The sequence below is a fragment of the Rhizobium sp. NZLR1 genome, assembly GCF_017357385.1.
Classification (GTDB): Bacteria; Pseudomonadota; Alphaproteobacteria; order Rhizobiales; family Rhizobiaceae; genus Rhizobium.
In genome coordinates this window covers 685,889-742,150 of sequence record NZ_CP071632.1, presented here as the reverse complement: position 1 = coordinate 742,150, position 56,262 = coordinate 685,889, and the positions used below count along the sequence as shown (strand labels likewise).

Here is a 56,262-nt window from a genome sequence, read left to right as displayed (position 1 = left end):
GAGCTTGGAGGATTCTTCTTCCATGTCGGCGTCGACGAGGCGGCCGACACCGGAGTCGATCGAGTCGCTGAGTGCGGACACGAAGTTTTCCTGCAGTTCGATGCGCTTGGAGACCGAGCCGAGAGCAGCGCCGGCGCTGGTCATGGACTTCAGAGCCGATTCAACGTTCGTCAGAGCCGACTGGATCTCGCCGAGGGTGAAGTTGGTGATGTCCATCGCGTAGACAGAACCGGTCGCGCCATTCGACGTGCCGAGAATACCCGTGGAGGTTTCGACTGCCCCGCCGCTCATGCCGAACAGAACGTTGCCCACGCTGCTATCGTCGAGCACATAGTCGGTCATCACGACCGACACGGCGTTGGAGCCGTCACGGACGAAGGAGGCAACGACATTCTTGGTGCCGGAAGCGCCGGCCACCCAGTTTTCACCCGAGAAGGAAGCCGACTGAGCGACGCTCATCAGCTGCTGCTGCAGCTGGCTGATTTCTTCCTGGACCTTGGCCTTGTCGACGCCGTTTTCAGTGGCGGCAACCAGTTTGGCCTTGATGTCGCCGACGACGTCGATGGCGCTGTCCATGGCGGAATAAGCGGTGTCGACCTTAGCGGCGCCGAGGCCGAGAGCGTCGGAAACAGCCGAGAGAGCTTTGTTGTCCGAACGCATGGTCGTTGCGATGGACCAGTAAGCAGCGTTGTCGGAAGCCTTGCCGACGCGATAGCCGGACGAAACGTGAGCCTGGGTTGTCTGGAGACCCTGGTTGATGCCACGGAGAGTCTGGAGGGCTGCCATTGCAGCGTTATTGGTGTTGATGCTCGTCATAGTTTAATTGCCCCTTGTTGGCAGATTTTAAGAAGGGACATTCCGGATTTTCGGCCGGCCCACAGCGATCAGCATCATGCCTGCTAACCATTTTTTGTTAAGGTTAACTCGCCGTTTCGATGGGCCTAGAAAACACCAAGATGGTTAAGGAAAGCTAAATCCAAACTGGAAATTACTTAAAAATATCTGAGACTTAGAAGAGTTTTCATTAACCTTATGTTAAAACATTTCGCGGCCGGGGATGACCCGGCCGCGAAACTTGGAAACCTTGTGCCGACCGGTCTTAGCGGAACAGCGACAGGATGTTCTGCGAAGAGGAATTCGCGATCGACAGCGACTGGATCGCCAGCTGCTGCTGGGTCTGCAAGGCGCTGAGCTTGGAGGATTCTTCTTCCATGTTGGCATCGACCAGACGGCCGATACCGGAGTCGATCGAATCGCTGAGCGCGGACACGAAGGTGTCCTGATTGTCGATGCGCTTGGAGAGCGAGCCGAGAGCAGCGCCGGCGCTGGTCATCGACTTCAGAGCCGATTCGACGTTCGTCAGAGCCGACTGGATCTGGCCGGCGGTGAAGCTGGTGATGTCCATCGCGTAGATCGAGCCGGTCGCACCATTCGAAGTACCGAGGATACCGGTGGAGGTTTCGACCGAACCGCCGCTCATGCCGAACATTACGTTGCCCGCGCTGCTGTCGTCGAGAACGTAGTCGGTCGTGGTTACCGAAACGGCGTTGGAGCCGTCGCGGACGAAGGAGGATACGACGCTCTTCGTGCCGTCAGCGCCGGCAACCCAGTTTTCGCCATTGAAGGAAGCCGACTGGGCGATGCTGAGGAGCTGCTGCTGCAGCTGACCGATTTCTTCCTGAACCTTGGCCTTGTCGACGCCGTTTTCAGTGGCGGCAACCAGCTTGGCCTTGATGTCGCCGACGACGTCGATGGCGCTGTCCATGGCGGTGTAAGCGGTGTCGACCTTCGCAGCGCCAACGCCGAGGGCGTCGGAAACAGCGGAGAGTGCCTTGTTGTCCGACCGCATGGTCGTTGCGATCGACCAGTAAGCAGCGTTGTCAGAAGCCTTTTCAACGCGATAGCCCGACGAAACGTGGTTCTGCGTCTGGTTGAGGCCCTGGTTGACGCTACGCAGCGTCTGGAGAGCGGCCTGTGCGGAAGTGTTCGTGTTAATGCTTGTCATAAATCTGTCCCCTGGAAACTAGATACAAAAAGGAGGACATACCGGACTATAGTACCGGCGATGACGGACCAGCTTCATGCTACTCGGCGCCTTTTTTGTTTGGCCCAAACCCGTCATGTCCAGGGCAATCTCGCAGCCAATGCTTGCCAACTTCTTAAAAATACTGGCCTCAAGCCGGCTCCTCGCAGGGCATAGTTAATGCTTGCTGAATATATTCCTCTACATTCTAATTCTCTTGGAAAGTAAGCGTTTTCCCTGCGGAAAAGCGGCCATTTCGCCGGGAAAACAGAGGTTCGTCAACTCACCGGTTTCAAGCAAGCTTCGAATGCCAATGTGGCAGGCGCCGGGATAGCACCATCGGACCGATCCACCCGTTTTCGGGGAGGACAAACCGTGCATGCGCCGGGCGATCGACCGCCATTGCCAGAACATTTCCTTCACGGAGTTGGGTTTTGAACAGCAAAGTTTCGTTCTCTGCGGCATCCAAGGATTACCAGATGGGCCGCTACACACAGTCCCTGGCGACGCTCAACCAGTTGATGGATATCCAGCAGGACGCCAAGACCTATGCGCTGCTGGCCAAGAACCTCGTGCAGCTCGGATTCAAGGCCGACGCCGCGAAAGCCTATGGCCTGGCCGGCAACTGCGAAGGACCGAACGCCTACGAATACCAGAAACAGGCCGCCAAGCTGCATTACGAGACTGGCAACGAGGACGAAGCGCTGCTGATCGCCATGCGCAACCTTGCCAAAGCGCAGGAAGATGCCGAACTCGCTTTCATCATCACCGCGATCTATCTGAAGCGCCAGCAGCGCGATATCATCCGTCCGTTCAAGACGGTGCTGTCGGAAAGCATGAATCCCGACCACATGCGTCTGGCGGCCCTGCTGCTCAGCGACGATCTCAACGATGCAACCAACCAGAAGCTGGCGCGCAACCTCTTCAAGCGTTTTCCAGGCAATCACGCCTTCCGCTTTCTCCACCTTGTTTTCGCCCGCGAATTCAACGAATTCGAAGAGGCAGCCAAGCATCAGGCGGTGATCGACGCGGCCCTTGCGAAAGGCGATATCGAGATCCTGCGCAAAGACAACCCGTTCTATCACCTGCACTGGTGCGGCAACGAGGACTTCAACCGCTATGCGACGATCGGCACCACACCTCTCAACCACGAACGGGTGACCTTCCGCCGCAACCAGCCGCACATCTGGTCGGACAAGATCCGCATCGGCTACATGTCGTCGGACTTCTGGGACCGGCACGCGACGATGAAGCTGCTGCAACGCATCCTCGAACTGCACGACAAGGATCGGTTCGAGGTGACGCTCTTCTGCCATACAGGCCCGGAATACCTAAAGCACAACGACACCGATCGCAGCCGTTGGGGCAGGATCGTCACCGTTCACGGCTTCTCCGACCGGGCGATGCTGGAAACGGTGCGCGCGCATAATATCGACATCATGGTCGACCTGAAGGGTCATACATCAGGCAGCCGCGCGACTGCTTTCAACCTGCCGCTGGCGCCGGTACATGTCGGCTGGCTCGGTTTTCCCGGCAGCACCGTCAATATCGACCTGGACTATGTCATCGGCGACCATTCGGTGTTGCCCGAGGTGGCCAAGCCTTTCTATCACGAAAAATTCTGCCGACTGCCGGAAAGCTACCAGCCGAACGATCCGATGCATCGTCCGAAGCCGCGCGCCGTCACCCGTGAGCAGCTCGGCCTGCCGGAAGATGCCTTCATCTTCGCCTCCTTCAACGGCAACCGCAAGATTACGCCTGAGGTAATCGACAGCTGGTGCCGCATTCTCAAGCGCGCGCCGAACAGCGTGCTCTGGCTGATGGCGAATTCGCCGCGCAACCAGGCAAATCTCTTGAAGCAGTTCCAGGCGGCAGCCATTTCGCCCAAGCGGATCATCTTCTGCCCTCGCGCTCCCTACGAACAGCACATCGACCGTCAGCAGGCGGCCGACCTCGGCATCGACACCTTCCCCGTCAACGGCCACACGACCACCTCGGAGCAGCTCTGGGGCGGCCTGCCGGTTCTGACCGTCAAAGGCACCAACTTCGCCTCACGCGTCAGCGAGAGCCTGCTGCGGGCCATCGACCTACCCGACCTCGTCGCAAGCGACCTGCAGGACTACGAGGATATGGCCGTGGAACTGGCCGAGAATCCCGGGCGGATCGCCGAATACAAGGCACATCTCAAGGAGAAGCGCTATATTGCGCCGCTCTTCGATGCCGAACGGTTCTGCGACCATCTGGAGCAGGCCTATGAAATCATAGCCGCGCGCGCCAAGCAGGGTCTCGCACCCGACCACATGGACATCGCGGCGCTGCCGCCGCGCACCGCGCCGTTCGCCGCGGAGTGAGGCTTTTAACGCCACGAAAGAACCCGCCGGGGCAATCCGGCGGGTTTTCACGTTTGGAAAAGGAAGAGGCCGCAGCCTGTCAGTTGAATGAGCGCACCAGGCTGCCGACAAGCAGGTTCCAGCCGTCGATCAGCACGAAGAAGAGAATTTTGAACGGCAGCGAGATCGAGGTCGGCGGCAGCATCATCATGCCCATCGCCATGGTGATGGTAGCGACGATCAGGTCGATGACGAGGAACGGCAGGACGACGAGGAAGCCGATCTCGAAGCCGCGGCGAATCTCGGAAATCATGAAGGCCGGGATCAGCACACGGTAGTCGATCGGATCGGTCGTCTGGATATTTTGTCCGCGTTCACGCGCCAGATCGACGAAGAGCGCCAGATCCTTGTCGCGGGTATTGGCCGACATGAAGGTGCGGAACGGTTCGGCGATCCGCTGGACCGCCTCGGTTTCGTTGATCTGATTGGCAAGCAGCGGCTGCACGCCGTTCTGCCAGGCCTGATCGAAGGTCGGCGACATGACGTAGAAGGTCATGAACAGCGACAGCGACAGAAGGATCATGTTGGAGGGCGTGGAGGAGAGGCCCATGCCTGAGCGCAGGATCGAGAAGGCGATGATGAAGCGCGGGAAGCTCGTCACCATGATCAGGATGCCCGGCGCGACCGAAAGAATGGTCAGCAGGCCGAAGGTGCGGATGATCCAGGCGGCGACGGAGCCATCGACCGGCACGTTCAACAGGTTAGTCGGCAGCTGCTGTGCCACCGCCAGTTCCGGTACCGCTATCATGGCGGCAAGGAAAACTATGAGACGAATCATTCGATGACAAATGTCCTGAACATGACCTTCGATACGCGCCCTTGCGAGCGAAGGTCAACACGTTCCTGTATGTCATCCTTGAGATATTGAAAGCCCCGCGGCCCCTCGATCTGCTGCAGGGAAACGGTCCTGATATATGCGAGGATATCCTGATGAATATCCTCGGAAACCTTGACATCCGGCGGCCCGTTGAAGAGCAGCGCGACCTCAAGTCGGACCCAGTTTTCGGAGGGGTAAGCGAGATTCGACGTGATCGGCTCGAGCTGGACGACGTTGTTGGCCTCGGTGGAGATGTGGGCCAGGCCTTCCTCACCCTTTTTCTTCGCTTCGGCGTCCTTGGCCTGCTCGGCCTCCTTGGCGCCCTTGATGTTGGGCGCGACGATCGTGCCGACCGCCCAGCCGCCACCGGCGCCGAGCAGCGTCAGGACGGCGACGCCGATGATCGTCATCAGCGTGCCGGATTTCTTCTTTGATTGATCTGCGCTTGCGTCTGGCTCTGCCATCGTCGTTCAGCCTCAAAGCGGCGAGAAAAGATCGACGGCCTGCTGGCCGCGCGGAGGCTGCTGCACTTCCATCAGGCGGCCGCGGCCACCGTAGGAGATGCGGGCTTCGGCGATCTTGTCGTAGGAGATCTGGTTTTCGGCATTGACGTCCTGCGGACGAACGATACCGGCGACGTTCAGGATACGCAGTTCCTGGTTCAATCGGACTTCCTGCGAGCCCGATATGACGAGGTTGCCGTTTTCGAGAATGCCGGTGACGACGGCGGCGACCAGCAACGTCAGCTTGTCGGTGCGCTCGATCTTGCCCTTGCCGTCGGTGCTGGTGTCGGAGCCATAGGTCAGGTCGGTCTTGGACTCAGGCGTCCAGCCGAAGATCTGGGCGTTGACGTCCCAGTTCATGCCGCTCGAATTCTTGCGGCTGCGGTTGGTCTCGTTGTCGAAAGAACCCTTGTCGTTGATCTGAATGTCGACGGTCAGGATGTCGCCGACGTTGAGCGCGCGTGCATCCTTGAAGAGCGCCGCCTGTGAATCGCTCCACAGCGAATAACCCTGCGCCACAGCGCGCGGCTGCTTCGGATAAAGCGCCATCTGCGGCGTCTGGCCGTAGGCAAGGCCGCTGCCGATCGGGCTCATGGCGGGCGCACGGCCGATCTCGCTGACTGCCGTCGGAGACTGGCAACCCGCAAGGAGTGCGAGGGCGGCAATCGCGGCCGGGAGACGCATATTCATGAAGGATCCTTCGACGTATTGGGATCGGACGCACTGGCGATGACGCTGGCGATGGCCGCGGCCTTCTTCGCGTCCATCTCGTTGAGGATGAGGCTCGACTGACGCGGTCCGAGCCGCATGATCACGGCGGAGGCCACCTCGATCTTCATATCCTGCAGCTGGAGTGCGGCCACATCCGGCTTCATCTTCTTATAGATCTCAGTGAGGCCGGCTTCAGCCTGCTTCAGGAAATCGTCGCGCCGCTTCAGCCAGTCCTGGTATTCGGCCTTGCGTTTATCCATTTCCGCCATGCGGGCGTCGATGTCGGCGCGAAGCTTTTCCAGCTCCTGCTTCTGCAGGAGGTAACGCTGGTCGCGGGCGGGGTCGGCGATGTTGGTGCAGAACTGCTTGACCTCGTCCTGGGAGATGATGTCTCCCGCCGGCGCATGCTCCTGCGCGAAGGCGCCCGGGATCGACAGAAGGACGAGGCCTGCTGCGGGCAGCGCCAGCCGGCGCAGCAATTGCAGGACCGTCATGTCAGGGTTGATGAACTTTATCATTGCAGCACAAGCTCCGCCTGCAGGGCGCCTGCCGACTTGATGCCCTGGAGAATGGCGATGATGCCATCCGGCTTCACGCCGATATTGTTGAGACCGGCGACGAGGGTCCTGAGGTCGGGACCGTCGATGATGGCGACGCGCCCGCCGGTCTGCTCAGCCGCGATATCGGTCTGCGGCTGGACGGCGGTCCGGCCCTGCGAGAAAGGTTCGGGCTGGATGATCTGCGGCGTCTCGGTAACCTGAACCGTCAGTGTGCCGTAGCTGACTGCAACCGGCGAAACGCGGACGTCCGAGCCGATGACGATCGTTCCGGTGCGCTCGTTGATGACCACCTTGGCCGGCGTATCGGTTTCGACGATGAGATTTTCGAGGTCGGCCATCAGCCGGGTGAGATCGGCCGTGCGCGGCTTCTGGATCACCACTTCCTGCGAATCCTTGGCTTCGGCGACCGGGCCGCCGAAGCGTGCCGAGGCATAACCGTTGACGATGTCGGCGATGCGGATTGCCGTCGAGAAGTCGGGGTTGCGCAGCTGCAGGACGAGATTGACCGAGTCCTTGAAGCGCGACGGAAGTTCGCGTTCGATGATCGCGCCGCCGGGCACGCGGCCGGCGGTCGTCACGCCTTCGGTCACCGTTGCGGCCTGGCCCTGCGCCTGAAATCCGGAAACGATGGCGGCGCCCTGCGCGACGGCATAGATCTGGCCGTCGGCGCCGGAAAGCGAGGTCATGACGAGCGTGCCGCCGCGCAGCGACGTCGCATCGCCGAGCGAACTCACCGTCACGTCGATGCGGCTGCCGGGGCTAGCGAAGGGCGGCAGGTTGGCGGTGACCATGACGGCCGCCGTGTTCTTGGCGTTGGACTGGCCGCCCTGAGTCGAGATGCCGAGATTCTGCAGCATCGCCCGCATCGACTGCTCGGTGAAAGGCGAGGCACGGAAGCCGTCGCCGGTTCCCTGCAGACCGACGATCAGGCCATAACCGATCAGCTGGTTGTCACGGCCGGCCTGAAGCGAAGCGATATCCTTGATGCGGGAGGTCAGCGCCCAGGCGGGCGCGACGTCGGCCAGGCTCATGGCGAAGACCGCGACAAGGGTCAAGAAACGGAAGAACAATTTCATTTTGCCCTCACATGGACCGTGCCGTCCGCAAGCACCGTGCCGCTGACGATAACCCCGGAATCCATATTGCGTGCGCGCACGACCTGCCCGGTCGAGCCGTCTTCGAGCGGCGAGCCGGCAGCCGAGATCGTCATCGCGCCAAGCGAAAAGACCAGGCGGATCGACGAGCCGCGGGTCACCGTATAGGCTTCGCGCAGACCCGAAACCGAAATCGTGCGGCCCGGCAGCAACGTGCGCTTGGAGACCATGCCTTCGACCTGGGAAATGGATTTGGCAAAATCGCCGGCGAGGTTGGGGTTGGTGACCTCGACCTCCTGAAGCTGGCTGGCCGACAGTGTGTCGCCGGGGTAGATGATCGTCGTCGGGACGACGGCATAACCCATGCCGGCACCCGCGTCCGCGGGCAAGAAAATGCCCGCGACTGCGATCGTGGCTGCCGCCACCCATCCTGAGATGTGTCCTGCCCGGCAAAACATCATGTTTCGGCCCTTCCCTCTACTTCAGGTTCTTGCTGACGACGGTGGCCATTTCGTCAGCGGTGGTGATCACCTTGGAATTCATTTCGTAAGCGCGCTGGGCCGAGATCAGCTCGGTAATTTCCTTCACCGGGTCGACGTTCGAGGATTCCAGATAGCCTTGCTTCATGTAGGCGAAACCTTCCTCGTCGGGATTGCCGACGACGGCTTCGCCGGAGGCAGCCGTTTCCTGGAAGAGATTGTCGCCGATCGGCTGGAGGCCGGCCTCATTGACGAAATCGGCAAGCGTCAGCTGGCCAAGCGTGGTCGCGGTCGTCGCGCCGGGCAGCTTGGCCGAAACCTGGCCCGAGCGGCTGATCGTCAGCTCGGTCGAGCCCGTCGGAATGGTGATGCCGGGAAGGACCTCGTAGCCGTCGATGGTGACGAGCTGGCCCTGCTCGTTCTTGTTGAAGGCGCCGGCACGGCTGTAGAGCGTCGTACCGTCGGTCGATTGGATCTGAAAGAAGCCCTTGCCGATCAGCGCCACGTCGAGGTCGTTGCCGGTCTGGGTCAGTTCGCCCTGGAGATGCAGGTTGCGCACCGCCGAGGTCTGGACGCCGAGGCCGATATTGGCGCCTTCCGGGACGACGGCCTGGTTGGCGCGGTTGGCGACACCCTTGGCGCGTTCGGTCTGGTAGAGAAGATCGGAGAATTCGGCGCGAGCGCGCTTGAAACCCGTCGTATTGATGTTGGCGATATTGTTCGCGATGACTTCCAGATTGGTCTGCTGGGCATCCATGCCCGTTGCTGCGATGGCGAGCGCTCTCATGTGTTCGTCCTCAATTCAGTTACATCTGCATCTTGGTGACTTCGAGAAAGGCCGAGACGACCTTGTCACGGATGGCGATCGCGGTCTGCAGCGTCTGCTCGGCCTGGAGCATGGAATCGACGACTTCACGCGTCGTCGCCGTGCCCTTGATGCCGGCAAAGGACATGCTTTCCGCACCCTTCAGGCTGGTGACCGCGTCGGTTGCCATGTTGCCCATGACGGAGGCAAAGCTCATGCCGTTGGCCGCACCTGCGGTGCCCGGCATGGTGGCGGCAGACGACGAGGCGGAATTTTCGGTGTCGACGGCGCCAAGCGCTCGGGTCATCGAAAGGTTGCTGACATTCTGGACGCTGCTGATCATTATTATTGGCTCTTCAGGAGGTCGATCGTGGAGGAGATGAGATCGCGGGTCTGCTTGATGGTCTGCAGATTGGCGTCATACGAGCGGTTGGCTTCGCGCATGTCGGCCATCTCGACGAGGATGTTGACGTTCGGCAGTTTGACGACGCCCTTCTGATCCGCGGCCGGATTGCTGGGGTCGAATTCGGTGCTGAAGTCGCCTTCGTCGACGCCGACCTTCTTGACATCGACCGTCTCGACGCCGCTGGCGCGATCCATCTGCTGGCCGAAGGTGATCGTCTTACGGCGATAGGGGTCGGCTCCAGGCGTGTCGCCGGTCGAGCGAGCGTTAGCGATGTTTTCCGAAACGATGCGCAGGCGCGTCGACTGCGCCTCGAGCCCGGAACCGGCGATTTTCATTGCTGCTGAAAGCGGATCCATGAATTTTTACTTCCTGACGGTCATCAACATCATGCGGTTGAAAGAACTGACCAGCGAGGTGTTCAGATCGTACTGGCGCTTGATATCGCCCGACTTGGAGAGCTCTTCGGCCACACCGACGGTATTGCCTGATTCCTGGACGCCGATTTCCTGGTCGAGTGCGGCGTCCTTGACGTCGATATCGCCGCTGGCGCTGAAATCATTGCCGCTGAGATGGGCCGGATTGGTGCGCGTCATGGTGATGTCGGACTTGTCCAGCACGGCGTCGAAGGGCGTGACGTCCTTGGCGTGGAACTTCGGGGTGTTGGCATTCGCGATGTTGCCGGCAACAACCTGCTGACGGATCGTCAGCCATTCCGCCTGTCGCGAAGCCAAGTCGAAAAGTTGGATCGGTTGCATGAGACTCTCCGTTTTTACTGTCCCGAACCTAGTGCGGTAATCTTGCGTGGGACTTACGGGAATTCAGGTTTCAAGGCGCTTTTCGGGCAGCGCTGCGCTCAAAAAAACAGGGGCTCCGGCCGGTTCGCGGCGGAGCCCCTGTTGCCTTCGGCGTTGGCCGACAGGTTCAATTATTCTGGTAGGTATCGCCCTTGGAGGTAACGATCACCCATTTGCCGTCGCGCTGCTCGAGTGTCGCTAGGCGGCTCTCGTCGGGCAGGATCGAACCGATGCGCACCACATACATACCCGAGGGATCCTCGATCAGCGCCCGGCCGTTGGAAACGTGCAGCAGGCGGAAGAAAGACTTGCCAGGGAAAGGCTGATCCTCGGGTATGGGGCGGCCATTGCGTTCCTTGCCGAGGTCGGAAACCGTTGCCGTCGTCAGCGGATCGATCGGCGGGGCCTTTTTGTCCGGCTCGTTCTTGTTGATCATGGCAAGCGGCGAGACGCTGAAGACGTTGCGGGCCGGCCAATCCGGCAATTCGCGCGAATTGTCGCTGGCGGCGACGTTGATGCCGAACTTATCTTCGTTGAAAAATACATACCACGGAAAGAAGGCGGAAGCGCCGGCAAGCGCCAGGCCGGTGAAAGTCAGAAGCCGATCCAGGATGACGGTCTTCCGGCGCTGCTTCAGAGAAGCGATGCGTTCGTCGTCGAATTCAGCCACGTCTATCTCCTCTGAATGGGTGCGCCCTGATTGCCCATACCGGCTGCAGCTTTGAGCGCGCCGGCGAGATCGGCGAAGGCATCGGCCGAGTCGCGGTCGCCCGGCGACTGTTTCAGGACGTCGTAAATGATCGGTACCTGCTTGACCGCCATATCGAGATCGGGATCGGCACCCTGGCGGTAACCGCCGATTAGGCGCAGGTCGCGTGTTTCCTCGAAGCGATGGATCAGCACCTTCAGCCGCGAGACCAGCTTTTCCTGGTCCGGCGTCCAGGCCTTGCGGGCAAGACGCGAAATCGAGGCTAGCGGATCGATCGGTGGGTAACGCCCTTCTTCGGCGAGGCTGCGTTGCAGGACGATATGACCGTCGAGGATGCCGCGCGTCGAATCAGCGATCGGGTCGTTGTGGTTGTCGCCGTCGACGAGAATCGAGATGATCGCCGTGATGGTGCCGGCGCCCTCGGGGCCGGGACCAGCGCGCTCCAGCAGGCGCGGCAGCTCGGTGAACACGGAAGCCGGGTAACCGCGTGCGATCGGCGGCTCGCCGGAGGCAGTCGCCACCTCGCGGATCGCATGGGCGAAACGCGTGACGCTGTCGACGATGAAGAGAACATTCTCGCCCTTGTCGCGGAAATGTTCGGCGATGGTGACGGCCGTCAGCGGCGCCATCTTGCGCAGCATCGGGCTCTCATCGCTGGTTGCAACGACGGCGATAGCCTTCTTCATATTGCTGCCGAGCGTATCCTCGATGAATTCACGCACCTCGCGGCCGCGTTCGCCGACAAGCGCAATGACGACCTTGTCGAAGGCGTCGGCGCGGGCGAGCATGGACAAAAGCGTCGACTTGCCGACACCGGAACCGGCGAAGATGCCGAGGCGCTGCCCGAGGCAGAGCGGCGAGAAGATGTCGATCGCGCGTACGCCGGTCTTGAAGCCGGTCTGGACACGCTTGCGGGTCATCGAGGGCGGCGCGGTATTGGCGATCGAGCGGCGATCGAGGCCCTCGGTGATCGGACCCAGCCCGTCGATCGGTTCGCAGAGCGAGTTGACGGTGCGCCCGCACCAGCTGTCAGACGGTGAGATACGAAACGCGCCCTTGCGGATGACCGTATCGTTGATGCCGATCGGCTCGCCTGGTTCGATCGGGCAGACATAAATCAGGTCCGGCTCGACGCGAACGACCTCACCCAGATGGACGCCGGTCGCCGATTTATGGGCGACAAACTCACCGAGGCGAACATGGCGGGAGAGACCGCGAACCGTGTAGTGGCCTGCGGCGATGGTCTGCACGCGACCGCCATGGGCAACCGCGAACTCCGGCGATGCGTATCGGTCGACGAGATCTGCCAGATGCGCCAATTTTGGGGAAAGACCGTCCTCGGACAGTAGTGTGGTGCTCATGCTTAGCGGCTACCCCCGAGCGTCTGCACGGCTTCCTTGAAGGAATCCTCGCTGTCGCGCATCAGCGACGAGACGCTTTCGAAGGCGCGGTTGACTTCGATCAACTGGGTGATCTCGCGCATGGCGTTGACGTTGGAGTTTTCGAGATAACCCTGCTCGACGCCGACATTGAAGCGGTCGACGACGGCGCGCGGCTGGTCAGTGGTCATGATGCCGCTGTTTTCGTAGCGTAGGTATCCCTTGCTGACATCGGCCTCGAACAGCCCGAGCGAGGCGACCTGGCGGTCGCCCTGGTAGATGATGCCGTCGGTGCCGACGGCCGGCTCGCCGCCCTTCGAGTTGAGCTGGATGGGCGCGCCGCCGGCGTCGAGAACGGGATATCCGCGGATCGACACGAGTTCGCCGGTATCCTTGAGCGTGAAGCGGCCGTCCCTCGTCAGGACGCGGCCTGCCGGCGTATCGAGCGAGAACCAGGCATCACCTTTGACGGCGAAATCGAGCATGTTGCCGGTGTGCTGCAATTCGCCATTTCCCTCGTTCAGATAGTCGTTGCCCTGGGAAACGAAGGCGACCTTGGTGTTGAGCTTGTTCTTGGAGTTCGCCACCATCTCGTCGAACTTCACCTCGGTGGCGCGAAAGCCGGTCGTGTTCACGTTCGCCATGTTGTCTGCGATGGTGGTCAGGCGCTTTTCGAGCGCCATCTGCGACGACAGTGAAACATAAAGACCGGATTGCATGTCGGTAAGCTCCAAGCATTGGCGATGAACGGAACGAAAAGCCGGGCGTCGTCTTTGTGATTCGGCCGGGATTTCGCTGAGGCGGCATCTCAGAAACGGGTGCGGACACCCATTCGTCTCCTTTAGCCTGACGGCAGATGCTTGCGCGAAGCTGGCACGCGGAAATGCCCCGCGACCAGCCCTTTCATCAGCCTCACGCAAGGCAGAAATCCTATCCGTCTCAGAGAAAAGCAACGTTCAGATTGGGCTGACGATGAATATTATTATCGGATTTATTGTTGTCTGCGGCTGCATCGTCGGCAGCTTCATGGCGATGGGCGGCGAAGTGAACGCGCTGTTCCAGCCCTTCGAATTCCTCATCATCGGCGGCGCCGGCCTCGGCAGCTTCATCATGGCGAACCCAATGAAAGTGGTGAAGGATTCCGGCAAAGCGCTCGGCGAAGCCTTCAAGCACGCTGTGCCGAAAGAACGCAATTATCTCGACACGCTCGGCGTGCTCTATTCGCTGATGCGCGACCTGCGCACCAAGTCGCGAAACGAAATCGAAGCCCATATCGACAATCCGGTCGAATCGACGATCTTCCAACAGGCTCCGACAGTTCTGAAGAACAAGGAACTGACGGCGTTCATCTGCGACTACGTGCGTCTGATCATCATCGGCAATGCCCGCAGCCACGAGATCGAGGCGCTGATGGACGAAGAACTCAACACCATCATGCATGACAAGATGAAGCCTTACCACGCGATCCAGATCATGGGCGATTCCTTCCCGGCGATCGGTATCGTCGCCGCGGTTCTCGGCGTCATCAAGGCGATGGCTCACATCAACGATTCACCTGAGGTGCTCGGGCACCTGATCGGCTCGGCGCTCGTCGGCACCTTCCTCGGCATTATCTTGTCCTATTGCGTCTGCTCGCCGCTGGTCTCCCAGATCAAGATCGTGCGCAACAAGCAGCACCGACTCTACGTCATCGTCAAGCAGACGCTGCTTGCTTACATGAACGGCTCGGTGCCGCAGGTCGCTCTCGAATACGGCCGCAAGACGATCTCGGCTTACGAGCGTCCGTCCATCGACGCGGTCGAACAGGAAATGATGAACCCAGGCGGCGAAAACAAGGCGGCTTAAATGACTATGAGCAATGCTTCGCATGACAAACCGGCAATGGATCCTGCCCTTCTCGCCAAGCTGACAGGCGGGCTTGGCGATAGAGGCAGGGTCGCCAAGATCTGCAGTTCCTTCGGGGAAGTCTACAGCGAATTCTTTCCCGACGTCATCAAGAGCGAGACCGGCCTCGACGTGACGGTCAACTATCTCGGCTGCGAGATCGGCTATAAGAACCACCTGATCGACGACCTGAACGCGAACGTCACCCTCGTCGACGTGACACTGCGCAACTGGTCGCAGAACATCACGCTTGCCTGCGGCAACGGTTTCGTCATCACGCTGATGGAGCACCTGCTCGGCGCCACCGCCGATACGATCGAGGAGCCGGCCGACCGGCTGCTGTCGGTCATCGAAATCGACCTGGCGGTGATGGTTTTTGACAAGATCGCCAAGGTGCTGCGCTCGGCCGTCAACGCGCCCGGCGGTTTCGAACCGAGCCTTTCGGCCCCGCACGCGCTCGAGATGCGCGCCCGGCCGCCGGAGGACCGCCCGGACGAATTCGCCGCCGCCATCAATATGTCGATCACGCTTGCCGGCATCGTTTCGGAATTTTCGTTGATGGTTCCGCAGACCGCGCTGCTCAAGACCAAGGTGACGCCGCCGAAGCCGAAGCGCCAGGCGACCGGCAAGTCGGCGGAGTGGACCGAACAGCTGGGCGACCAGGTCCGCCGCTCGCATGTCACACTCGAGGCCAAGATCAGGCTGCAGGACCTGACGCTGCGCACGATATCGAAGCTGATGGTCGGCGACGTCATTCCGTTCCGCGACAGCGGTGACGTGCGCGTCGAGGTCAGCGCCAACAGCAAGGAATTGTATGTGTGCGAGTTCGGGCGTTCAGGCGAAAACTACATGGTCCGCGTCCGGGATACGATGAACTCGGATGACGAACTCATCCGTCATTTAATGAATTAATCGGTTCTCTGGCTTTTGGGCTGCAAAGGCAGTTTGAGGCAAGTTTCAACTGGAATAGTGATTTCATGGCTACGAAGAAAACACAGCAGAACAGCGACCTCTCCCTGGATCTTCCGGGCAGCGAAGCGGATCTCGACCAAGCGATCGACGATCTGCGCGGCGTGCTGAAGCAGGATGCCGATGGCGACCTGCCGCAGTTTGGCGACGACCTGCAGAACGACGCCTTCGCAGCAGGAACCGATCTGGCGGCCTTCGGCGGCGAGATGTCGGACACCCCGTTTGGCGGCGACGATTTCGGCGGCGATTTCGGCGCCGGCAATGCCAGCCCGGCCGCCGGCATGGATTTCGGCGACAGCCCCTCTTTCGACGCATCGCCGGCTCCGCTCGGCAGCGCGCTGAATTCGAACTTCGACCTGATCATGGACATCCCGATCGACGTCCAGATCATGCTCGGCACCAGCCGCATGCAGGTCTCCGGCCTGATGAACCTCAATGAAGGGGCGACGATCGCCCTCGACAAGAAGATCGGCGAACCGGTCGAGATCATGGTGAATGGCCGCAGGATTGCGCGCGGCGAGATTACGGTGCTTGATAATGACGACACGCGATTCGGTGTGAAACTGATAGAAGTTTTGAGTACGAAAAAAGCCTGATCCCTGTGTGGGACGGAGAGGTTAGACCATGATGGACTTTGACGATTTCGGCGGCGCGCTAGCCGGGAAACCGTTGACCCAGGCTGAAAAGGCGGCGGCTGTTCTTCTCGCTATGGGAAAGGGAGTCGCCGGCCGGCTGTTGAAATATTTCACCCAGGCCGAACTGCAGACCATTATCTCATCCGCTCAGTCGCTGCGCGCCATCCCGCCGGACGAACTCTTGATGCTCGTCGGCGAATTCGAAGACCTCTTCACCGAGGGCGCCGGACTGATGGACAATGCCAAGGCGATCGAGGCCATTCTGGAAGAAGGCCTGACGCCCGACGAGGTCGACAGCCTGCTCGGCCGCCGCACGGCATTCCAGGCCTACGAAACCTCGATCTGGGATCGTCTCAGCGAGGCCGAGCCGACCTTCGTGGCACAGTTCCTGCTGCGCGAACATCCGCAGACCGTCGCCTATATTCTTTCGATGATGCCTTCCAACTTCGGCGCCAAGGTGCTGCTGCAGCTCCCAGACAACCGCCGTGCTGACATCATGAACCGAACGGTCAACATGAAGGCCGTCAGCCCGAAGGCTGCGCAGATCATCGAGAACCAGGTCATGACGCTGCTTGCCGAGGTAGAGGCAGAGCGCAATGCCGCCGGCTCGACGAAGGTCGCCGATCTCATGAACGAACTCGACAAGCCGCAGGTCGACACGCTGCTCACCTCGCTGGAATCGATCAGCCGCGAATCCGTCAACAAGGTCCGTCCGAAAATCTTCCTGTTCGAGGACCTCATGTACATGCCGCAGCGCAGCCGCGTCATGCTGCTCAACGACATCTCGACGGATGTGCTCACCGTCGCGTTGCGCGGTTCGCCGCCAGAGATCCGCGAATCGGTTCTCTCCGCCATCAGCCCTCGCCAGCGCCGCATGATCGAATCGGATCTGCAGAGCGGCATGGGCGGCGTCAATCCGCGCGAGATTGCCATTGCCCGGCGCGCCGTGGCGCAGGAAGCGATTCGCCTGGCCAACTCAGGCCAGATCGAGCTCAAGGAGAAGGAAGGCGACGCTTCGGCAGCCGCCTAAAGCGGGGCGCGCATTGACCTTCATTCGTGCGACCCGTTTTCGTTCCAGGTTTATGCGTATCGGTATCCCGGATACCGCTGCCCGCTTCCGAGCGACATACATAGCACTCCGAGACTGTTGACAAATCCAGCCGCCTGCAAAGCGGCTGTTGATCGCCATGCGACAGGCGACTACCCTTCCAATACAGGCCGCGCTCTAAAGCGCGCCGCAGGGAACCCGGTTTCCGCGGCGCGCTTTAGTTCTTTGTTTTGATGCATGTCGTCATTCCAGAACCGCTGCACACTTTTGGGCGACATGCAGTAGCTGCTGCCTATTTCTTCGACGGAGGGCCGCGACTTGGCAGACGATGACAAGGACAGCAAAACAGAAGCCCCGACCGCGAAAAAGCAAACCGACGCGGCTGAGAAAGGCAACGTGCCGTTTTCGCGCGAGCTGTCGATCTTTGCGACCATCCTTGCCACCTATATCTATCTGGTGTTCTTCCTCCCCGACAGCGTCGGCCGCATGACTGAAACCCTGCGCGACATCTTTGAGCAACCCGACCAGTGGAAGATCGAGACGGGTCCCGACGTCCTTTCGCTGTTCGTCAAGCTCGGCTGGGCATGTGCGGCGCTGCTGGCGCCGGCCTTCATCCTGTTCATGGTGTTCGGCATCGCCTCCTCCGTCTTCCAGAACCTGCCGACGCCGGTGCTCGAACGCATCCGGCCGCAGGCCTCGCGCATCTCTCCCGCCAAAGGCTGGGAACGGCTCTTCAGCCTGCCGGGCCTCGTCGAGTTCGGAAAATCGCTGTTCAAGGTCGTCGTCGTCGGGGTGATCCTGTTTTTTGTGCTCAGAAGCGAATATTTTAGCTCGATCGACGCGATGTTCTCCGATCCGCAGACGATCCTGGTGCGGATCTCGACGGCGATGCGCAAGATCATCATCGTCGTGCTGATCGCCACCGCGATCGTGGCGATCGTCGATGTCTTTTGGACGCGCCATCACTGGTTCACCGAGCTGAAGATGACGCGGCACGAAATCAAGGAAGAAAACAAGCAGGCACAGGGAGACCCCTTCGTCAAGGGGCGGCAGCGCTCGCTGATGCGCGACCGCGCGCGCCGGCGTATGATCGCCAATGTGGACCGGGCGACGCTCGTCATCGCCAACCCGACGCACTATGCGGTGGCGCTACGCTATGCCCGCGAAGAAAACGACGCGCCGGTGGTGCTGGCCAAGGGCCAGGACCTTATTGCGCTCAAAATCAGGGAGATTGCCGAAAAAAACGGCATCCCGGTGTTCGAGGATCCGCCACTTGCGCGCTCCATGTTTGCGCAAGTCTCGATCGATAGTGTCATACCGTCAGTCTTCTATAAGGCCGTTGCGGAGCTCATCCACCGGGTCTACGCCGCAGATGCCAAGAACAAACGGGTAAGATAAGCCGAATGAAAAAATGCCCTCACTCTACCCAGCGTGAAAAGATCCTCGCAGTTGCGATCAGCCCGGTCGCCACGGAACTGCGCCTTCTGGATGCTTCTGACCTTATTTCACTGCTGCGCTTCGAGTATTACGGCAACCTTTCCGATCTCGTCGCTTCGGCGGCAGAGCTTTTCTTTCATCCGGGCACGGTGAATTTCGGCCTGGGCGGCAACTATACGCTGGAATGGGGCGGCAAGCCCGAAGTCGTTCTCGATCTGGAAATCAAGCCGCGCGGCGTCACCGTTTATGCACAGCTGACTCTCGCCGAAGATCACGCCGGCATCGAGATCAATCATATCGCTTTCCAGGATCCCTCGGCCGATCCCGACGAAAACACCGTCTTCCTCGAAAAGAGCCTCCGGGAAGCGCGCTACAACGTCAATCAGTCGCCCCGGTCGCTGGCGGGCTGACATCTCTCAGGACAATCGCGCTTTCATCCGTCCTTCGACAGCGCATCGCCCCACAATCGGAAACGGTTTTGACTCAAGCGCGTCGCATCAAACTTGATTCATGCGACGATGCGTGTCGTAGGCCCGGAACCACTGCACAGTTCCGGGCGACACGCATCAAACGCAATCTTAAAATGAAAGAGCCCGGCCCGCAGGGCCTCAGCTGATGTAGCCGAGCCGGATCGCCTTGGCGATCGCCTGGATGCGATTGACGGAATCGAGTTTGATGGTCGCCGAGCCGAGATAGGCGTTCACGGTGTGCACGGACAGGCCGAGCTTGTCGGCGATCTCTTCGCTGATGCGGCCGTCGCCGGCGAGCTGGAGACAGGCGATCTCGCGTTCGCTGAGCGCCTCGGCGGTGGCCGTGCGGCGTTCGTCGAGCGAGAGCAGATCCATCATAATATGGCAGCAGCGACCGTGCAGCTCGACGATCGTATCGCTCGAGGGATCAATCTCATCGCCGGTGAAAAGGATGAAACCGTTGCCGACCGTGCCGAGCCGCACTGGAAAGGCAAGGCCGGAAAAAGGCACAATACCGTCCTGCAGCCGCGTCATGAACGGGGCGAAGTCCGCAGGACCAGGTGCCGCATGGTCGTAACCGCCGGCCCATGAGAGCGGCAACAAAGACTTCTCGATATGGTCGAGAAGGATATCGCCATAGGCATCTGTGAAGGCCTTGCCGAAGCCGGCATTGGAAGACCCCCAGTTCTCGAGTTCGCAGACAAGGCGCTGCTTTGCCGGAAGACCCGAGCCGCTGACGCGGAAGATCGCAAACCCTTGAGCATCGGCGAGCTTCTGCATCGCAATCAGCCGCGGGAAAAGATCGGACCGGCTGGAAATCCTGTTCACACGCACCATGCGCAGCTGTTCGGCGCTGCTCATCGTCCTGGCTGATGGATGCCCCATAGATCCCCCTATACGAGATTATTGCGGACGGCGAAGGCAATCGCCTCGGACCGGGTCTTGGTCGCCGTCTTGCGCATCACGCTGGTGATGTAGTTGTTGATGGTATTGCGGGAGATTCCGAGGATCATGGCGATCTCGTCGCTGGTCTTGCCCTCGGCGATCCAGAAGAGGCATTCCAGCTCGCGGTCCGTCAATTCGAAATCGCGGTCGACCCTCGTACCACCGCAGCGGAGGAAACTCGCGACATAACCTGCAAGCAGGCCCACATCTCGCAGGCGCTCAGGCGAAAGGATGAACCCCTCGCCGAACAGGAACATCAGGGCCAGCCGCGACCGGCCGACATTGAAGGTGAGAGAACAATATTGACGGCTGGCGCCGTCGGGCACGTCGGCAGTATCAGGCATAAGAGCAAAATTCGGCTGGAAGACCTGCATGCATTTTTCCAGCTCCGTCGAACGGGCATAGCCGCGAACCAGATCATTGGCGATATCCCTGACCAGGTCAAAGGGCCAATCCGACGAAACAATGAAATCGAGACCGCTTTCCTGAAGGAGATCGCAGCGCGCCAGAAGGTAGTGCGAAGCACCCACATACTCGGTCAGCGCCCGCAGACCGGACTGCAACCTGCCAGTGTTAGCGACGCCGTGCAGGCGCTGGAGGAGTTGATCGCGCGGCAACAGATCCGGCATCACCGCGCTCGCGAAATTCGCCATCTGCCTCTCGCCTTTGCTCGCCTGAATTACGTTCATATCCATTGGCAATGTCCTGCGGCTGAGAAACGATCGAACTCGGTGCAACAGCAATTTTTCTGTAAGGGATTCAATTCAAGTTCCGCTCGAATCCCATTTCGAATCACCCAAGGGTAAGCCAGCCGATGCAAATCACCATCTCCGACTTCTAGGGATTTACTTTCGCTGTCGCCCATGCGCTGATTCGATGATCAATTCCACCCCTCAAGATATAGGGGAGGCTAAGGTGATTCTGGGGGTATCGCAACTTCATTCGCGTTTTACGCGAGTTCGCCTTATTAAATTTCTCGACAGCGACACTTTTCGGCATCATGCGCTGGTGCGGTCGGATCTGTTCCTGGTCTTCATGCCGAATGCCCGACATTTACCGTCACTGCTTCCAGAGCGGTTCGTCATTTGTTTGCGGGAACTGACAACGATCCCGTTACAGGAAATCAAGCGTGGTACCGACATGAAAAAGGCCGGTTGCCCGGCCTTTTTTCTTACGCTGCCTCGTCGATCGCCCATTTCCGGAGGATTTTCGCGGCGCGTTCCTCGTTGATCTCGACCATGCGGGAGAGCTTGCGCTCCGGGCCTTCCTTGACGCGACGATTGAAGTTTCCGTCGTCGTCGCCGAGGCTGAGCAGATCCTCGGTGCTGTCGAAGCCGAAGTCGGAGCCGAAGCCGTCCATGAGGGCTCCTCCGGGCGCGCCTGCGGAAGGCGCGAAGTCCGGAAGCTCGAGGCCGGCCGCCTCCGGCGTGGCGTCGCCGAGGACCGACGAGCTGCCATTGCCGCTGACGCTGCGCACTAGAGGCCGCAGGCCCATCCAGACCACCACGAAGGCGACCGCGACGAAGGCGAGAGAGTTGATAATGCCGGCGAGGTTGCGGCTCAGCATATCCATGACGCGCACACCACCGGTGGCGTCTTCGAGCAGCTGGTTCTCGAGGAAATCCATCGCCGTAACGGTGACGACGTCGCCACGCTTGGCGTCGATGCCGGACGCCGAAGCGACGATCTTCTGCATTTCGGCAAGATAGGCATCGATCTTGGCCTGGTCGGCGGGCTCGCCGACCATCTTGGCGATGCGGCCCTTGTTGACCACCACCGCAATCGACAGCTTCTCGACCTTGTAGCTGTTGCGGGTCGTCGCCGTCGTCCGGCTGTTGATTTCGTAGTTGGTCTGCTCTTCGCGCTTGTCGGACTTGTCCTGCGATTCGGGCCCGGCGGAGCCGCCGGCCTCGGGAGCCGCCTGCGGAATATTCTGCTCGACCGTCGTCGCGCTGTCCGACTGTTTCTGCTGCGACTGCTGGGCTTCCTTGGTCGAGCGGACCGAGCGTTCGACCTTGGACTCGGGATCGTAGGTCGTTTCCTGGATCTGCTGGGCGTCCGTGTTGAGATCGGCGGTCACGCTGGAACGGAAGTTGTCCATGCCGAGGAAGGGTGCCAGCGCCTTGTCGATGTTGGATTCGACTTCCTGCTGGACGTTCTGGACGATGGTGAGCGAGCGGTTCAGCGAGCTGTTGCTCGCTTCGTCGCCGGAAGCGAGCAGTTGACCGGCGGAATCGAGGATCGTCACGTCATCGACGTCAAGCCCCGGCACGGCCGAGGCGACGAGGTGGCGGATCGAGGTCGCGGCACTGCGCCCGGTGGTGGCGCTGGCACGAATCATGACGGAGGCGGTCGGCTTCTGCTCCGCCTTTCGGAAGTTTCCAACCTCCGGCATGACGATATGCACGCGCGCGGCGGTGATCCCGGAGATCGACTGGATGGTGCGGGCGATTTCGCCTTCCAGCGCTCGAACCCGCGTCACCTCCTGCATGAAGGAGGTCAGGCCGAGGGAGCCGACATTGTCGAAGAGTTCGTAACCGGCATTGGCGCTGTTCGGCAGGCCGCGCTCGGCAAGCAACAGCCGGGCTTTGCCCGTCATCCCTGCGGGGACGCTGATACTGGTGCCGTCCGTACCGACCTGGAAATCGACGTTGGCTTCGGCAAGCGCCATGCTGATCTGGTTGAGATCCGGCGCATCCAGACCGACATACAGCGTTTCCTGTGCCGGCTTGTTGACGAAAAGAGCGGCCGCAAGGACGATTGCGATAGAGACGGCGCCGACGCCTCCGAGAATCATCAGGCGTGTTCGGCCAAGGGAACTGAAGTTCTTAAAGATCTGAACTAATTGATTTAACAGATTCATTCTGTTCTCGCACGATTCGTCAAAGACAAAGCAGGCTTATTGCCTCATCTGACGAATAATCGGCGAAACTTGTGCGAGCGTTTCGTGAAGCGCCGGCGGGAGCAAAAAAGGCCGAATGAATGCGCCCCAAAACTTCGCAGCGGTTTTGGGAAACGACATGCATAAATCAAGACTTGGAGCGCCGCATGAATCCGGCTTGAAGCGATGCGCCTTAGAAGAAGTCGAAGTCGCCGGCTGCCTTGCTCAATGGCTGGGAATGGCCGTGGCGTGTGGCGCCGCCCAATGCCTTCTGCATTTCTGCCAGCTTGACGAGGCTGAGCGCGGTGGCGACGTCGACTGCCCAGCCGTGCGGGATTTCGCCGGTGATGGTGTCGATGAACTCGGCAAGGCCACGCGATTTCTGCACGGCGAGGTCGATGCCCTGCATGACCTTCATGGCATCCGGTGAATTCAGAATTTCGGCGCCGCCGAGATCGAGAAGCTGCGGCTCGATGCGCTCGATGAGATAGGCGACATCGTGCAGTTCGGAAACGATGCGCATCAGGATGTCGCTCAACGCCTCGACAGGCGCAGGCGGCTCCATCACCGGGTTAAATGTCATATGAAAATCCTCGACATCAAAAAAATTCGATACTGGTTTCGACGGGCTTCGGCGGAGCGGCAGGGCGCTGCTCGAGAGCGACGGTTCTCTGCGTTTCGGCGCCGGTCAGGGGGTATTGCCGGGCACGACCGGAGACGGGCCAAAATTCAAGCTTGCGTCCGTGGTCTCCGCCTGTGGAGGAACCGACCACCGGAATGCCTTCATCCTTCAGGAACTGCATGGCGAAGGCCGCGTTCTGCTCACCGACATTGGAGAATGTCGAGATCGTCTTGGCGCCGCCGAAGATCTTGGCCTCCAGCCTGTCGCGCCGGGCGCCCTGTTTCAGGAGACCGTTGATCAGCAGTTCCATCAGATGCACGCCGTAACGGGTGGCATCGCCGCCTGAGGTCGGCGACGTCGCCGAACCGGGCAGCAAGAAGTGGTTCATGCCGCCGATGCCGGCGATAGGGTCTCGGAGGCACGCAGCCACGCAGGAACCGAGAATGGTCGAGAGGACCGCATTCGGATCGTTCAGAACCTTGTACTCGCCCTGAATGATGTGCACGCGGCGGGCTGCCCCCTCAGTGATCATTTCAGGGCTCCAAACACAGCTTCGATGGCCGCTTTCATCTTCTCGATCGTGAACGGCTTGGCGAGCACGTTGTTGGCCCCGAGCTGGGCTGCCTTCTGCACCAGTGCTCGGTCGCCCTGGGCGGTGAGGATGATGAAGGCTGCCTTCTTGGTGTTCGGATTGGTGCGCACGGCCTGAAGGAAGCCGATGCCATCCATCTTCGGCATGTTGAAGTCCGAGATCACCAGGTGGTGCGGCTGCTCGGCCATGATTTTCATGCCCTGCTCGCCGTCGCCTGCGGACGTGATCTGCTTGAAACCGAGCTGGGTCAGCGCGTCACTGAGCAGCAACCGGCTCGTTACCTGATCGTCGACGATCAGAACTTTGATTTTCTCCGCGATCGACATTTTATTCGGTCCCTTCCTTTCGGGCGGCTGTCATTTTCAATATTTCTTCCCCGATGGCAGACAGGGGCAACTGCTGCTCAACGGCGCCAAGTTCATGGGCAACCCTTGGCATTCCGTAAACGACACAGGTTTTTTCGTTCTGGCCAAGTGTTCTGGCGCCGGCGTGACGCATTTTCAACAATCCGGCGGCACCATCGCGGCCCATTCCGGTCAAAATCACGCCGACGGCGTTGCGGCCCGCCAACTCCGCAACCGAATCGAACAGCACGTCGACCGATGGCCGGTGACCGTTGACCGGCGCGCGGTCAACGAGACGGCAGCACGGCGCCGAGGCACTGCTGACCTGGAGATGGCGCTCGCCGCCGGGCGCCAGATAGATCTTGCCGATTTCGAGCCGGGCACCGTCGGTTGCTTCCTGCACCACCGGCGCACAGAGGCGGTTCAGGCGTTCGGCGAAGCTCTTGGTAAAGGTCGGCGGCATATGCTGGGTGATGACCGTCGGCGGGCAATTGGCCGGAAACTTCTGCAGCACGGCGATCAGCGCCTCGACGCCGCCGGTCGACGAGCCGATCGCGACGATCTTGCGGCCGACGCGGAAATCGGCGACGGAGGGCGGGGGTGCTGCGGGGGCAACCGGATGGGAGAACTGGCGCTGCGTGCGCGCGGCAGCCTTGACCTTCTCGGCGAGGTCGCCGAAGGGCCGGAGTTCGCCCGGCCCCGGCTTGCCGACGCAGTCGAACGCACCGATCTCAAGTGCCGCAAGCGTCGCCTCGGCGCCGCGGTGGGTCATTGTCGAGACCATGATGACAGGCATCGGACGCAGCGTCATGATCTTTTCGAGGAAATCGAGACCGTTCATGTTCGGCATCTCGATGTCGAGCGTCACCACGTCGGGGTTCAGCCGCTTGATCGCCTCGCGCGCTTCCAGCGCGTCGCCGGCCTGGCCGATGACGTTGACCTCGGGGTCCGAACTCAAGACGGCGGTGATCAGACCCCGCATCGTCGGGGAGTCGTCAACAACGAGAACCCTTGCCGGCGCGCTCATGCCTTCCTCCCGAGACCTTTGGCCGTATAGCGATAGGTCGTGATGCCGATATTGTCGAAGACGTGTTTTGCCTCGCCCGACACACGCTCGGAATGGCCGATATAGAGATGCCCGCCCTCCGGCAGCAGGCCGGCGAAACGCTGCCAGATCTTCATCTGCGTCGGCTCGTCGAAATAGATGACGACGTTGCGGCAGAAGATGACGTCGAACTTGCCCTTGAACGGCCATTGCGCCATCAGGTTCAGCTCGTTGTAGGTGATCAGCCGCTTGACCCGGTCGTCGACCTGGAACTTCCTGCGGCCCTGGATCTCGACTTCGCTGAACCATTGCTTGCGCATGGCGGGCGAAACGGTTTCGAGCGCGCTTTCGTCATAGGCGCCGGCCCGGGCGATCGCCAGGATCTTCGGGTCGATGTCGGTTGCCAGGATCTTGAAGTCGTAATCGGCGACATTCGGCATCAGCGAGAGCACCGTGAGCGCGATCGAATAGGGTTCCTGCCCGTCGGAGGAAGCGGCCGACCAGATGCGCACCCTGCCGCCCGATCTCGCCCTTTGCAGAAGTTCCGGCAGGACATGGTCGCGCAGGTGGTCGAAATGATGGTTTTCGCGGAAGAAGCGGGTAAAATTGGTCGTCAGATGCGAGAGCATCTCGCGGCGCGGCGCAGCTCCCGCCGGCGAAGCGACGAGGTCGCAATATTCCCGGAAGCCGGACAGACCGAGATTACGGATATGTTTCGACAGGCGCGAATAGACGAGCGACGCCTTCGTCTCGTTGAGGAAGATGCCGGCATCCGAATAGATCATCGCGGCAATCTCCGTGAGGTCGCGGCGTGTCAGCGGATATTCACCGCTCGCCAGCACCTCGTCGGATCCCTGCCTCTGATCTTTTGCGCCCATTGCGTTCATGCGGCTTCGCTTTCGGTCTCGGGAAAGAGGGATTCGAGTTCGATCAGGCAGATCATGCGCTTGTCGATGGCAAGAATGCCGCGGGCAAATTGACGCTCGAGCTCGGAGGAGATCTCGGGCGTCGGCTGGACGGTCTCGTCGGTCACCGTCAGGATATCGGAGACGGCATCGACCAGCAGGCCGACGACCTTGCGCCGGACCTGGGCGACGATGATGACATGACGGGCAGTCGGATCGGCCGGCTTCATGCCAAGCCGGGCAGCAAGGTCGATGATCGGCAGCACCGCGCCGCGCAGGTTGATGACACCGAGCATATAGGCAGGCGAGTGCGGCATCGCGGTCGCCGGGGTCCAGCCCCGGATCTCACGAACCGACATGATGTTCACGCAAAATTCCTGATCCCCGATGCGGAACGCGATCAGCTCGCGATCCCCCTCGTTCAGATTTTTTACGGCGTACGACATTGCCTTACCCTACCGCTGCTAACGACATTTCCGCTTTGAGCGACTGGCCGCGCGAGGCGCCGACGACCGCGTCGACATCGAGGATGAGAGCGACGCGCCCGTCACCGAGAATGGTCGCGGCGGCAATGCCCGGCACATGGGTATAGTTCGCTTCCAGGCTCTTGATGACCACCTGGCGCTGACCCTGGATGGCGTCGACCATCAGGGCGCGCTGGCCGCCGCCTTCGGATTCCACCAGAAGCGCCACGCCCTCGACCGGGTTGGCCTGGGTGGCGCGGAAGTTCAGGATGCGACCGACATCGACCAGTGGGCAGAAGCTGTTGCGGATCGAGATCAGCCGGTGGTTTGCACCGAAGGAGTGGATCGCGGCCGCTTCCGGCTGCAGGGTTTCGACGATCGCAGTCAGCGGCACCACCAAGGTCTGGCCGGCGACGGTGACCACCATGCCGTCGAGGACGGCGAGCGTCAGCGGCAGGCTCATGGTGAAGACCGAGCCGTGGCCCGGCTTGGAGGTGATGTTGATACGGCCGCCGAGCGCCTGGATCGAACGCTTGACGACGTCCATGCCGACGCCACGGCCGGAGATGTCCGAGATCTTGTCGGCCGTCGAGAAGCCCGGCAGGAAGATCAGGTTGTCGATTTCTTCGTCCGACAGGTTGGAATCGGCCGGGATGAGGTCGTTGTCGATCGCCTTCTGGCGGACCTTCTCGCGGTTGATGCCGGCGCCGTCATCGGCAAGCTCGATCAGGATGCGTCCTGAACGATGCTTGGCGGTCAGGCGGACCGTGCCTTCGGTGTTCTTGCCGGCGGCTGCACGCTTTTCAGGCGTTTCGATGCCGTGGTCGACGGCATTGCGGATCATGTGGGTCAGCGGCTCGGCCAGCTTGTCGATGACCGTCTTGTCGACTTCGGTATTTTCACCTTCGGTGATGAGGCGGATCGATTTGCCGGTCATGTCGGCGATTTCGCGGACGATACGCGACATGCGCTGGAACACCGGCTTCACCGGCTGGGCGCGAATCGCCATGACCGAGTCCTGGATCTCGCGGGTGAGCTGCTGCAACTCCTCGAGACCCATGTTGATCGAGGAGGTACCGGTCGTGTCGTTCTCGATGACGCTCTGCGACAGCATCGCCTGGTTGATGACCAGTTCGCCGACGAGGTTGATGAGGCGGTCGACACGGTCGAGATCGACGCGGATCGTCTGGCCGGCGCCGGCGGCGGCGTTGTTCTGGGCGGCAGCACTTGCAGCGGCTGCTGCGGCGGCGGCCGATTCCTTCTTCTCGACACGGGCGGCGGCTGAAGCCATCTGCGTGACGTTGGAGGCGGTCTCGGCGGCGGCAACGGCGGCGGCCGTCTCCTCGGCCCTTGCGTTGGCGGCGGAAACTTCTTCCGTTGCGCCGCTCTCATCCAGGATCGACAGATCGAAGGGAACCGGCACCATCGGCAGTTCGTCGTTGCTGGTCGCGTCGGCCCTTGCTTCCTCGACCGGCTTCACCGTCAGTTCGCAATCCCACTCAGCAAATTCGAAGACGGTACGAATGGCGTCCTCGCCCTTGTCCGTCTTGATCGTGACGTTCCAGAAGAAATAAGCGCCTTCCGGATCGAGTTCCTCCAGGCCCGGCAGGTCGTCGGTATTGCAATAGATGGTCATTTCGCCGAGGCGCGAGAGGTCGCGCAGCAGCAACGTTGCGTCATTGCCCTTGGAATAGAGTTCGTAGCGCGGCTTGAAGATGACTTCATAGGCCGGCATGCCGGAGTCCGCACCGCCCTCGCCGCCAAAATCGTCGAAGGAAAAGGGGACCGGCTGGAAGCCGCTGTCGTCGGTGGGCTTGACTGTCGGCGCCGCAGCGGCCGGAACGGCCTTGGCCACGGGCTTTGCTGCGCCCTTCGGGGCCGGCGCCTCGGCCAATGCCGAGGGAGATGGCAACTCACCGTTGGCCAGCGCCTCGAGCTCCTTGACCAGGCTTCGGCTGCGGCTTTCATCGACGCTGCCGCCGTCACGCGCAGCATTCGTCAGGTCGGCGAGCACGTCGGCCGACTTCAGCATCACCTTCAGGACGTCCTGGGTCGGCTCGAGCTTGTTGGATCGAACGCAATCGAGAGTGGTCTCGAAAACATGGGCGAAGGCGACCAGATCATCAAGGCCGAAGGCGCCGGCGCCACCCTTGATCGAATGCACGGCACGAAACACCGCATTGACGGTTTCCGGATCGCGATCGCCATCATTCAATTTCAGAAGACCGGATTCCAGCTCGGCGAGCTGTTCCTCGCACTCCTGGAAAAAGATCTCTTTGATTTCGTTCATATCCATCGGTGCAAATCCTGGGTTTAAGCGGTTACACGCTCAATGGCATCGATCAGTTTGGCCGGATCGAAAGGCTTGACGATCCAGCCCGTGGCACCGGCCTGGCGGGCGCGGTTCTTCTTTTCCGCGTCGCTTTCGGTGGTCAGGACCAGGATCGGGATCGCCCGATATTTTTCGTTGCGGCGGACACCTTCGATGAAGCCGAAACCATCGAGGCGCGGCATGTTGATGTCGGTCACGATGACGTCAGGATTGGACTCTTCGAGAATCTCGAGACCCTCGATGCCGTCTTCCGCCTGAATCGTCTCGAAGCCGGCATTGTTCAGCGTCACGAGAAGCATGTTTCGGATGGTGCGGGAATCATCCACGGTAAGAACTTTTTTCTTCATTGCCGAATCTCCTTGGCAAGCAGGTGATCAATATTGACGCCCGCCAGCTGCATGGTTTTCTGAAATGCGTCGGACACCTTGGAGAAGGTGAATGGCTGCTTGTCCTGCACCCAGGTCTTCTCGGCGGACATCAGAACCTGGGCACAAAGAGCACCGATCCGTTCGACGCCGGAAGCGTCTATTGACAGGCCGCTACCCCTGAGGGAGAGAAGTTTGTCGCGCAAGGCGGAAGCCTCGTTGAGGTCGAGCACCGCTGTCAAATCCAGCGTCTTGCCACTCTTCTTTGCTGCCATCAGCTTTTCCTTGTCCCCTTGTCCCCGGCCCGAGAAGACGAGCTGAGGCAATCATCCGATAGGTTAGTAAACATTCCGCCCACCTCCGACGCTTGCGAACGGCCGCGGAAGGCTAAAATCATCATTTTCGTATTCGTCTTCGGCCACAGCCGGACGGGCGGCGGCTTCGATGGCGCGCGGCGACGTCACACGAACCGGCGCCGGGCGTCCGGCATTGGCGTTTTCCCGGGCGATGCGGAATTCGCGAATCGTCTGACCGAGTTCGAGAATGACGGTATGAAGGTGGTCGGCGCCTTCGGCGGAGCGCTCCGCAAGGCCGGCGCTGTCCGCCACCTCGCTACCCAGGCCCTTGATGTCTGAAGTCACGATGTCGAGGCTTGCGGCATGTTCGCCGGTTCGGGTGGCGATGCCCGCGATGGCGGCATTGATGTCGGTGACCTGACGCACGATGCTGCCGATCGAATCCTGTGTGCGGCCGACCATCTGCACGCCTGCGTCGACCTGGGCCTTGGTCGTCGTCACCAGCGTCTTGATCTCGCGGGCGGCTTCGGCCGAGCGCTGGGCCAGCGCGCGGACCTCCTGGGCGACGACGGCAAAACCGCGGCCGGAATCGCCGGCGCGAGCGGCCTCGATGCCGGCGTTCAGCGCCAGAAGATTGGTCTGAAAGGCGATCTCGTCGATCGCGCCGATGATCTGGCCGATCTTTTCGGCTGACTGCTCGATATCGGCCATGGCGCTGATCGCGCGGCCGACGACCTCGCCGCTTTGTTCGACGGCGGCGCGCGTCGAGGCGGCGGCCTGTTCGGCAGTGCGGCTGTCGGCAGCACCGTCGCGGACACTGCCGGCGATACCGGCAAGGGCAGCGGCAGAAAGCTGCAGCCGGTCGGCCTGGTCCGAAGCCGTGCCGGCGAACTGCCTGGACAGGCCGGCAAGCGAGCCTGTCGCCGCTTCGGCCTTGAGCGTGCGCTCGGTGATGGCGGTGAACTCGGCCTGGAGGCCATCCAATGCGCCGTTCAGCGCGGCGGCGATCGCGGCATGGGCTCCATCGACGGGCGCGCGCCGCGTCAAGTCGCGTGCCGACAGGCCTTCGATGACATCGCCGAAGATCCTGACGATCTCGGCCTCGTTATCGGCGCGCTGATCGGCAAGCGCGCGCTGTTCAGCGGCGCGCTGCGCGTTGAAGCGGAGCGAGACGGCGATTTCCACATCGACCATGACGATGCGGATGATCGCTGTCATCAGATCGGAGATTTCGCGGGTGCGACGCTTGGCGGACGGCAGCAACGATCGGCCGGCGATCTGCTCGGCGAGACCGGAAACAACATGCTCCAGCACGACGCCATGGCCAGCCACGTGCCAGCGCGGATCGAGGCCGATCTTGCTTTCGGTATCGGAGAGAACCTTGACGCGCTCGGCATAGAGACTGTCGAACCGCGCATCGGTCAGCACATCCCAGTGCGAGGACTGCAGATCATGCAGGCGCTCGACTTGGCGCTCGCTCTCGAAATTACGCGCGGCGTCGGGGAATGACTGGAACCTGTGGAAGAGATCTCTGAGACCTGCCTTCAAATGCGCTTCGAGGGCCGGTCGATTGCGGCGCACCAGCTCGCACTGGTCGGCATCGAGACCGACAAAACGCAGGCGGTCGCGCAAGCTGCCTGCCTGCGCTCCACGAGCCTGATCTGATGGCATATCCTGCCTCAACGCCTGTCCCCGACCACATTCCGAGCGAAAGCCCGGCCAAAAACTTTTGCAGCATCCGTCGAAACGCAGGTCTGGAGACGGTCCTCACCAACCGGTTACAACCGGCGGATCGAAGCCCCTTGATCAGCTATGTTTCGGAGCTGTCTGAAGAGATGGATACCGGATCAACCCGGTACGGCGGGACGGCGTCATGCCTGGTGGGAACGAGTGAATCTTCCCATTCCGACGTGTAAACCAATGTTTATGGTTAATTCCTTGCTTGAAGGTTAATAAGCCTTTGGCAGCACCGGCTTTTGAAGCAATTCAAGGCCGTTCACAGCAAATACTGCTGCGGAGTTGCACGGCTGCTACAAGGCACACGCAAGCTCCGTGATATACGCCGGTCGATAACCAAGACATGACGTCGACAAGGACAGAGCAATGATTGTTCTCGGATTGGGTTCCTGCTTGATTGCAATGACGCTGCTCGCCGCCGTCGCCCGCCTCGATTTTCTCGCCGCAAACCGCGATATCCGCGCGCTTCGGGTGTTCTAAAACCCATCCATCCCCGTTGGCAGTCCGGCACCTTTGGTGTATCGCACTGGCGCCTTTCATGTCAGCGGAACACTCGCTTATGTCCCCCAGATCTGGTCTCCTCATCGTTCTTGGCTTCACGCTCTGGCGCGTCGTTACGCTGCATTTCGATCAGACGGACCTGTTCGTCGACGAGGCGCAGTACTGGTTCTGGGCGCAGAATCTCGATCTCGGCTATTATTCCAAACCGCCGATGATCGCTTGGGTGATCCGGGCGATGACCGAGCTTTCCGGCTCCAACGCCATCTACTGGATCAGGCTCTCCGGACCACTGATCCACATGGCGGCGGCACTGGTTCTGATGAAAGTTGCAAAGCGTTTCGTCGGCCCGGAGATCGAAGGGTGGACAGGCGCCACCTACATTACCCTCCCGGGCGTCGCACTTTCCTCGGTATTCTTCTCGACCGACGTGATCCTGCTGTTCTTCATCGCGATCAGCTTGTTTGCCTATTTCGGCTTGACGCAGCGTCGCTCGGTGGGGCTCGCGCTCGTCATGGGCCTCGGCGTCGGCCTCGCCTTCATGACGAAATACGCCGTGCTGTTCGTCGTTCCGGGCGGCGCGCTTGCTCTCCTCTTCATTCCGGCGGCGCGCATCGCCATCCGGGATTTCATCATTGCGGTCGCGATCGCGACGGTGGTTGCCTTGCCGAACCTTTGGTGGAACCTGCAGCACAATAATACGACGGTGCGGCATACGCAGGACATCGCCCACTGGAGCGAACTCGGCATCAATCTCCGTCGCGGGTTTGAATTCTTCTCCGCCCAATTCGGCGTCGTCGGGCCGATCATCTTCTTTGCGATGCTCTGGGCAGTCTATCGCATGATCAAGGGCAGGAGCGACGCTCGGGAAAAGATGCTGGTCTGGCTGTCGATGCCGGTGGTGGTGCTGATCACGCTACAGGCAACGGTCGCCAAGGCCTATGCGAACTGGGCGGTGACCGCCTATATCGCCGGGACCATCCTTGCCGTCTGGCTGCTTTATCGGATGTGGCCGAGGGGCCTGAGACTGTCGCTCACCATCAACGGCATCGCCAGCCTGCTGTTTCCGCTGGCGACGATCTTTCCGCAGCAGTTGCTGCTGCCGAACGGCGACGAACTGATGAAGCGCTATCTCGGCCGCGCCGAGGTCAGCCGCGAGGCCGCCGCACTCGCAGCTCAGGCCGGCACCGACATCATCGTCACCGACAATCGCGACATGGTCGCCGATCTTTTCTATACGCTGCGCGATGCATCCTACCGGATCTATGCGCGGGCGCCGGCCGGCTTTCCGGAGAGCTATTACGAACAGGAATTCGCTCTACCTGCCGACATCACCGGCAAAGTGCTTTTCCTCACGGATGGGTCCCTGACCTGCGCCGCGGAGACGCCCGAGGTTCTGAAGAACTGGCAGCCGACGGAGGGCTATTACAGGGGTAAGTCGCTCTCCGTCTACAGGGTCTCCGCCACCTGCCTGGCGCCCTGAGTCGATCGATTCCGATTTGAGGAATTATGCCGTGGACAGGCAGAGGCCGGTACCCGCCCCATCGATCTCGACGAATTTGACGCCGCCTTCCTCGAAGGCGAGGCGCAGCTGCGCCTCCGTCGCGCGGTGGATGTCGTGGAGGCGACCCTCATAATCGCGGATGGTGCTGCGCGAGACGGCGGCCCTGTCGGCAAGATCGGTCTGGGTCCAATCGAGCAATCCGCGCGCCGCGCGGCAGAGTGCGGGAGTGAGAATTGTTTCCCTTGCGCCTTGACCCATAATTTCAACTTACCCATATTGGTCGATATAAACCATATATGTCATATTACGAACGGGATTTCCAGATCGGGAGACAGCGATGCCGCACGATACGCCATTGATTTCGACAATCGTCGGCGGCCTCGTGCTGGCTTTCATCTTCGGCGCGCTTGCCCATCGGCTGCGGATGCCGCCGCTCGTCGGTTATCTCATAGCTGGCGTGCTGGTCGGACCACACACGCCGGGTTATGTGGCGGATCAGAGCCTGGCGCCGGAACTTGCCGAGATCGGCGTCATCCTGCTGATGTTCGGCGTCGGCCTGCACTTTTCGCTGAAAGACCTGCTGTCGGTGCGCGGCATCGCCGTGCCAGGCGCGATCGCGCAGATCGCCTTCGCGACGCTGCTCGGCTGGGGGCTCGGCGCCTTCATGGGCTGGCCGACCGGCGGCAGCCTGGTCTTTGGCCTGGCGCTTTCGGTCGCTTCAACCGTGGTGCTGTTGAAAGCGCTGCAGGAGCGGCGCCTGGTCGAAACGGAGCGCGGCAGGATCGCCGTCGGCTGGCTGATCGTCGAGGATCTCGCCATGGTGCTGGCGCTGGTGCTTATCCCGGCCGCAGCCAGCATCGGCGGTGAGGGTCACGCGCCTGTCGAGCCGCTCTCGGCCGGGCTGAACCGCCTGTTGGGCCTCGATCTCGGCATCGGCGGCATGATCGCCATGACGCTGGTGAAGGTGGCGCTGTTCGTGGCGCTGATGCTGGCCTTCGGCCGCAAGCTCATTCCATGGACGATGCACCGCATCGCCCATACCGGGTCGCGCGAGCTGTTCCGGCTCGGCGTACTGGCGATTGCGCTCGGCGTCGCTTTCGGAGCGGCAAAGCTCTTCGGCGTGTCGCTGGCGCTCGGCGCCTTCTTTGCCGGCATGGTGCTTGCAGAAAGCGAACTCAGCCATCGCGCCGCACAGGAAAGCCTGCCGCTGCGCGACGCCTTTGCCGTACTCTTCTTCGTCTCGGTCGGCATGCTGTTCGATCCGAACATCCTGATCGACAAGCCGCTGCCGATCCTCGCCACCATCTTCATCATCGTCATCGGCAAATCCGTCGCCGCCCTGCTGATCGTGCTCGCCTTCAAGAAGCCGCTTAGCACGGCGCTGACGATTTCGGCCAGCCTCGGCCAGATCGGCGAATTCTCCTTCATCCTCGCCGCCCTCGGCGTCGAACTCGGGCTGCTGCCGGAGGAAGGCCGCGATCTGATCCTTGCCGGCGCCATCATCTCGATCATCCTCAATCCGCTGCTGTTCTTCCTCTGCGACCGCGTGCGGCCGCTGCTGGACGGGGCAAAGCGGGAAGAGGTGGTGGCGGCCCCTCTCGCGGCAGATGCGATCGCCGCCCAGGAGGAGATTTTGCCCGAAGACGACGAGGTGTACCCGACCGCTCTCAGCGGCCACGCCATTCTCGTCGGCTACGGGCGGGTTGGCAGCATCGTCGGGCAGAATCTCAAATCGTCAGCCACACCTTTCCTCGTCATCGAGGATTCCGACAAGCGCATCGGCGAGCTGAAAGCTCAGGGTATCGAAACCCTGATGGGCAATGCGGTGATGCGGGAAACGCTCGACCTCGCCAACCTTTCCGCCGCCCGCAGCCTTGCCATCGCCATCCCGAACGCCTTCGAGGCCTGCCGCATCGCCGAGCAGGCGCGCAGCGTCAATCCGTCGATCCTCATCGTCGCCCGCGCCCATTCCGACGCCGAGGTCGATGAATTGAAGCACTATGGCGCCGACACCGTCATCATGGGCGAGCGTGAAATCGCGCTGGGTATGGTTGACCGGCTCGCCCAAGTGCATCATGAGAGTGTGCCCTATGAAGACGAGCGTGGGCCTGATACAATTATCCCGGCGGATGACGCTCCGCCGCAAAGAGAATGAGATTGGCGCGCTTTTGAGCCGATACGGGAGTGACATCGCCGGGACGGAGAAGATGGAGCTGGACCAGCACCGTCTGACCAACCGTGTCGCCGCTTCTCTCCTCGTCGCCATCCTTGCCTATCTCGGCCTGCTTTTCGGCGGCAATCTGGTCATCTCGCCGGCCGCTGCCGTCAATACGCTTTCCTCCTCCGGCCGTGATCCGCAACCGCCGCAGCTGACTGCGCGCGATGCCGTGCGCGGGTTGCTCGCCACCGAGCGCAAGCTTGCGCCGAAGCAGGCAGCTCATGATGCCGGATCGCCCGCCCTTGTCGCTGCCCCGGTTGTCGATTTCGCCGGATGGAACATATCGGCCGCTTTTCCGGCATCCGAAGCTCTGCTTCATGCCGTGGTCTCCAGGACCCATCAGCCGCGCGCACCGCCGGCTGCTGCCTGACGTTTGCGCCGAGGCGCTTCCGACATCTGACGACATGCCGCCAGCGCCCGAGCGCCGGCCCCCCGATTATCTAAGGAATACAACATGCGTACTTCACCATGGCTGGTGTTCACCTATACCGTGATCATCTTTCTCGGCCTATTGATCGCCCTGCCGAACGTCCTGCCGCAATCCGTCCTTCAGCGCGTGCCAGCATGGCTGCCGCATGAACAGGTGTCACTCGGCCTCGACCTTCGCGGCGGCTCGCATCTCGTTCTGGAAGTCGACGAAGCGGACCTGACCAAGGAGCGGCTGCAATCGCTGCTTCAGGACGCACGCCGCGTGCTGCGCGAAAAGGGCATCCAGCCGAAGGCCGTCGTCCGCAGCCAGAACCAGATCGTCGTGACGCTCGCCGATGCCGCGCAGAGCGATGCCGCCGTCACCGACCTCAAGACGCTCGCCAATCCGATCAGCACCGGCATCAGCGCCGGCCAGACGGATCTTGATGTCACCGCGAACGGCGCCACGATCACCATCGGCTTCTCGCCGGCCGGCATCTCGACCAATGTCGATAATGCCGTCCAGCAGAGCCTTGAAGTCATCCGTCAGCGCGTCGACCAGGTCGGCGTCTCCGAGCCGACCATCCAGCGCGTCGGCGCCAACCGCGTGCTCGTCCAGCTTCCGGGCGCCCAGGATCCGTCGCGCCTGCGCGAGCTTCTCGGCTCCACCGCCAAGATGTCGTTCCACATGCTGGCGCCGAACAACGAGGCGGGACCTGGCGTGACCATGCTGAAGGACGAGGAAGGCAGGTCCTATCCGGTCCTCGACCGCGTCGAAATCTCCGGCGACCGGCTTTCGGACGCCCGCGTCAGCTTCGATCCGAACACGCATGAGCCGGTCGTCAGCTTCCGCTTCGACAGCGCCGGCGCCACCCGCTTTGCCGAAATCACCCGTCAGAACGTCGGCAATCCGTTCGCCATCGTCCTCGACGACAAGGTGCTAAGCGCGCCTGTTATCCGCGAGCCGATCACCGGCGGTTCCGGCCAGATCTCTGGCAGCTTCTCGGCCGACAGCGCAACGACGCTTGCCGCCATGCTGCGCGCCGGCGCCCTGCCCGCCAAGCTGACGGTCATCGAGGAACGCACCGTCGGCGCCGACCTCGGCGCCGACGCCATCAAGATGGGTATTTATTCCGGCCTCGTCGGCTTTGCGCTCGTCGCACTGTTCATCTTCGTTCTCTATGGCACTTGGGGCGTTCTGGCGAATATCGCGCTCCTGATCCACACGATCCTGACCTTCTCGGCCCTGACGCTGGTGGGTGCGACGCTGACGCTGCCAGGCATTGCCGGTGTCGTGCTCGGCATCGGTCTTGCGGTCGACGCCAACGTTCTGATCAATGAGCGCATCCGAGAGGAAACACGCAAGGGCAAGAGTGCCTTCGCCGCCATCGATACCGGCTTCCGCCGTGCCTATTCGACCATCATCGACGGCAACATGACGGCCCTGATCGCTGCGGCCATCCTGTTTTATTTCGGCTCCGGGCCGGTTCGCGGCTTCGCCGTGACCATGGCGCTCGGCCTGATCATCTCCATGTTCACCTCGGTCGCCTTCGTGCGCGTCGCGATGATCGAGATCACCCGCCGCAGCAAGCTCAAGGTGCTGAACATCCGGCCGCTGATCCCGTTCAGCCCCTATGACAAGCACATTCAGTTCATGAAGGCGCGCTTCTTCGGGGTCACCGTTTCGGCGCTGCTTTCGATCGCTTCGGTCCTGCTGTTCATCCATCCGGGTCTGAACTACGGCGTCGATTTCCGCGGCGGCATCCAGATGTCCGTCAAGACCAGCGGCCCGGCCGATCTCGGCACATTTCGCGATGGCCTGAACACTCTCGGGCTCGGCGAAATCACATTGCAGTCCTTCGGCGACAAAAACAGCATTCTTGTGCGTGCCCAACGGCAGGAAGGCGGCGAAGAGGCGCAGACGGCAGCGGTGACCAAACTGAAGGCCGAAGTCGCCAAGATTGATCCGGGCGCCACCGTCGAAGGCACAGACGTCATCGGTCCGAAGGTCAGCGGCGAGCTTGCCTGGGCCGGCATCCTGTCGGTGGTGATCGCCAGCTTCGCGATGCTCATCTACATCTGGGTGCGGTTCGAATGGCCGTTTGCCGTCGGCGCCATCGTCACGCTGGTGCTCGACGTCACCAAGGCGATCGGCTTCTTCGCGATCACCGGCCTCGACTTCAACCTGACAGCCATCGCCGCCATCCTGACGCTCGTCGGATACTCAGTGAACGACAAGGTTGTCGTCTACGACCGCATGCGCGAAAACATGCGGCTCTATAAGTCGATGCCGTTGCGCGAGATCATCGACAAGTCGATCAACGAGACCCTGGCGCGAAGCCTCTACACCAATGCGACGGCCTTCCTCGCGCTGGTGCCGATGGCGATCTGGGGCGGCAGCGCCGTATCAAGCTTCGCGATCCCGATGGTCTTCGGCATTCTCGTGGCCGGCGCCTCTTCGATCTTCATCGCGGCACCGATCCTGCTCTTCCTCGGCGACTGGCGCCGCCGCCATGCGAAGGCACCGGCAACCGACGGCGCAGTCGAAATCATCCCGCCGGAACAGGGTCGCCCACGCAAGTCAGCGAGCTAAAATCCGCGTGTAAACGCATCTTGAAGAGGGCGCCGGTTGCAGAACCGGCGCGCTCTTTCTATTGTCGACCAAAGCGCGATGGCGAAAAATGTGAGCGTTTTCGGCATCATGCTCAACTTCAATAAGTTAGATCCGGATTCCGGTTTCGGAATTCTCCGCCAAAAGATCGGGGAAGCGCCAATGTCATCCAACCCGACGAGACCGCAGGAAACCAACGTTGCCGGCGATAGCGAGGAGCGCATCAAGCGTTTTCTCGCAACCGCCTCGCACGACCTGCAATCGCCGCTCCGTCATATCGCCATGTATGCCGAGCTGCTGCTCGACGATCTCGAGGAGACGCTGGACGGCGAACAGCTTCAGAGCCTCAGGATGATCATGGAAAAGGCGCAAGTCGCGCAGCGCCTCACCAAGGCATTGATGAGCCTTGCCGGCGGAACACCTCAGGTGACGCCTGAAGAGGTCGATCTGCAGGCGCTGGCCGAAAATGTCTGGGGCGAACTGACCGACGAGACGGCGACCCACGACGCGACGCTTGAGAGCCAAGGCCTGCCCTCCATCCGCACCGACCCTGCCCTGCTCGGCCTGGCGCTGAGGCATCTGCTGACCAATGCCCTCATCTATCGCAGCGAAGCGCCCCCGCATGTGGGCATTGCGGCGGAGCGAGAGGGGACCGATTGGTTGATCCGGATTTCCGACAATGGGATGGGCATCGATCCGGCTTATCGGGAGCGGATATTCGAGCCGTTCTGGAAATTGCCCAAGGAGGGAGCGGTCCAGGGCGCCGGTCTCGGATTGACGACGGCGCGGGAATTTCTAACAGCGCTTGGCGGCGATATCAGCCTTGAACATTCGGATGCAAGCGGCAGCCGCTTCGTCATCCGCCTTCCCATCGCTTGATCGTTAGATACTGTAGTCGTCCTTCCAAAAATCCGGGACGTCGTAGGTCACATATTCGCGGATGATGTGCTGCAGCGTCTGGGCATCGATTTCATCCTTGCCGATGCGGAAATCGACGCCGTAATTCGGGAATTCCTGGAAATAGCCGCCCGATATATCGGTCGAGACGACGCCGATCGGGCCGGTGTAACCGATGCCGCGCAATTCCGGTACCGTTTCGCGGAAATCGGCGTTCGGCAGGAGGCGGTTGTCGAGCAGGATCAGATCGAAACGCTCCAAGCGGATCTTTTCCAGCGCGTCACCGATCGATGGCGAATATTCAACCTCGACGGCCGGCTCGGAGAGATCGGCGATCTTCTTCTTGAGCGCACGGAATTCGATGAATTCGTCGTCGACAAAGAGAACTTTTACGGCGTTCCTTCGGCCCGTTTCGGTGATCATCGTCTCATTTCCCCAATCCCGAAACCACCGTCACGAAACCAAACCATTCCTCAAGGCGATCGCCACCATGTGAACGCGGTTGACAGCGTCAAGTTTGCGTGCGGCCGCGGTGATGTGCGAATTGACCGTGTGTTCGGAAAGACCGAGAATGATGGCGATCTCAGCCGACGTCTTGCCTTCGCTCGTCCATTTGACAATTTCCTGCTCGCGCTGGGTCAGCCGTCCGGACATTTCCTGCGTCAAGATTTCCTCATAAAGCTTGTCGAAAATGCGCATGGCGTCGAGAAGCATGTCGGCGACTTCGCTCTGATCCGGCTCCTGGCGCTCGCCGCTGAGCACGAGGCAATAGCGCCGCCCTTCCGGCGTAAACAGCGGGATGAACAAAAAGACGCCACTCCGGAACTCGTTGAAAACGAGATCGGAGCGATAGTCTTCCGGCTGTGCGCTTCTGCCATGAACCGGGGTTGCCAGAAACTGGGCGGACTTTGCCCGGACGGTCCCCAGCGCTTCCTTCAACGTCGTGATGAAAAGGCCGACACGCCGCTCGGCGACATTGGTGATGACGACATCGCGTTCAGCGAAAGGGGCCGAAGCCTCGGAGATGCGGGCCAGCGCGAAATGATCGAAGTTGTAGTGCTGCGCCGCCGACTTCAGCAGTCGGAAAAAATCGGTGCGATTGATCGCCCGGCTCAGTTCCGGTCCGGCGTGAAAGGGAATTGCCGGGGCATTATTCATTCCCACTCTTCCTCTCCTCCGCCAATACCTCCAATCCCGAAATCTTGGGATATACGTCTTTAACGCGAAGAGCTACAAAAATTGCGAGACGGTTGATGACGAATATCGAAAACGGGGACTTTCGATATCTAAGGCGGAAATCATCAATTATCTCAACGACAAGTGATGCACGGGCAGATTTTACTGAGGGCAGTAGTTCTTACCTGGGTATCGTATTCTTCCTGCATTCAACATCCATGAATGCGAGAAGGCAGTGCCAGACGTAAGCGCGAGAGAGCCGACAGGCCCATTCAGCTAAGGGGTTGGCTGATGTTCGTGGCGGCGAACGCGGGTTGATCGGTTCTCTCAACGCTTATTTTGCGTACCATTTCCTTCGCGTCGGTTGCATCTTGTGATGCGTCCTCGACCTTGTCAATTGCGGTTCGTCATATGGCTTGGACAAAGAATGGAGTATGGGTTACCGGGCGCTCGCCGTTTCCTACATCTCAAGATTGAGAAGAATCCTGGCGAGGTCAAGCGGCTTTTCCAGATAGGCATCGGCGCCGGCCTTAAGTGAGCGCGCACGATCCTCGGCAGCATCCGAGCCGCTGCAGACGGCAAGCCGCATCGCTTTGAAACGATCGTCCCGACGCAGCGTGCTCACCAAGGCAATGCCGCCGTCGAGCGGCATGTAGAGATCGGCGACCAGCAGCTCCGGCAGGGCCCAGCCTTCCGCCGCACGCTGTTCCAGCGCCGCCAGCGCCGTCTCGGCGGTCGAAAAACAGAATAGATCAACCTCTATCTGCTGCTTCCTGCGGATATAGTCGAGATAGAAGAGATCATCCCTGCTGTCATCGACGTAAATTATGGTAGGCATTCAGCACCATGATTTGGATATTGTTCGAATGAACTTCGCTGTCCTTCAACGTCACGATATCGCGGTTTCACGAAAATTCGATCCATCTTATCGAAAAATCATTTCGCAAAAAGCGCAGCACCGCCCTCCCCTGCCTATTGAGTATTCCTCGATTTCGGAAAAAATGGCCGCGCGAACCGAGGAGGACACGACGAGTGCAGGATAAGTCCAACGTGGACCTGCAGGACCAACGGAGGCGGTGGCGCTACCGTGGCTTCGCGATTGCGGTTGGCGGCCTGATGGTCCTGCTCGGAATGAGCGCCGTTGCCGGTTGGCTGCTGCAGATCACGGTGATCATTTCGCTGGTTCCCGGCTTTCCATCGATGGCCTTCAACACCGCGCTCTGCTTCGTGCTTTCCGGCGTGGGACTTGCCGCCTCGACGCTGGCTGTCCGTCGTTTTCGGATCGCGGCAACGATCATGGCAGGGTTTGCGGCGGCAATCGCCGCGGCCCGGCTCGTCGAAATCGCGACGCTCGGCCGGACCTTCCACAATGTCGACCTGCTGATCGCCCGCTTCGTCATCCCGCCCGATTTCATCGCGCAGATCGGCGGCGGCATGGGGCCGAACACGGCGTTGGTCTTCCTGATCGCCAATCTTTCGCTGCTGCTCTCTCTCCACGCGGTGAGGAAAAGCCAGGTGGTGCAGGAACTGACGAGCTACGTCGTCATCACCCTCGGCATGATCGCCCTGGCCAGCTATATCACCGATGCCGAACAGGGTTACCGCTGGGGGCCTTACGCGGCGATGGCGGTGCATACGGCGGTCGGCATCGTGATCTTCGGCTCGGGGCTTCTCGCCCGTTCCTGGTGGTTGCTGCCGGCAAACCGAGCGCAGATCCCGCTCTGGATCCCAGCTGCGGTTTGCTTCACCGGCCTTCTCGTCGATCTTTATACGCCGCTCGGTGTTGCGAACGGCATTCTCTATGTGCCGCTGGTGCTGACGGCGCTCTGGTTCGGTAACCGGAACGCGCCGCTTTTCTTCGCCTTTGCCTGCACCGTGCTGCTGATGCTCGGCTTTTTCGCCGTCAAGCACGACGAGGCAGCATTCTGGCAGGAGATCGCCAACCGCACGATCACGGCCGCGACGCTGTGGCTGATCGCGATCCTCATCTTTTATTTCATGCGCAACAATCACAACCTCGAAACCGAGCGGGTCCGTTTCGGCGCGCTGGTTCGCGGCACGCCCGATGCCGTCATCGTCATCGACGAGAGTGGAGCGATCAGGAGCTTCAACCCGGCGGCTGAAAGCATGTTTGGTTACTCCCCGCAGGAGACGATCGGCCGGAATATCAAGATGCTGATGCCCGAACCCTACCATTCCGAGCATGACGGCTATCTCGCCCATTACCGGCGGACCGGCGAGGAGCGTATCATCGGCAAGACGCGCATGGTCTCTGGACGGCGCAACAGCGGCATCGTCTTTCCGATCGACGTTTCCATCAGCGCCGTCGCCACCGGCGATACGAAGATCTTCGTCGGCATCGTGCGTGACATCAGCGAGCGCTCCCGGCAGGAAGAGCGGATGAAAACGACACTTGCCCAGCTCGAGGCCTATACGGCCGAACTCGAGCGCAGCAACCACGACCTCGACGAATTCGCCTATATTGCCTCGCATGATCTCAAGGAACCGCTGCGCGGCCTGCACAACCACTCGCGTTTTCTCCTCGAAGACTATGAGGACAAGCTCGACGACGATGGCGTGCGCCGACTGAACCGGCTGGTGCGCCTCAGCCAGCGCATGGAAAAACTCGTCAACGACCTGCTTTATTTCTCCCGGCTCGGACGGCAGCAGCTGGCGGTCAAACGCACCGATATCGGTCTGATCGTCAAGGATGTCGTTGCGACGATGGAACTCCTGCTGGAGGAGCGGCATGCCAAGGTCATTATCGACGGCCAGTTGCCTGATGTGGTCTGCGACGCGCCGCGGTTGACCGAGGTGTTCCGCAATCTCATCACCAATGCGATCAAATACAATGACAAGTCGGCACCGCTCGTTTCGATCGGCTATCTCGATCGGTTCGTAGGCGAGGACGGTACCGTTGCCCGCAACGTTTTTTTCGTCAGGGATAACGGCAAGGGCATACCCCAGGAATTCCATGAGGACATTTTTCGCATTTTCAAACGGCTGGAAAAGTCGCAGGATTCCGACGACGGCACCGGAGCAGGCCTCACCTTCGTCCGCAAGATCATCGCGCGGCACAACGGCGATATCTGGCTGGAATCCGAGGTCGGCGCCGGCACGACATTCTATTTTACTCTGGGAAAAAAGCGCGAGGGGCAGAATGCAGCAGCGTGACACGCAACCCATCCTGATCGTCGAGGACAGCGAAGACGATTTCGAAGCGACGATGCGCGCCTTCAAACGCACCAACCTGCGCAACTCGATCCGCTGGGCGGCCTCCGGCCAGGAAGCGCTCGACATGCTCGGCGCGATGGTGCCGAAACCGGGGCTGATCCTGCTTGATCTCAACATGCCAGGGCTTGACGGCCGCAAGACGCTGGAGGCGATCAAGTCGAACGCCGGCTGGCGCAAGATCCCGGTGGTCATCCTCACCACCTCCGACGACGAACGCGATATCGAAGGTTGCTATGCGCTCGGCGCCAATACCTATGTGCAGAAGCCGGTCGATCTCGACGGGCTCTTCGGGGCGATCCAGCGGCTGAAGGAATACTGGTTCGAAATCGCCATCCTGCCGCTCGAGGACTGACAGATTGGCGGAAAACTGCAGCATTCTCATCATCGACGACAATATCGACGATCGCGAGGCGTATCGCCGCATATTGGGCCGCGTCTCCAGTACCGCCTATTCCGTCCTGGAAGCGGAAACGGGTGAGGAGGGCCTTGCGCTGAACGGCCGGAAACGGCCGAACTGCATCCTGCTCGACTATTCGCTGCCGGGGCGCAACGGGCTCGGCGTTCTTGCCGATATCCTGGAGAACGATCCCGCCGCCAACGTCATCATGCTGACCGGCCAGGGCAACGAAACCGTTGCCGTCGAGGTGATGAAGAGCGGCGCGCGCGACTATCTGACGAAGGATTCGCTGTCGCCCGAAACACTGCATCGCTGCATCCAGAACGCCATCATGCACGGCATGCTGGAAGCACAGCTGGAGCAGAAGCGGCAATCGCTCGAGATCTTCACGCGCGCCATGGCCCATGATCTGAAGGAGCCGCTCCGGACGATCAAATCCTTCAGCCGCATCCTGCACGGTTCTGCAGCGCTTCCGGCTGAAGACCGGGAACTGCTCGATTACGTGCTCAGCGCCGCCGACCATATGGAAGATCTGATCGTCAAGGTGTCGGGTTTCACCAGACTCGAGGCCTCCGGCGGGCCAGTGCTGACGCCGGTCTCACTCTCTGATGTGCTCGATCAGGTGGAGAACAATCTGCGCCAGCAGACCGAAAGCCGCGGCGCCGTCATCATCCGCGGGGCGCTGCCGGAGGTTATGGGCGATGCGACGCTGCTGACCCAGCTGCTGCAGAATCTCGTGTCGAACGCCATCCGCTACTGCGAGCAGAAGGTTCCGGAGGTCACGATCTCGGGCGAAGCGCATGGCGATTTCTGTCGCCTCACCGTGCGTGACAACGGGCCGGGCATCGATCCTCAGCATCGCGAACTGATCTTCCAGCCATTCAAGCGCCTCGTCGGCCGCGGCATCGAGGGCACCGGGCTCGGCCTTGCCATCTGCCGCCGCATCGCACAGCTGCACGGCGGCTCGATCTGGTGCGAGGCGGAAAATGGGCCGGGCGCCACCTTCATTCTCGACGTGCCGCTCTCCGAGACGAGGCCCGCGCCGCCTGCTGTTTCGGCCATCCCGCACAACAGCAAGCCGGCGGAGCAGCCAGGCGAAGGTGCAGGCCGGCTCGCCGAAGTGCTGCTAGTGGAGGACAGCCCGGCCGACATCCAACTTCTGAAGATCAAGCTGATGCGGCGGGAGAAGGTGGATTTCCACCTGCATGTCGCCACCAACGGACGCGAGGCGATGCGGCTGCTCGAAGAACGCGCCGGTAGCGCCGATGTGCCGCAAATCGACCTGATGCTGCTCGACATCAACATGCCGATCATGGATGGCTTCGAGGTGCTGCGTGCGCTTTCCGCCGATATCCGCCTCAACCAGATTCCTGTCTGCATTCTCAGCACGTCAGGCGATGAGAGCGACCGACAGCGGGCCAGAAATCTCGGCGCGCGCGCCTATATGGTCAAGCCGCCGACCCTGCAGCAACTCGAAGAGGCACTCGAAGATGTCGAACATTTGGAGTTGCTGCAGCGCGGCGATTCGCTTGCGCTTTGTGCGGAACAAAACTAAGCGGTGGTCATTGGCAACGGTATGACCTTCGCAGCTCTCATACTCGCGCTCCTGACGACACCGCTTCAATCAGGACTGCTTCCGATGGTATCAGGTATACATCACGTGACGGCCGTCACCCGAAAGGTGCAGGCGAACGTGGACTTTTACGTCGGTTTTCTCGGCATGCGGCTCGTCAAGCAGACGGCCGGCTACGAGGACGCGACACAACTTCATCTCTTCTACGGCGACGCGGCAGGAACGCCGGGTTCGCTCCTCACCTTCCTCGCCTGGGAAGATGGCGCGCCAGGCCGGGCGGGCTTCGGCCAGATCAGTGAAATATCACTGTCGATCGACCCCGCCAGCATCGGCTACTGGCTGACGCGAGCCATGAGTTTCGGCCTGCGCTCGGAAGGGCCGGCCGCTGAATTCGGCGAGCCTGTGCTGCGGCTGAAGGATCCGGACAACATCATCCTCAAGCTCGCGGGCGCAAAGACCCTGGTGTCGCCGGCTGCCTGGGACCGCGCATCGATCCCGGTCGAACATGCCGTCCAGCGCGTGCGCGGGGTAACCATGCTGACCGAGAAGCCTGCCGAAAGCCGCAGCTTTCTCGAAAGCCATTTCGGTTACCGCTTGCAGGCGAGCCGCGGCACGATCGACAGGCTGATTTCGCAATCCGGCGACGTCATCGACGTGCGCGATGCGCGTGGCTTCTGGTCCGGCGCGCCGGGCACCGGCACGGTCGATCACGTCGCCTTCCGCGCCGCGGACGAGGAGACGCTGCTTTCCGTCCGCAACGCACTCGAGGCGACCGACGCCTCGCCGACCACCATGCACGACCGCAAGTATTTCCGCTCGCTCTATGCCCGCGAGCCCGGCGGCACGCTGATAGAACTGGCGACCGACAAGCCGGGCATGGCCGTTGACGAACAGCAGGCCGCCCTTGGGTCGAAGCTGTTCGCGCCGCCCGAAGCGATCACCAATCTCCACGACCTGAAGGTCATGCTGCCGCAATTTGCCATGCCCGGCCAACCGCGCATCAATTACCGCGAATTGCCATTCGTCCATCGCTTCTATACGCCGCCGGACCCCGACGGCAGCGTCTTCGTACTGCTGCACGGCTCCGGCGGCAATGAGACGACGCTGATGCCACTGTTGAACAAGGCGGCACCGCGTGCGACGCTGCTTGGCGTGCGCGGCCGCGCGACGGAGGAAGGCTTTCCGCGCTGGTACAAGCGCCTTACCCCCTTCTCCTTCGATCAGAACGACATCAAGACCGAGGCGGAGGCCTTCGCTGCCTTTATCGAGGGTGCCGTCAAATCCTACGGGCTCGATCCTCAGAAAGTCGTCTATGTCGGCTATTCCAATGGCGCCAACCTATTGAATTCGCTGCTCTACCTGCACCCGAACCTGGTTCACAAGGCAGTGCTGCTGCGCTCCATGCCGGTTCTCAGCGACTATCCGCATGCCGATCTCAAAGGCACCGACCTGCTCGTCATCAGCGGCAAGACCGATGCCTACGGCAAATATGCCAACGAGTTGGAAGCGCGGCTGAAGAGTTCGGGCGCCACCGTCGATTCCGACGTCATTCCCGGCGGCCACGATCTCGGCGATGCCGACGTGCCGATCATCCAGAAATGGCTGCTGCAGGAGAATCGCTGAGCGTCGTTTCCGAAAACGGCTAAACCTGAACGCGAGAAGCGCGGGCAACCATGATGCCGGCGAGCACGACGGCAGCGCCGAGCGCCTGCATCGTCCCGATTGCCTCGTTCAACAGTGCCCAGGCAAGGATTGCCGCGACGACCGGCTGCAACAGCAGCGTCAAAGAGGAAAAGGCCGGCGGCAGATAGGCCAGCGCGTAGGTGATCGCCACCTGTCCGCCGGCGTGGCTGATAAAGGCAAGACCGAAGAGGATCGACCAGCCATAGACGGTCGCGGGCAGCATCTGACCTTCGTAAAAGAAGCCGATCGGGAAGATGAAAATGGCAGCGGACGCCGTGCTCCACAGCATGATTCTGATCGTATCGAACCGGCTCCGCAGCCTGCCGATCGCCAGGATGTAGCAGGCGTAGAAGAAGGCAGCGATCATCGCGATGCCATCGCCGCTGAGATCGCCATTGCCGATGGCTGCCGGTCCGCCCTTCAGAACGACGACGCCTGCCAGCGCCAGGGCAAGCCCGAACAGGAAAACGCCGCTGATCCTCGCCCCGAAAAAGACGAAGGCGATCACCGTGACGAAGACCGGTGCGAGGTTGGCCAGCAGCGTCGCATTGGCAACCGAGGTCATGGTGAGCGAAAGGTGCCAGGCGGCGAGGTCGAGCGACAGCATGGCGCCCGGAAGGATCAGCATGCCGTAATCGGAAAGGCTCTGCGGCTTCGGGCCTGCATCCTTTTTCATGAGCGAAACGATGAAGATCGCGATCAGCGCCAGCGCTACGCGCCAGAAGGCCGTGGCCATCGGTCCGACTTCGGACAGCCGGACGAAGATCGGCGAGCCGCCGATCGCTGCCCCGCCCAGAATGAGGGCGGCGAGGGCGAGGCGATTGGAAGGCGAGGCTTCGGAAAGGGTGGAGGCAGCCTGCGACATGATCTTGATGCTTCTTCTAAGCCACCCGGATGCCCGGCGGCGGGACAATACCGCGAGGAACTATCAGAAGTCGGTCGTCGGCGACAGCCAAGGAGCGACAGATCGATCGAAAATCAGAGCGGATGGATGTTTTTAGAGGTTGCCCGCAGCTTGACGGCGATCTCGGACGCGACGAAGAAGGCATGCTCGGTCACCTGCGGCAGGCCCATCAACTCGCCGAATGTACCCCGCGCCAGCGGGCCGGAGATCAGCAGCGAAGGATCGCCCGTTCCCGACGGGCCGATTGCCTCAGAACGCTCGGTGCAGGCAAGGCCGAGGCCGGTTGGATCGAGCGACAGGTGGCCGCTTGTCGCAAGGGCTGCAAGCCAAGGCTGGGTGTCAAGGATGCCGCCATGGGCCGGGCCGGTGGTGACGATGACGGCGTCATAGCACCGCTCCAGCGGCAGGCGCTGATGACGCGGCTGCAGGGCGCACAGAATGAGTTGGCCTTCGATGCGTGCATCCGCGACCGAACCGGCCAGGATGTCGAGGCGGCCCGCGGCAATCGCGGCGTCGAGCACAGCCTCGACCTGCGGCGCGATGCGGAAACGGTGCACATCCCAATAGGGACGCAGATGGCGGACAAGACGGCGTCGCTCAGTGTCCGGCAGCGCCTGCCAGAGATCGTGTCCCTGCGCCCGCACCTGATCGATGACGCCGTGCCAACTAATGCCCTCAGCCTTCGCCGCTTTTATGGCGGCGCGGATCCTTGCCAGCAGCGAGCCGGCAGAATGTGCCGCATCCACGACGAAGTCGCCAAAGAGCGGCTGCGGCACCGGCGCGTGCCCGCGCGAACGCAGACCGCGGCGCGAGATCGCGGACACCGGACCGTCATGTCCGCGCTCAGCAAGCGAGGCGATGACATCGGCGGCCGTCAGGCCGTTGCCGATGACCAGTACCCGGTCATGCGGGCGGATCACCTCGAGCGCGCCCGGCTTCGTGGTATCGGCGACGAAACGGGGATGGGCCGCAAGCCGGCTCGCCAACCGGCCGGGGGCTGCGGGCGGCGGATGGCTGGTGGCGATCGCGACGATATCGGCCTCGGTCACGCCGCCCTTATCATCGCGGATGATCCAGCGGCCGGCACGGCGCTCGACACCGGTGACCGCCGCCCGGCAATGACGCACGCGACCGTCTTTCACGAGCGGCTTCAGCAGGGAGGCGACATAATCTCCGAACAGCCGGCGCCGCGGGAAGAGCGAGCCATCGGGCTGTCTGGCCTGAGGGTCGCCGGCGACGGCGTCGCGGGCTTCGATCCAGGCCTCGAATTCGCCCTGGTCGTCGGGCTGCAGGCTCATCTTGGCGGCCGGGACATTGATGCGGTGGGCGGGATCGGCCGTGTCGTAGGCAAGGCCGCGGCCGAGTTCGGCGCGCGGCTCGAAGACCAGGATGACGGGAGGCTCGCCGTAGTTCGCCCGGGCGAGGTGATAGGCGACGCCGGCGCCGGAGACGCCGCCACCGATGATAGCGACGACGGGCCGTTCGGACTTCGGGAAAGGCTTAGACTGCATGGTGGCCGGATCATCGCTTTCGATGCCCAAGCATAGAAGCCGGGCATGGGTCGCGCAATCCTCCCCGGCAATTGTCTATCAATATTGTGTAGATTCAGTCTATGCCGATATCGTCGTCGAAAAATCGGGGTTGCCGCGGATCGTGTTGCTCACCGTGCAGATTTCATCCTCGGCTGCATGGACGATCTTCTGCCGGGTTTCTTCGTCGATGTCGCCCTTGATCGAGAAGGCGATATTGAACCTGGTAACACGCGAAAGACCTTCCGTCGCCTTCTCGCCGCTGACCTCGGCAGTGATCTCGCCGATCTTGTCGAGAACACCCATCTGGCTGGCGGCCATGCGGGCGCTAAGCACGAGGCAGGCCGAGAGCGAGGCATAGAGCAGATCGAGCGGATTGAAGCCCGGCTGCGAGGGCGAGGTGACGATATCGATCTCACCCCCGGTGGCGGAGGTGACATGCGGAAAACCGGTGCGGCCGAGAACGGCGGTGGCGCCGGTCGGACGGGGACGGGCCTTAAGATCGACCATGATGAAATCCTTTTGACGAACGCTTGCAGATGGCAATTTCCGCCCGGCGCCGCAACGGGCAAGGGCCGCCCGGCGGTTTCGGAACCTTTGCATTCCCTATCAGTTGATTACACCTGAACGAAATCAGCGACAAAGGTGAATTGCGATGCCTGATGTCCGTAGCGTGGACCGTCAAAGCGGGCGCATGGACGCGCGCGATCGGCTGATCGTTGCGCTCTATGCGCAGCTGAAAGCCGAGCGGGAAACGCGCGAAACGCTGGAATGGGCGATCCGCAACGGCGCCGTCTCGAAGGAAGTGCTTGAAGCGATCGCTGCCGATCCGGTTCCTGTCGTCACCAGCGAGGATATCGCTTCGCTGGAGAAGATCATCGCCCTCGACGAGCGGCGCAAACCAAATCGGAACTAGGCGCAATTCCAGCAAAGTGTGCAGTGGTTTGCATTCGGAATTGCGTGAAAACGAAAAGAGAGGAGATCCGAAATGGCCGATATCACCTATCAGGTCGTGCCGCACGACAATGGCTGGGCCTATAAGCTCGGAGACACGCTTTCGGAAACCTATGCAACGGCCGATGAGGCGATAGTCCATGCCAAAGACGCCGCGTCACGCCAGAAGATCGGCGATGGCGACGCGCTGCTCGCCTATCCCGCGGCCGATGGCGGCGGCTGGGCATTTCAGGAAATCGAAACCGATAAGAGCAACAGTCGGCTCTGATTTGCAGCGAGGATGGAATGGCCGCGCGGGCAGGCTGGAAAGGTCATCTGAAAGTGGGTGACCTTGCCTGTGCCGTCGGGCTTTACACCGCCATTTCCTCCTCCGACCGCGTCTCCTTCAACATCATCAACCGCAGGACCGGCCATCGGGTGGAGCGGCAATTCGTCGACGGCGAGACCGGCAAACCGGTCGAGCGCGACGAACAGGTCAAGGGCTAACCGCCGGAGAATGGCGATTACATCGTCATCGAGGGCGACGCGTGCCTTAAACCCGTCGCGAGACAATTTCTCTTTGGCTACTGAATGGACAGTCAAACGACGCGACATCATGACGTGATTTTATCGGCTGGATTCGCGGAATGAGTTCGCTTAAAGTCGCGCCGCATAGCGAAGTGAGACGTGCCGCTTCAACAGGCTTGGGCCACTGGGCAGGTTTGCCCTGGCTGTATCGCCCGCCGGAACGGGCAGTTTGCGAAACTAGGACGACGTTATCGAAACGCCCAAACGAATTCGTTCTTCGCGAGCGGAAGCCGAGGAATGCAGAAAATCAGTTCCTGGCTCCGTTCAATCGAATACCGGCATGCCTTGATCGTGGCGAACAGCCGGAGTTTTCCAGATTGATCTATGTGAGCCTTTGATGACGATAGAAGATGCAACTTTAGCAAGACACCACTATCCGGCGGGCTACCACCGGCAGTCTGTGCCCCGGTGGCGGGTCAGACGCGATGTGCTGGCAAAACTTGTTCTTACAATAGCATTTTATGCTGCTCTTTGGCGGGCCACAAGCATGTGGTACGGCCTGCCCGCAAACTTCGAAGACGGCGCATTTGTCGATCCACTTCCGATGAAGCTCTTGCTCTACAGCCTTATTCCTTTGTCGGGCTTGTATTTTCTGTTGGAGCAAAAGCAGTTCCTGCGGGTCTTTTCAAGGATTTCACCGTTCATCGTCGTTGTTGGCATTTCGTGCCTGACATCAATAGTCTTCTCCATCGACAAGGCCGCGTCCTTAAAAGGATTGGCCGCGGTCATCGTTCTCGCAATCCCACCTCTTCTGTACCGTGCGCGCTACGGCAACGTCGAAGCGTTCCGGATACTCGGGCGTTTTGCGATAGCGGCGGCATTTATCAACGTTCTCTACACAGTCGCTTTCCCACAATTCGCCATCATGCGTGGCAGCTATGCGGGCATGGTCAAAGGTGCTTTTTATCATAAGAACACGTTGGGACAGTTTTGCTCGGTCAGCTTTGTCTGCCTGTTATCGACGGAAAAGCTCGGCCGGCTTCGTTACAGCACCCTGATACGCTGGGCTGCGATGCTTTGCCTTCTTGCCTTGATTGTGGCAACGAAGTCCTCGACAGCAGTCGTCTTGACGATGTTCGGCAGCATGATGCTGTACGGCGTTCGCATTATTCACATCTACCCGAACCGTCTTTTTCGTTCCTTCGTCGTTTTCCTGTTGTTCGTGATCGTCGGCTTCGGCGCCAGCTTCGTTTATCTCGGGGTGGCCTCGGCAGTTGCAGAAGCATTCGGCAAAGACATTACTTTCTCAGGCCGCACCAACATCTGGGAACAGCTATTGCCATTGATATGGGATAAGCCCCTAACCGGTTATGGCTTTGCGATGTTTCGTCAGCCCGAGGTCATGGAGCAATATGTCAAGGTTACCTTCGATGCCCGCTCGACCCACAACACCTATCTTGAGTTAGCGCTGAATATCGGCATTCCAGGCATTGCCGCATGGAGTTTGTTTTTGCTGACCCGCCTGTTCAGGAAGATGACCATCGTCGACGCCGATCCGGCCGAATCCGGCGCCAGGCGAAAGGAGATTGCCATCATCATCCTCATCATGCTTGGAGCCATGACCGAGGCAGGCATGATGCTGGCACCGTTCATTCTCTGGCCCCACATGGTCATGGCGCTCTCCGAACTGCGTCCCAGGTTGCGGACAAACCGGAATCTACACCAGCCCTGAGCCTGAGGGAAGGGCTCGACGTCTGGCGCGCCTCCCGGATGGCTTGTATGGCGTTGGCACGCGCCCCAGTTCCAGCGCTGCCAGCGATAGGTCGATCTAGATCGAGAGATAGCGCTTCTGCCAAGGCAGCCTATGCTCCTGCCATGCGCGCGGCGTGAAGTCGTCATAGGCCGTCTCGGCGATCGCCAGCATCCAATTCTGCGCCTTGCGGGCCAGCAGCACGCAGGACAATTCCATGCCAGGCGCAACGGTGACGGAAGGCCGGTTGGCGCCTGGAATATCGATCCCCTTGTCCCGCCACTGGATGCGGATCTCATCGGGCTCGGATGACCATTGGCCAGACGAAACGGACGCTTTTCCGTCGGGCTTGAAGGCAAGCGGCGGCGGGGTGACGTTCAGGAAGCTGCCGTCATTGAAATAATTGCCATCGATATCACCCGCAGTCGCTTTGCCCTTTCCCTTCAAAACGATATCCTGCTCGCAGCGCAGGAATATGTTGCGCCGGAAGCTCCCGGACCACGGACGGTTGGCGAAGAATGCGATGTCGCATTGGCTGATGACGTTGTCGTGGATATCAATGTCTTTGCGAAATGCCTGTTCCTGATCCGAAAAACCGCTCAGGCTGACGCCGCGATTGGTGTTCTCGATCCAGTTGTCATAGACGTGGTGGCCGGCGTGGTCGGCCTTGTCGCCGATGCCGTAGCCGAAGGAATAGTCATTCATCCTGCCGTCGCGCATGATGTTGCTGCGGACGACGGCTTCGTCGCCGATCGACGAAAAGGAAAAATTCTTGCCGCCGATGAAGTTGTATTCGACAAGGTATCGTCTTGTTTTGTCGCAGACCAGTGCACCCTTGTTGGATGTGCTCGTCGGCGACTGAAGGAAGAGGTTGCCGCGGATCGTGACATCGGAGCTGATATTGTCGTCGCTGTTTTGATAGGCAAACTGGCAACAATCTGCGCCCTCGCCCGGCGCCTCGCCCATGCGGTTGTTCTCCAGCAACACATGCGCCGTCTTCGTGAGATAGATGCCGTCGCCCCTGACATTCTCCGTTTCGCATCGCCTGACGGTGAGATTTTGACCGTTGTGAAATTTGAAGCCGCGAGGCGAATTCTTGACGATCACGTCCTCCACCACCGTATCGGAAAACACCTGATAGGCGACGCCGATATCGTCAGCCCCGTCGATGACCTGTCCCCTTGTCGCGGCGCCGTGAATTTTCTTTCGCAGGATGGCGGGCATGGCATTTCCCTTCGATAGCGGTGCAGCGGGGATTTAAGCAGATGAGGTGTGGCGGATGTTTGAATATTCGGAAATCATCTACTCCCGATCACATCCTGTGTCAGCTTACGAAGCGCCCATCCCGGAGAAACGACATTCACGACGCGATAACCGTTTCCGGACAGGAAGACGGCGAGCTTCTCCATGCTTTTCTTCGTCCGGGCAATCCCGTGAAAAAGGATGGCTGTGTCGTTCATCATCTGTCCGCTAAACCGGCCGCTGTCGATCAATGCCGAATAGCCATAAATTCGAATGGCTTCGTTGTGGCGTACGAATTCCTTAAATCGGAGTCGATTTAAGGATAAGTTGTGCGGCATTCAAAGTGCTACAGCATATGAAAAGACGTTTGCGCTGTCGAGAAAGAGAAATGCGAGCACGTGACGACCAGCATCAGACATATCGCTAAACTCGCAGGAACGTCAGTCTCGTCGGTCTCGCGTGTGCTCAACAACAGCGGTTACGCCTCGCCCGAGCTCAGGGACCGCGTCGAGGCGGCAATCCGAACACTGAACTACACACCCAGCAAGGGTGCCCGTATGCTGCGCGGTGCACCAAGCCGGATGATCGGACTGATGCTGCCGTCGATTGACGTGCCGTTCTTCGGCATCCTCGCCCATGCCATCGAACAGGAATTGTTTGAGCACGGCTATCAGACGCTGATCTGCAGCACGGCGGAAAATATCAATCACGAGGCACGCTATATTTCGATGCTGCTCGCCCAGCGCGTCGATGGCGTCATCGTCGCAAGCGCATTCGGCAGCATCGAGCATTTCGGGGCGCTGCGGGACGCGCGCATCCCGATCATCGCCATTGACCGCGAGCTGAAGGGCATCGCCGACGACGCGGTGATGGCCGATCATGAGGACGGCGGGCGGCTGATGGCGCGCCATCTCATCGGCCACGGCCACCGGGCGATCGCCATCGTCGGGGCGCCGGCACACAGCCAGCCGATCCAGCTGCGCCTTCAAGGCATCACGGCGGAAATGGCGAAAGACGGCATCACGCCTGCCGCCGTGGCGATGGCGGAAGAGCACAGCTTTGCCGAGACCTACCGGCTGGCGCGAGAATTGCTGGCGTCTCGACCGGAGGTCACCGCGATCATCGGCACCACCGACGTTTCCGCGATTGCCGCAATTCATGCGATCCAGGATCGCGGATTTTCCGTTCCGAACGATTATTCGGTCGTCGGTTTCGACGACCTGCCAGAGGCGGCCTACGTCTTTCCACGGCTGACAACGGTCGCGCAGCCGATCCGCAACGTCGGGCAGCAGGCAGCACGGCTGCTGGAAGCGCTGATCGGGGACCAGCAAACAGGGGGCGGATCTCGACAGGGGGCGATCGTCAAAGTGCCGGTCACGCTGATCGCGCGCGATTCCACCGGCCCCGTCCGCAGCGGAAAAAACCAGCTTTAGGGCCGGACGATGACCTTGATCTCGCCTGGCAATGGCGCGTTGCCCACCACGTCGGCGACCTCCTCGAGACCTATGGTTTTGGTGACCAATGCATCCAGTTCCA

The 56,262-nt window shown here is 60.8% G+C and carries 57 protein-coding genes and 2 pseudogenes (2 of these 59 only partly in view); 21 read left to right on the top strand and 38 right to left on the bottom strand.

Annotation, left to right across the window (positions count from 1 at the left end; genetic code table 11):
• On the bottom strand, positions 1-816 hold the 5' portion of the coding sequence (locus J3O30_RS03725) for a flagellin (RefSeq protein WP_207582939.1). Its footprint begins 93 nt before the window's first position; the window shows 816 of its 909 coding nt (coding positions 1-816); it begins with the start codon at positions 814-816; its stop codon lies beyond the left edge, outside the window.
• Between the two features lie 283 nt (positions 817-1,099).
• Positions 1,100-2,005 carry a flagellin gene (locus J3O30_RS03720; protein WP_207582938.1) on the bottom strand — a complete coding sequence of 302 codons (906 nt, stop codon included), beginning with the start codon at positions 2,003-2,005 and terminating at the stop codon, positions 1,100-1,102.
• A gap of 452 nt (positions 2,006-2,457) precedes the next feature.
• Between J3O30_RS03720 and J3O30_RS03715 the strand changes: the two genes are divergently transcribed.
• On the top strand, positions 2,458-4,374 hold the full coding sequence (locus J3O30_RS03715) for a glycosyl transferase (RefSeq protein ID WP_207582937.1): 1,917 nt from the start codon (positions 2,458-2,460) through the stop codon (positions 4,372-4,374).
• A 79-nt stretch (positions 4,375-4,453) separates the two neighbouring features.
• Here the strand turns inward: J3O30_RS03715 and fliP are convergent, their stop codons facing one another.
• The 13 genes from fliP to flgF all read right to left on the bottom strand — a co-directional run bounded on the left by fliP (position 4,454) and on the right by flgF (position 13,389).
• Positions 4,454-5,191: a flagellar type III secretion system pore protein FliP gene (fliP, locus tag J3O30_RS03710; RefSeq protein WP_207582936.1), complete on the bottom strand. Its 738-nt coding sequence runs from the start codon at positions 5,189-5,191 to the stop codon at positions 4,454-4,456.
• Positions 5,188-5,694 (bottom strand): flagellar basal body-associated FliL family protein, encoded by a 507-nt coding sequence (locus tag J3O30_RS03705; protein WP_207582935.1) that lies wholly within the window; start codon positions 5,692-5,694, stop codon positions 5,188-5,190. Before J3O30_RS03705 ends, fliP begins: the two co-directional genes overlap by 4 nt.
• 12 nt (positions 5,695-5,706) lie before the next feature.
• Positions 5,707-6,423: a flagellar basal body L-ring protein FlgH gene (flgH, locus tag J3O30_RS03700; RefSeq protein WP_007633287.1), complete on the bottom strand. Its 717-nt coding sequence runs from the start codon at positions 6,421-6,423 to the stop codon at positions 5,707-5,709.
• Entirely contained in the window at positions 6,420-6,962 is a 543-nt protein-coding gene (locus J3O30_RS03695) for a MotE family protein (RefSeq protein ID WP_207582934.1), read from the bottom strand. The genes flgH and J3O30_RS03695 overlap by 4 nt, the downstream gene beginning before the upstream one ends.
• Positions 6,959-8,080, bottom strand: a complete 1,122-nt coding sequence (locus tag J3O30_RS03690; protein ID WP_207582933.1) for a flagellar basal body P-ring protein FlgI — start codon at positions 8,078-8,080, stop codon at positions 6,959-6,961. The genes J3O30_RS03695 and J3O30_RS03690 overlap by 4 nt, the downstream gene beginning before the upstream one ends.
• Entirely contained in the window at positions 8,077-8,559 is a 483-nt protein-coding gene (gene flgA / locus J3O30_RS03685; protein WP_207582932.1) for a flagellar basal body P-ring formation chaperone FlgA, read from the bottom strand. Before flgA ends, J3O30_RS03690 begins: the two co-directional genes overlap by 4 nt.
• A 16-nt stretch (positions 8,560-8,575) precedes the next feature.
• Positions 8,576-9,364, bottom strand: a complete 789-nt coding sequence (flgG, locus tag J3O30_RS03680; protein ID WP_164006538.1) for a flagellar basal-body rod protein FlgG — start codon at positions 9,362-9,364, stop codon at positions 8,576-8,578.
• A 19-nt stretch (positions 9,365-9,383) separates the two neighbouring features.
• Positions 9,384-9,725, bottom strand: coding sequence for a flagellar hook-basal body complex protein FliE (locus tag J3O30_RS03675; RefSeq protein ID WP_207582931.1), 342 nt, complete (start codon positions 9,723-9,725; stop codon positions 9,384-9,386).
• 2 nt (positions 9,726-9,727) lie between these two features.
• On the bottom strand, positions 9,728-10,144 hold the full coding sequence (flgC, locus tag J3O30_RS03670; RefSeq protein ID WP_007633309.1) for a flagellar basal body rod protein FlgC: 417 nt from the start codon (positions 10,142-10,144) through the stop codon (positions 9,728-9,730).
• Positions 10,145-10,150: 6 nt separating this feature from the next.
• Entirely contained in the window at positions 10,151-10,543 is a 393-nt protein-coding gene (flgB, locus tag J3O30_RS03665) for a flagellar basal body rod protein FlgB (protein WP_207582930.1), read from the bottom strand.
• Between the two features lie 166 nt (positions 10,544-10,709).
• Complete coding sequence (locus tag J3O30_RS03660; RefSeq protein ID WP_207582929.1) at positions 10,710-11,252, bottom strand: flagellar protein; 543 nt, start codon at positions 11,250-11,252, stop codon at positions 10,710-10,712.
• Between the two features lie 2 nt (positions 11,253-11,254).
• Entirely contained in the window at positions 11,255-12,652 is a 1,398-nt protein-coding gene (gene fliI, locus J3O30_RS03655; protein ID WP_207582928.1) for a flagellar protein export ATPase FliI, read from the bottom strand.
• Positions 12,653-12,654: 2 nt separating this feature from the next.
• Positions 12,655-13,389, bottom strand: coding sequence for a flagellar basal-body rod protein FlgF (gene flgF / locus J3O30_RS03650; protein ID WP_207582927.1), 735 nt, complete (start codon positions 13,387-13,389; stop codon positions 12,655-12,657).
• 253 nt (positions 13,390-13,642) lie between these two features.
• On the opposite strand from flgF, the gene motA reads away from it, so the two are divergent.
• The 6 genes from motA (at position 13,643) to J3O30_RS03620 (ending at position 19,053) form a co-directional block, all read left to right on the top strand.
• The gene (motA, locus tag J3O30_RS03645; RefSeq protein ID WP_207582926.1) at positions 13,643-14,515 is read left to right on the top strand and encodes a flagellar motor stator protein MotA; all 873 of its coding nucleotides are present in this window, start codon (positions 13,643-13,645) and stop codon (positions 14,513-14,515) included.
• A complete protein-coding gene (locus tag J3O30_RS03640; protein ID WP_207582925.1) occupies positions 14,516-15,466 on the top strand; it encodes a FliM/FliN family flagellar motor switch protein in 951 nt (316 codons plus the stop codon).
• Between the two features lie 65 nt (positions 15,467-15,531).
• A complete protein-coding gene (gene fliN / locus J3O30_RS03635) occupies positions 15,532-16,119 on the top strand; it encodes a flagellar motor switch protein FliN (protein WP_207582924.1) in 588 nt (195 codons plus the stop codon).
• Between the two features lie 28 nt (positions 16,120-16,147).
• Entirely contained in the window at positions 16,148-17,188 is a 1,041-nt protein-coding gene (fliG, locus tag J3O30_RS03630) for a flagellar motor switch protein FliG (RefSeq protein ID WP_207582923.1), read from the top strand.
• Positions 17,189-17,524: 336 nt separating this feature from the next.
• Complete coding sequence (gene flhB, locus J3O30_RS03625; protein ID WP_207582922.1) at positions 17,525-18,604, top strand: flagellar biosynthesis protein FlhB; 1,080 nt, start codon at positions 17,525-17,527, stop codon at positions 18,602-18,604.
• Between the two features lie 5 nt (positions 18,605-18,609).
• Entirely contained in the window at positions 18,610-19,053 is a 444-nt protein-coding gene (locus J3O30_RS03620) for a hypothetical protein (protein WP_207582921.1), read from the top strand.
• Between the two features lie 198 nt (positions 19,054-19,251).
• On the opposite strand, the gene J3O30_RS03615 is transcribed toward J3O30_RS03620, so the two are convergent.
• The 13 genes from J3O30_RS03615 to J3O30_RS03555 all read right to left on the bottom strand — a co-directional run bounded on the left by J3O30_RS03615 (position 19,252) and on the right by J3O30_RS03555 (position 31,575).
• Complete coding sequence (locus tag J3O30_RS03615) at positions 19,252-19,998, bottom strand: helix-turn-helix transcriptional regulator (protein WP_207582920.1); 747 nt, start codon at positions 19,996-19,998, stop codon at positions 19,252-19,254.
• 8 nt (positions 19,999-20,006) lie between these two features.
• The gene (locus J3O30_RS03610) at positions 20,007-20,753 is read right to left on the bottom strand and encodes a LuxR C-terminal-related transcriptional regulator (protein WP_207582919.1); all 747 of its coding nucleotides are present in this window, start codon (positions 20,751-20,753) and stop codon (positions 20,007-20,009) included.
• Between the two features lie 476 nt (positions 20,754-21,229).
• Positions 21,230-22,921, bottom strand: coding sequence for a flagellar basal-body MS-ring/collar protein FliF (gene fliF / locus J3O30_RS03605; RefSeq protein ID WP_207582918.1), 1,692 nt, complete (start codon positions 22,919-22,921; stop codon positions 21,230-21,232).
• A 211-nt stretch (positions 22,922-23,132) separates the two neighbouring features.
• Complete coding sequence (locus J3O30_RS03600) at positions 23,133-23,522, bottom strand: hypothetical protein (protein ID WP_003584234.1); 390 nt, start codon at positions 23,520-23,522, stop codon at positions 23,133-23,135.
• A 16-nt stretch (positions 23,523-23,538) separates the two neighbouring features.
• Positions 23,539-24,093 (bottom strand): chemoreceptor glutamine deamidase CheD, encoded by a 555-nt coding sequence (gene cheD / locus J3O30_RS03595; protein WP_207582917.1) that lies wholly within the window; start codon positions 24,091-24,093, stop codon positions 23,539-23,541.
• Entirely contained in the window at positions 24,090-24,479 is a 390-nt protein-coding gene (locus J3O30_RS03590) for a response regulator (protein WP_003556488.1), read from the bottom strand. Before J3O30_RS03590 ends, cheD begins: the two co-directional genes overlap by 4 nt.
• 1 nt (position 24,480) lies before the next feature.
• Positions 24,481-25,524 (bottom strand): protein-glutamate O-methylesterase CheB, encoded by a 1,044-nt coding sequence (gene cheB / locus J3O30_RS03585; RefSeq protein ID WP_164006523.1) that lies wholly within the window; start codon positions 25,522-25,524, stop codon positions 24,481-24,483.
• Positions 25,521-26,429, bottom strand: a complete 909-nt coding sequence (gene cheR / locus J3O30_RS03580) for a protein-glutamate O-methyltransferase CheR (protein ID WP_207582916.1) — start codon at positions 26,427-26,429, stop codon at positions 25,521-25,523. The genes cheB and cheR overlap by 4 nt, the downstream gene beginning before the upstream one ends.
• Positions 26,426-26,893, bottom strand: a complete 468-nt coding sequence (locus J3O30_RS03575) for a chemotaxis protein CheW (RefSeq protein WP_207582915.1) — start codon at positions 26,891-26,893, stop codon at positions 26,426-26,428. Before J3O30_RS03575 ends, cheR begins: the two co-directional genes overlap by 4 nt.
• A 4-nt stretch (positions 26,894-26,897) precedes the next feature.
• Positions 26,898-29,207: a chemotaxis protein CheA gene (locus tag J3O30_RS03570; RefSeq protein WP_207582914.1), complete on the bottom strand. Its 2,310-nt coding sequence runs from the start codon at positions 29,205-29,207 to the stop codon at positions 26,898-26,900.
• A gap of 17 nt (positions 29,208-29,224) precedes the next feature.
• On the bottom strand, positions 29,225-29,590 hold the full coding sequence (cheY1, locus tag J3O30_RS03565) for a chemotaxis response regulator CheY1 (protein ID WP_017958972.1): 366 nt from the start codon (positions 29,588-29,590) through the stop codon (positions 29,225-29,227).
• Positions 29,587-29,883 (bottom strand): STAS domain-containing protein, encoded by a 297-nt coding sequence (locus tag J3O30_RS03560; protein ID WP_207582913.1) that lies wholly within the window; start codon positions 29,881-29,883, stop codon positions 29,587-29,589. Before J3O30_RS03560 ends, cheY1 begins: the two co-directional genes overlap by 4 nt.
• A 63-nt stretch (positions 29,884-29,946) precedes the next feature.
• Positions 29,947-31,575, bottom strand: coding sequence for a globin-coupled sensor protein (locus tag J3O30_RS03555; RefSeq protein ID WP_207582912.1), 1,629 nt, complete (start codon positions 31,573-31,575; stop codon positions 29,947-29,949).
• 625 nt (positions 31,576-32,200) lie between these two features.
• Here J3O30_RS03555 and J3O30_RS03550 point away from each other — a divergent pair.
• Entirely contained in the window at positions 32,201-33,622 is a 1,422-nt protein-coding gene (locus tag J3O30_RS03550) for a glycosyltransferase family 39 protein (protein WP_207582911.1), read from the top strand.
• A gap of 24 nt (positions 33,623-33,646) precedes the next feature.
• Here the strand turns inward: J3O30_RS03550 and J3O30_RS03545 are convergent, their stop codons facing one another.
• Positions 33,647-33,901 carry a helix-turn-helix transcriptional regulator gene (locus J3O30_RS03545; protein WP_207582910.1) on the bottom strand — a complete coding sequence of 85 codons (255 nt, stop codon included), beginning with the start codon at positions 33,899-33,901 and terminating at the stop codon, positions 33,647-33,649.
• A 79-nt stretch (positions 33,902-33,980) separates the two neighbouring features.
• Between J3O30_RS03545 and ybaL the strand changes: the two genes are divergently transcribed.
• The 4 genes from ybaL to J3O30_RS03525 all read left to right on the top strand — a co-directional run bounded on the left by ybaL (position 33,981) and on the right by J3O30_RS03525 (position 39,759).
• Positions 33,981-35,798 (top strand): YbaL family putative K(+) efflux transporter, encoded by a 1,818-nt coding sequence (gene ybaL / locus J3O30_RS03540; RefSeq protein WP_207582909.1) that lies wholly within the window; start codon positions 33,981-33,983, stop codon positions 35,796-35,798.
• A gap of 52 nt (positions 35,799-35,850) precedes the next feature.
• On the top strand, positions 35,851-36,231 hold the full coding sequence (locus J3O30_RS03535; protein ID WP_207582908.1) for a hypothetical protein: 381 nt from the start codon (positions 35,851-35,853) through the stop codon (positions 36,229-36,231).
• Positions 36,232-36,315: 84 nt separating this feature from the next.
• Positions 36,316-38,862, top strand: a complete 2,547-nt coding sequence (gene secD, locus J3O30_RS03530; protein WP_207582907.1) for a protein translocase subunit SecD — start codon at positions 36,316-36,318, stop codon at positions 38,860-38,862.
• A 180-nt stretch (positions 38,863-39,042) separates the two neighbouring features.
• Complete coding sequence (locus tag J3O30_RS03525; protein ID WP_207582906.1) at positions 39,043-39,759, top strand: ATP-binding protein; 717 nt, start codon at positions 39,043-39,045, stop codon at positions 39,757-39,759.
• 3 nt (positions 39,760-39,762) lie between these two features.
• On the opposite strand, the gene J3O30_RS03520 is transcribed toward J3O30_RS03525, so the two are convergent.
• The 3 genes from J3O30_RS03520 to J3O30_RS03510 form a co-directional block, all read right to left on the bottom strand.
• A complete protein-coding gene (locus J3O30_RS03520) occupies positions 39,763-40,200 on the bottom strand; it encodes a response regulator (RefSeq protein WP_207582905.1) in 438 nt (145 codons plus the stop codon).
• A gap of 30 nt (positions 40,201-40,230) precedes the next feature.
• Positions 40,231-40,935, bottom strand: a complete 705-nt coding sequence (locus J3O30_RS03515; RefSeq protein ID WP_207582904.1) for a LuxR C-terminal-related transcriptional regulator — start codon at positions 40,933-40,935, stop codon at positions 40,231-40,233.
• A 478-nt stretch (positions 40,936-41,413) separates the two neighbouring features.
• Positions 41,414-41,791: a response regulator gene (locus tag J3O30_RS03510; protein WP_207582903.1), complete on the bottom strand. Its 378-nt coding sequence runs from the start codon at positions 41,789-41,791 to the stop codon at positions 41,414-41,416.
• Positions 41,792-41,985: 194 nt separating this feature from the next.
• Between J3O30_RS03510 and J3O30_RS03505 the strand changes: the two genes are divergently transcribed.
• The 4 genes from J3O30_RS03505 to J3O30_RS03490 are packed head-to-tail and all read left to right on the top strand — an operon-like array spanning position 41,986 to position 47,780.
• On the top strand, positions 41,986-44,127 hold the full coding sequence (locus tag J3O30_RS03505; RefSeq protein ID WP_207582902.1) for a PAS domain-containing sensor histidine kinase: 2,142 nt from the start codon (positions 41,986-41,988) through the stop codon (positions 44,125-44,127).
• The gene (locus tag J3O30_RS03500) at positions 44,114-44,539 is read left to right on the top strand and encodes a response regulator (RefSeq protein WP_007633372.1); all 426 of its coding nucleotides are present in this window, start codon (positions 44,114-44,116) and stop codon (positions 44,537-44,539) included. Before J3O30_RS03505 ends, J3O30_RS03500 begins: the two co-directional genes overlap by 14 nt.
• Positions 44,540-44,543: 4 nt before the next feature.
• Positions 44,544-46,139, top strand: a complete 1,596-nt coding sequence (locus tag J3O30_RS03495) for a response regulator (protein WP_207582901.1) — start codon at positions 44,544-44,546, stop codon at positions 46,137-46,139.
• Positions 46,140-46,160: 21 nt separating this feature from the next.
• The gene (locus J3O30_RS03490) at positions 46,161-47,780 is read left to right on the top strand and encodes a VOC family protein (protein ID WP_207582900.1); all 1,620 of its coding nucleotides are present in this window, start codon (positions 46,161-46,163) and stop codon (positions 47,778-47,780) included.
• Between the two features lie 19 nt (positions 47,781-47,799).
• On the opposite strand, the gene J3O30_RS03485 is transcribed toward J3O30_RS03490, so the two are convergent.
• From J3O30_RS03485 to J3O30_RS03475, 3 genes are all read right to left on the bottom strand, one after another.
• On the bottom strand, positions 47,800-48,705 hold the full coding sequence (locus tag J3O30_RS03485) for a DMT family transporter (protein WP_207582899.1): 906 nt from the start codon (positions 48,703-48,705) through the stop codon (positions 47,800-47,802).
• A 113-nt stretch (positions 48,706-48,818) separates the two neighbouring features.
• Positions 48,819-50,255, bottom strand: coding sequence for an FAD/NAD(P)-binding protein (locus J3O30_RS03480; RefSeq protein WP_207582898.1), 1,437 nt, complete (start codon positions 50,253-50,255; stop codon positions 48,819-48,821).
• A 99-nt stretch (positions 50,256-50,354) separates the two neighbouring features.
• On the bottom strand, positions 50,355-50,783 hold the full coding sequence (locus J3O30_RS03475) for an OsmC family protein (protein ID WP_207582897.1): 429 nt from the start codon (positions 50,781-50,783) through the stop codon (positions 50,355-50,357).
• Between the two features lie 145 nt (positions 50,784-50,928).
• Here J3O30_RS03475 and J3O30_RS03470 point away from each other — a divergent pair, with 145 nt between their 5' ends.
• The 4 genes and pseudogenes from J3O30_RS03470 to J3O30_RS03455 all read left to right on the top strand — a co-directional run bounded on the left by J3O30_RS03470 (position 50,929) and on the right by J3O30_RS03455 (position 53,466).
• The gene (locus J3O30_RS03470) at positions 50,929-51,189 is read left to right on the top strand and encodes a hypothetical protein (protein ID WP_207582896.1); all 261 of its coding nucleotides are present in this window, start codon (positions 50,929-50,931) and stop codon (positions 51,187-51,189) included.
• A gap of 72 nt (positions 51,190-51,261) precedes the next feature.
• A complete protein-coding gene (locus J3O30_RS03465) occupies positions 51,262-51,495 on the top strand; it encodes a DUF2188 domain-containing protein (protein WP_207582895.1) in 234 nt (77 codons plus the stop codon).
• 17 nt (positions 51,496-51,512) lie between these two features.
• Positions 51,513-51,710, top strand: a pseudogene (locus J3O30_RS03460) (Ku protein); the annotation flags it as partial.
• 421 nt (positions 51,711-52,131) lie between these two features.
• Positions 52,132-53,466: an O-antigen ligase family protein gene (locus J3O30_RS03455; protein ID WP_207582894.1), complete on the top strand. Its 1,335-nt coding sequence runs from the start codon at positions 52,132-52,134 to the stop codon at positions 53,464-53,466.
• Between the two features lie 96 nt (positions 53,467-53,562).
• Here J3O30_RS03455 and J3O30_RS03450 read toward each other — a convergent pair whose 3' ends face one another.
• Complete coding sequence (locus tag J3O30_RS03450) at positions 53,563-54,708, bottom strand: right-handed parallel beta-helix repeat-containing protein (RefSeq protein WP_207582893.1); 1,146 nt, start codon at positions 54,706-54,708, stop codon at positions 53,563-53,565.
• A 131-nt stretch (positions 54,709-54,839) separates the two neighbouring features.
• A pseudogene (locus tag J3O30_RS33065) lies at positions 54,840-54,944 on the bottom strand (lipase); the annotation flags it as partial.
• 180 nt (positions 54,945-55,124) lie between these two features.
• Here J3O30_RS33065 and J3O30_RS03445 point away from each other — a divergent pair.
• Positions 55,125-56,159, top strand: a complete 1,035-nt coding sequence (locus tag J3O30_RS03445) for a LacI family DNA-binding transcriptional regulator (protein ID WP_207582892.1) — start codon at positions 55,125-55,127, stop codon at positions 56,157-56,159.
• Here J3O30_RS03445 and J3O30_RS03440 read toward each other — a convergent pair.
• On the bottom strand, positions 56,156-56,262 hold the final stretch of the coding sequence (locus tag J3O30_RS03440; protein WP_207582891.1) for a zinc-dependent alcohol dehydrogenase family protein. Its footprint extends 904 nt past the window's final position; only the last 107 of its 1,011 coding nucleotides appear in the window; its start codon lies beyond the right edge, outside the window; it ends in the stop codon at positions 56,156-56,158. The two genes, J3O30_RS03445 and J3O30_RS03440, sit on opposite strands and share 4 nt — an antisense overlap.

Bases quoted from the DNA above. Each gene is read 5' to 3' on its own strand.
- J3O30_RS03620 (WP_207582921.1), top strand. From the start codon at position 18,610: ATGAAAAAATGCCCTCACTCTACCCAGCGTGAAAAGATCCTCGCAGTT.
- J3O30_RS03485 (WP_207582899.1), bottom strand. From the start codon at position 48,705: ATGTCGCAGGCTGCCTCCACCCTTTCCGAAGCCTCGCCTTCCAATCGC.
- cheY1 (WP_017958972.1), bottom strand. From the start codon at position 29,590: ATGAAGAAAAAAGTTCTTACCGTGGATGATTCCCGCACCATCCGAAAC.
- flgH (WP_007633287.1), bottom strand. From the start codon at position 6,423: ATGAATATGCGTCTCCCGGCCGCGATTGCCGCCCTCGCACTCCTTGCG.
- J3O30_RS03550 (WP_207582911.1), top strand. From the start codon at position 32,201: ATGTCCCCCAGATCTGGTCTCCTCATCGTTCTTGGCTTCACGCTCTGG.
- motA (WP_207582926.1), top strand. From the start codon at position 13,643: ATGAATATTATTATCGGATTTATTGTTGTCTGCGGCTGCATCGTCGGC.
- J3O30_RS03720 (WP_207582938.1), bottom strand. From the start codon at position 2,005: ATGACAAGCATTAACACGAACACTTCCGCACAGGCCGCTCTCCAGACG.
- J3O30_RS03470 (WP_207582896.1), top strand. From the start codon at position 50,929: ATGCCTGATGTCCGTAGCGTGGACCGTCAAAGCGGGCGCATGGACGCG.
- J3O30_RS03590 (WP_003556488.1), bottom strand. From the start codon at position 24,479: ATGTCGATCGCGGAGAAAATCAAAGTTCTGATCGTCGACGATCAGGTA.
- J3O30_RS03570 (WP_207582914.1), bottom strand. From the start codon at position 29,207: ATGGATATGAACGAAATCAAAGAGATCTTTTTCCAGGAGTGCGAGGAA.
- J3O30_RS03520 (WP_207582905.1), bottom strand. From the start codon at position 40,200: ATGATCACCGAAACGGGCCGAAGGAACGCCGTAAAAGTTCTCTTTGTC.
- J3O30_RS03500 (WP_007633372.1), top strand. From the start codon at position 44,114: ATGCAGCAGCGTGACACGCAACCCATCCTGATCGTCGAGGACAGCGAA.
- cheB (WP_164006523.1), bottom strand. From the start codon at position 25,524: ATGAGCGCGCCGGCAAGGGTTCTCGTTGTTGACGACTCCCCGACGATG.
- J3O30_RS03475 (WP_207582897.1), bottom strand. From the start codon at position 50,783: ATGGTCGATCTTAAGGCCCGTCCCCGTCCGACCGGCGCCACCGCCGTT.
- J3O30_RS03515 (WP_207582904.1), bottom strand. From the start codon at position 40,935: ATGAATAATGCCCCGGCAATTCCCTTTCACGCCGGACCGGAACTGAGC.
- flgC (WP_007633309.1), bottom strand. From the start codon at position 10,144: ATGGATCCGCTTTCAGCAGCAATGAAAATCGCCGGTTCCGGGCTCGAG.
- J3O30_RS03525 (WP_207582906.1), top strand. From the start codon at position 39,043: ATGTCATCCAACCCGACGAGACCGCAGGAAACCAACGTTGCCGGCGAT.
- secD (WP_207582907.1), top strand. From the start codon at position 36,316: ATGCGTACTTCACCATGGCTGGTGTTCACCTATACCGTGATCATCTTT.
- J3O30_RS03615 (WP_207582920.1), bottom strand. From the start codon at position 19,998: ATGGGGCATCCATCAGCCAGGACGATGAGCAGCGCCGAACAGCTGCGC.
- J3O30_RS03510 (WP_207582903.1), bottom strand. From the start codon at position 41,791: ATGCCTACCATAATTTACGTCGATGACAGCAGGGATGATCTCTTCTAT.
- J3O30_RS03610 (WP_207582919.1), bottom strand. From the start codon at position 20,753: ATGGATATGAACGTAATTCAGGCGAGCAAAGGCGAGAGGCAGATGGCG.
- J3O30_RS03535 (WP_207582908.1), top strand. From the start codon at position 35,851: ATGGAGCTGGACCAGCACCGTCTGACCAACCGTGTCGCCGCTTCTCTC.
- fliN (WP_207582924.1), top strand. From the start codon at position 15,532: ATGGCTACGAAGAAAACACAGCAGAACAGCGACCTCTCCCTGGATCTT.
- fliP (WP_207582936.1), bottom strand. From the start codon at position 5,191: ATGATTCGTCTCATAGTTTTCCTTGCCGCCATGATAGCGGTACCGGAA.
- J3O30_RS03480 (WP_207582898.1), bottom strand. From the start codon at position 50,255: ATGCAGTCTAAGCCTTTCCCGAAGTCCGAACGGCCCGTCGTCGCTATC.
- J3O30_RS03555 (WP_207582912.1), bottom strand. From the start codon at position 31,575: ATGCCATCAGATCAGGCTCGTGGAGCGCAGGCAGGCAGCTTGCGCGAC.
- flgG (WP_164006538.1), bottom strand. From the start codon at position 9,364: ATGAGAGCGCTCGCCATCGCAGCAACGGGCATGGATGCCCAGCAGACC.
- cheR (WP_207582916.1), bottom strand. From the start codon at position 26,429: ATGAACGCAATGGGCGCAAAAGATCAGAGGCAGGGATCCGACGAGGTG.
- J3O30_RS03640 (WP_207582925.1), top strand. From the start codon at position 14,516: ATGACTATGAGCAATGCTTCGCATGACAAACCGGCAATGGATCCTGCC.
- J3O30_RS03560 (WP_207582913.1), bottom strand. From the start codon at position 29,883: ATGGCAGCAAAGAAGAGTGGCAAGACGCTGGATTTGACAGCGGTGCTC.
- J3O30_RS03545 (WP_207582910.1), bottom strand. From the start codon at position 33,901: ATGGGTCAAGGCGCAAGGGAAACAATTCTCACTCCCGCACTCTGCCGC.
- fliI (WP_207582928.1), bottom strand. From the start codon at position 12,652: ATGAGCACCACACTACTGTCCGAGGACGGTCTTTCCCCAAAATTGGCG.
- J3O30_RS03455 (WP_207582894.1), top strand. From the start codon at position 52,132: ATGACGATAGAAGATGCAACTTTAGCAAGACACCACTATCCGGCGGGC.
- J3O30_RS03465 (WP_207582895.1), top strand. From the start codon at position 51,262: ATGGCCGATATCACCTATCAGGTCGTGCCGCACGACAATGGCTGGGCC.
- fliF (WP_207582918.1), bottom strand. From the start codon at position 22,921: ATGAATCTGTTAAATCAATTAGTTCAGATCTTTAAGAACTTCAGTTCC.
- flgF (WP_207582927.1), bottom strand. From the start codon at position 13,389: ATGCAATCCGGTCTTTATGTTTCACTGTCGTCGCAGATGGCGCTCGAA.
- J3O30_RS03705 (WP_207582935.1), bottom strand. From the start codon at position 5,694: ATGGCAGAGCCAGACGCAAGCGCAGATCAATCAAAGAAGAAATCCGGC.
- J3O30_RS03600 (WP_003584234.1), bottom strand. From the start codon at position 23,522: ATGACATTTAACCCGGTGATGGAGCCGCCTGCGCCTGTCGAGGCGTTG.
- flgA (WP_207582932.1), bottom strand. From the start codon at position 8,559: ATGATGTTTTGCCGGGCAGGACACATCTCAGGATGGGTGGCGGCAGCC.
- ybaL (WP_207582909.1), top strand. From the start codon at position 33,981: ATGCCGCACGATACGCCATTGATTTCGACAATCGTCGGCGGCCTCGTG.
- J3O30_RS03690 (WP_207582933.1), bottom strand. From the start codon at position 8,080: ATGAAATTGTTCTTCCGTTTCTTGACCCTTGTCGCGGTCTTCGCCATG.
- J3O30_RS03450 (WP_207582893.1), bottom strand. From the start codon at position 54,708: ATGCCCGCCATCCTGCGAAAGAAAATTCACGGCGCCGCGACAAGGGGA.
- J3O30_RS03490 (WP_207582900.1), top strand. From the start codon at position 46,161: ATGACCTTCGCAGCTCTCATACTCGCGCTCCTGACGACACCGCTTCAA.
- fliG (WP_207582923.1), top strand. From the start codon at position 16,148: ATGATGGACTTTGACGATTTCGGCGGCGCGCTAGCCGGGAAACCGTTG.
- J3O30_RS03575 (WP_207582915.1), bottom strand. From the start codon at position 26,893: ATGTCGTACGCCGTAAAAAATCTGAACGAGGGGGATCGCGAGCTGATC.
- cheD (WP_207582917.1), bottom strand. From the start codon at position 24,093: ATGATCACTGAGGGGGCAGCCCGCCGCGTGCACATCATTCAGGGCGAG.
- flgB (WP_207582930.1), bottom strand. From the start codon at position 10,543: ATGCAACCGATCCAACTTTTCGACTTGGCTTCGCGACAGGCGGAATGG.
- J3O30_RS03675 (WP_207582931.1), bottom strand. From the start codon at position 9,725: ATGATCAGCAGCGTCCAGAATGTCAGCAACCTTTCGATGACCCGAGCG.
- J3O30_RS03695 (WP_207582934.1), bottom strand. From the start codon at position 6,962: ATGATAAAGTTCATCAACCCTGACATGACGGTCCTGCAATTGCTGCGC.